Consider the following 45,680-nt stretch of genomic DNA (forward strand, 5'->3'; position numbering starts at 1 on the left):
CAAATGACCAACGGATCCCACCTTTACGGGGGTCCGCATCACAGATAAGGATCGATGATGATCACACACTCCATGACGACAGGAACACGGCGACGTCTGTCGAGAATCGCCGTCACAGCGGCACTCGCGGCCATTCCGCTGGCCGCGGTCACCGCGCCGGCTTTCGCTGCCACCACTACACCAGCGCAAGTACAGGTGGACCGGGACTGGCACGACGGGAACCACCACGACAAACAGCACGAGAACTGGCAGGACACCGACCCCTGGCCCCCGCAGACCGACAATCAGACCCCCGCTCCGACCACCAACCCCTTCGCCGGGCTGCTCGCGACCAACCCGTTCGCCGGGTTGTTCGGGTCCAGCTGACACCGGGTAAGTGGAATACGAAAGTGAGCTGAGGTCCGATGAGATCATCCCCGTTCGGTGCGCTCGACACCCTGGCCGTCACCGCAGCCACCGGAGATCGGGACGCCGCCAGGCACCTGCTCGACATCGTCTGGCCGATCCTGGTCAGACGTTGCCGGGCCGAACTCGACATCACAACAGCTGATTCCGTTGCGACAGCGGTATCGTCGACGGCGCTGCGCGCATTTCCGCACCGCCGGCCACCCCAGCAGCCGTTGCTGCGCGTCCTCGAGGCGACCACGAACTCGATGATCGACCGCACCGGCGCGGCCGACCCGGCATCCCGGCAACCCGGACCGCTCGCGGCCTTGCCGCGCCCCCAACGAGAGGTCCTGATCCTGCGACTCGTGGTGGGACTAAGTGTCGACGACACCGCGACCTCCCTCGGGCGCACATCCGCCGAGGTGCTGCTCGACCAGCATCGCGCCCTGCGGAAATTGCGCGAGATCGGCATCCCCCACGAACGACTACCACCATCGCGACGATGATGAGGAGGGTCGCGATGCGGAACGAGGCCGAGCGGCTTACCTGCGCCGACACCACCACCCGGCGCATACTTGGCCCGGTGGACGCCGCCATCTCGTCGCACCTTCGATCGTTTCCGCGGGCAGCCTGGACGTACATCCGGCGGGCCCCCGGCACCTACGTCTGGCTGGCGATACTGCTGGTGACGACAGTGGTGGCGAGGCACCTGTCGCCGGAGGTGCTCCACGACGTGTTGGGTAACCGCTCGACCAACCTGCACCATCTCGCCGAGGACCCCGTCCGAGTCCTGATCGCGAGCGCCTTCTGGCTCGCCGGCGGCGGATGGATCACGTACTTCATCGTCTACAACGTCTTCCACGTGCCTGCGGAGCGGTGGCTGGGAACACTGCGATGGTTGTGCGTGGTGGTGATCGCGCACGTCGGTGCCACCTACATCAGCGAAGGTGCACTGTATGCGGCGATCCGTCATGGCCGCGTCCCTGCCTCGGCGGCCGACACCCTCGACGTCGGCGTCAGCTACGGACTGGCCGGGGTGGTCGCGATCCTCACTTACCGAATCGCGGCGCCCTGGCGCTATCTCTACCTCGCCGGCGTGCTCGCCTTCTTCACGGTTCCCCTCTTCGTGCATCTGACCTTCACCGCGATCGGCCACTTCGCCGCCGTTCTCCTCGGCCTGTGCTGCTACCCGCTGACCCGTGCCCGCACCGGCACCTGGTCGCCCGCCGACACGGCCCGAAAATTTCGCCGAGAGCAGGGCAACGCGTAGGCAGGCGTCACCACAGACGCCGAGGCCCGACACCGATCGCAGATCGGTGTCGGGCCGAAACGTCTGCCACGAAGCGTGAACTGCTAGTTGAGCTTCTGCGGCACCCCGTAGGTCGTGACGGTATCGCCCCCGGCCGTCACAGCTGTCGCGTACGGCCGGATGGTGACTGCCCCGAGCGCGCCGGAGATGGAACCGTGTATGCCCTGCAATCGCACCGATGCCGCCGGGCCGTCGAACGACTGGTTCTCCAGGAGCGGAACTGTGGTGATGCCACCCGGTGCCAGATCGATGTCCAGTTCCTGGGACGGAATGATGTCGCCGGCGAGGTCAGCGTGGTTCGACGCATTCAGGCTCAGCGAGGGTGTCGGGACGAGGCCGAGGTCGATTCCGTTACTTGCGCCGATCACGAAGCCGAGACCCGGCGAGTTGAGCACCACAGTGGCGCCGGACAGCGCGATCGGATAGCCGATCTGGTAACCGATGGTGAGTGTGGTGCCCTTGAACTCCGCGGCATTCGGCCCGGTGATATTCACCCCGGCGTAGCCGTTGTGAAAGAACTCGACCGACGTGGGCACACCGTCCAACGGCGGAACGACCTGAAACTGGGTGTCACCCTGCAGGACCTCGACGCGATTACCCCTCGCATCGACGACGGAACTCGAATTATCCACGCCTGCAGACGCGGTCCCATTTCCCAGCACCATCGCAAGCGCCGCAACACCTGCGACCGCGAGGGCGCGGGTAAGACCGGTGTACTTCGAGCGAGATTTGCTGATGTTCGTCATACCGACCCCATTCGTTCGGAATTTTCTACGAAATACGTAGGAGCTGAGGGTAACCGGCGATTCAGCCTGCTGCTCGGGATACGAGGAAAACCACAAATCCTGGCCACATCGGCAGCGATCACCCCTCCTGCGCGCACACCGACGGCTCCCGCCGGCCTCTGGGGTCGCGGCTGGCGGGAGCCGACGAACCGGAGCTCATCTCTCGCCTGGGAATGAGGGCCCGGTGCACTGACGTATCGGTTGCATCGATCATCATCAGCGTCCGAATGCTATTCCACCGCAACGTTGTCCGGAAAGTACTGAACGCCGATTCTCAGCGGAGTCTCAGACACGCCCGGACCCCGGCGGGCGAGCCCGGCGCCTCTCAGCGTTCCCACAGGATGCCGGGTGCATACTCGCCAGTTGACAGCAAGGACCCAACCGACAGAGGAGATACAACAGACGCACATCGGAACCGTCCCACCACCACCGCGAGCGGTAAATGCCTTCTTTCCAAAGAGTTTCGGCACATCGCCCGTGAGACAGCGCTGCCTTCCCATGAGACTCGATCACCCGAATTCCGCTTCGCGGCAACAGGGTTGAGAACGGAAGGCTCACCGCGAACGCGGCATGCGAGGTCACCTCGACGAACGGCTCGGCGTCCGGAATGCCTCTTGCATCGGGCCTCTCGGACATCCCGGGGCCCTGGCCGGGATAGGGTGGTCACGTGTTCGATCACAGGTCTGTGCAATGAGGGTGCTGGTCGTCGAGGATGAACCCCGGCTGGCCCAGATGGTCCGTCGCGGCCTCGAGCTGGAAGGATTCGTGGTCGTTACCGCCGCCACCGGACCCGACGGGCTCTGGCGCGCCACCGAGGAATCGTTCGATGTGATCGTGCTCGACATCATGCTGCCGGGGATCAGCGGGTATCAGGTCGTCCGCGAAATCCGGGCAAGGCAGAATTGGACGCCGATCCTGATGCTGACCGCCAAGGACGGCGAGTACGACGAGGCCGACGCATTCGACCTCGGCGCCGACGACTATCTCACGAAGCCATTTTCCTACGTCGTGCTGGTCGCGCGGCTGCGGGCGCTGGTCCGGCGCGGCGCACCCATGCGGCCGGTAGTACTCACCGCCGGGGACCTGAGCCTCGATCCCGGCCGCCGCCGGGTCACCCGCGGGACCGAGGAGTTGCAGTTGACCCGCCGCGAGTTCGGACTGCTCGAGTACCTGATGCGGAACCCGGACACCGCGCTCACCAAGAACGAGATTCTGCGGAACGTGTGGGACGCGAATTACGCGGGGGACGAAAATGTCGTCGAGGTGTATGTGGGGTATCTCCGTCGCAAGATCGACACCCCGTTCGGTACCCGCACGATCGACACGGTGCGCGGGGTCGGTTATCGACTCACGACCGGCTCTCCGGACGCACCTCCTGCACCGGAAGCGTGACCACCACTCGTGTCCCGCCGTTCTCGGCCGCGTCGATGCGCACCGAACCCCGATGCGCCGACACGATTTCTGCGACGATCGCCAGTCCGAGTCCGGAACCCCCGTGAGCGCGGGAGCGGGCGCTGTCGAGTCGCACGAAACGCTCGAACACCCGCGCACGATCGGACTCGGGAATGCCGGGTCCGTCGTCGTCGATGGTGACGCACGCCTGGCGGCCGGATCGGGACACCCCGATGGTCACGGTGGTGGCGGCGAATCGGACGGCGTTGTCGACGAGGTTGCGCACCGCCCGGGACAGCTGGGCGGCGTCACCGCGGATGCGGACCGGGGTGAGCGCTGCGATCACCGTGACGGTGGTGTCGGCGCGGGAGCGGCGGACTTCGGTGTCGACGATGTCGTCGAGATCGACGTCGGCGACCCGCAGCGGCAATCCGTGCTCGTCGGCCCGTGCGAGCAGCACCAGGTCGTCGACGAGAAGCTGCATGCGGGTGGTCTCGGGACGCAGGGTCCCGCGGACCAGGTCGCGGTTCAGGACTTCGGGCCGCGCATCGGCTACGTCGAGGGCGGTGGTCAGCGTGGCCAGCGGGCTGCGTAGCTCGTGGGAGGCGTCGGCGATGAACCGCCGCTGGGCCGCGTGCCCAGCCTGGATGCGTGCGAGCATGTCGTTCATCGTGCGGGCGAGCGCGGCGATCTCGTCGCGTGGACGCGGCACCGGGACCCGTTCACCGAGGTCGGTGGTCGAGATCGCGGCGACCTGGGTGCGGATGCGCTCGACCGAGCCCAGCGATCGGCGCACCAGCTTGTAGGTCACTCCCGCCGCGACGAGGGCGATGACCGGTGCTCCGGCGGCGACGAGCCCGCCGACCGTGGCCAGGGTTGCTTCCACCGACTCCTCACTCGCGGCCACGATCACGGTGTAGTCGCCGCCGACCCCGTTCGCCCCTTGCACGGTGGTCCGCAGATCTGCGCCGCCTGTTTCGTGAGCGACCAGACTGCGGATCGGTGCACCGCCCACCGGTGGCCGCACCACGGTGACCGGGAGCCCGAGATCATCCTGTGAGGAGCGCACCACCGCGCCGGCGTTGTCGACGACCTGCACCAGAGCGATGCGTTGGTCGGTGTCGAAGAGTTGACTGTCGAGGTCAGCGGGCGAATCGGTGCGCAATCCAACGGTGAGGTCGGCGGCGCGGCCGGTCGCGGCGTCGTCCAGGGCCGACAACAGGGTCCGGTCCAGCACGAACAACAGGGCTGCGGCACCGAGCACCAACGCGACCGCCACCACCGCTCCGGCGCTCAGGGCCGAACGCAGGGCAAGCCCCCACTGCGAGGGAATGAGCCACACAGGTGCGCTGTTCATGGGGCCATCCTCCGCCACCGGACACCCGCGGGCGAGAAACCGGAACGGCGCGCGAGGACGTCATGCCGCTCGTCCCGTTTTCGCCGCATCGACAGGTGAGACCGCGTGTGGGGGATCAACCTGTGTGGCACTGTGCCAGCGATCAGAGCCTCGCCGCATCCAGATGCCGTAGAGCGCGGAACCGATCAGGGCGGCGAGTCCGCCGAGGAGAATTCCGCCGATCACGTCGGTGAGCCAGTGCTCGCCGAGGTAGAGGCGGGTGACCGCGACCACCACGGTCACCGTGAACGCCGCGACGAGCAACAGCCCGCGCCGGGCAGCTGGCGACCCGTGTCCGAGGATGACCGCGACCATGGTGAACAGCACCATCGCGCCCGTCGCGTGCCCGGACGGGAACGAGTGGTCGGTCTCGAGGAGTACCTGGGACACGATCGGCGGGCGCGACCGCCCGACAATGGATTTGGTGAGGGTCGACGCGAGCGCGGCAGCCCCGACGGTCGCGATGAGAATCAGTCCCGGGACGAGTGATCGTGCCCGCCGGGACAACAGCGCGCCCAGCACCACCGCGATGAGGACGGTGCCGACGGGGCCACCGGCGTCGGTGATCGCGATTGCCGGGCCGGTCACCCACTCCGTCCGGTGATCGGCGAACCAGCCCAGCACAACGGGATCCGCGGTGGTGACCCACGCGCCGACCCTGACCTGGTAGGCCAGCGCGATCAATGCCACGGTCAGCCCGAGGATCTGCAGGCCGATCAGCGGTGGTGTCGCCGAACGCCGGTTCGTCCCCGCCACCGCCCGCCAGGTGGTTGCGGCCAGGAAAACAGCCGCTCCGGCCACCAGCAGCGAGAATGCAAGAGCGGCGCCGGTGCTCTCGTGCACGTCGGCGGCGGCGTCGTGGGCTCGTCCGATGAGATTGTCGTGATGCCCATACGCGGATGCCCTCGAAAGCAAAAGGAGTGGTGGTGCCTGTTTCACGTTCGCAGTATCGGCGCCGGCTGCTGTGGAAGCGCTGAGAGCACGACCGGCGTCGACCGGCATCCCAGAGGGACGCCGTCTCTCAGCGTCCTCACAGCGCGCCGCGTACATACTCGGGCCGGTTGACCGAAATCCACTGATGATTGGAGCTCCGACGCAATCACCCACTGCCCCCGCAGAGCCGATCGTGGTCACCTTGCGCGGTACGACGATGAGTCTCCTGCGAATCAACTACCGACTGTCGCGGATCCCGCTGCGATTCATCGAAGCGGTGCTGACCCGACTCGACGAACAGGCGCCGATCCGGCTCGCCTACGAAGAGGTCCTGATCGAATGTGATCGCGCCGCCGCCCAACTGCTCGGTGATCAGAATGCGGACAGGCGCGCGACCGAACTGCACCGGCATACGGCCGCTGTGCGGGAGGCGATTACGCGCGCAAACAGCAGGCGCGACCATCATGGCCTGATACTCCTCGACGAACAGCGCGATCGGTTTCACCGTCGGCGCCGCCACAGGCAATTCGAGGGCATCTCCTGACAGCACCCGGCCCGATCACGCCGTGCTCAACAGCATTCGGTTCGAGGCCTACACCCCGGTGGACTGCGGCGACAGTCCGAAGGCCGCAGTCAGCATTGCCCGGCCGCATCCGAGGACAACGCGGCGAGCTGGTGCCGAACCGCGGCGGTGACGCGCTGCCGGTCGTCGGTGGCGAGGAGATCGAGTAGGGCGCCCCGCAGTACCGCCAACGCCGCGGTGCGACGGACTGCACCGGCCTCGCTGTCCCTCTCCGGCTGTGGTTGGCACGAGGCGAGGACGGCCAACCAGTCGTCGACCGTCGACCGGGCGAACCCGGCCCACGCACCGTCGGGTTCGACGAGTGAGCGGGCGTACGCCTCGGTCCACAACCGCAGCAACGGACGATGCTCCACGGCGGCGAGCCACTCCCATACCCGCTCGACCGCCGCGGGCAGCCCGATCGGCTCCGCGCCCGCGCCCTGCCCGAGGCGGTCCAGCATCGTCAGCTCGTCGCTGCGGGCCTTCGCCAGCAATGCGCGCACCAAGCCGTCCTTGTTGCCGAACAAGAACATCAGCACACGTGGGCTCGAGCCGATCGCCGCCGCCAACGGACGCAGCGACAGATCGGCCAATCCGTGCTCGAGCGCGTAGCGGTAGGCGGCGTCGAGCAACTCGGTCTGCCGCGCGGACGGGGTTGTCGTTTCCGGGGACACGGCGGTAGCCTACCTCTACTGAAACAGTCGTGTCAGTGAGCGCACTGAGTATCACCCGCCAGGAACGCGCTCCGGGAAAGGAAACCCATGTCGTCGCAACCACCCGAGCGACCGGAAGTCGTGGTGCGCCCGGCCGATCGTCCCGGCGATCTGGGCTGGGCCGTGATGGCCCACGGCGAGATCTACCACCAGCAGTTCGGGTGGGACGCCGACTTCGAGGCGCTGGTCGCACAGATCGTCGCCGACTACGCCACCGACCACGACCCGGCCCGGGAAGGCGCCTGGATCGCCGAGGTCGACGGCCAGCGCGTGGGCTGCGTCTTCTGCGTCGCCGGCGACGAACGCGCAGTCGCCAAACTGCGGATCCTGCTGGTCGCCCCGGCCGCCCGCGGTCTCGGCGTCGGGTCCCGGCTGGTCGAGCGATGCATCACGTTCGCCCGCGACGCCGGCTACCGGCAGGTCACGCTGTGGACCAACGACGTGCTGGCGTCGGCCCGCAGGATCTACGAGGGTGCCGGGTTCGTCCTCACCGACGAAGAACCGCACCACAGCTTCGGCCACGACCTCGTCGGCCAGAACTGGACCCTCGACCTGAGCGTGACCACGACGGCGACCGGGAACTGACAACCTACGGAGGCGCCGGCAGCATGTCGAGGACGGCCCGGTCGGCGCCGGCGGCCGTCAACGCCGACCGGGTCGCGGCGAGCCACGCATCGGCCCACGCCGGTTCGATGCCGCGCAGCAACTGGTACTGCGCGCGCCAGGACGCGGCCCGGAATCCGGGCTGTTCCGGTGGATGCAGGCGCAGAGCGATGCGCTCGGCCACCGACTCCGCGACCCAGGACACGAACTCGTCCGGATCGGCGGTGTGCCGGTCCGACAGCAACCGATCGCGTTCCCGGACGGTCAGATGCCACCCGCCCTCGGGCGCACTCCAGCAGAACGGACGCGCGTCCTCGTGCGCCTGCCCGAGCGCAGGCAGATCCTCCGGGAGCGCACCCATCCGCCCCGTCACCTCCAGGATCCGCCGGCGCATGTCGCGATCGAGCAGGTCGTCGTTCAACGGATCAACCATGTACGCGTCACTGCAGCGGGTACACGCTGCGCACATACCCGGCGCACCGCAGCCAGCTGACATCGACCTTCGTCCCGCATTCGGCGACCTGCGGCAGCAACTCGGGCACCACCTCGAACTGCGTACCGAACCCCTGCTGCTCGAACCACGGTGCAATAGGACCGGTGTACAGGGGAAGGGGCTTGGTCACGACGTAGACGTGGTAGTTGCAGAAGTCCGCGGGATCGGACACCAGGTTCACCGGAGGAAGCGCGCGGGAGGTGTAACTCGCGCCGGCCGGGGCCAGGAAGTTGCCGCCTTCGCTGCCGTACCGGTCGATCAGCGTGCCCACATCCAACTGCCCCTGCACCCGCCGGGGGTTCCCGCTGCCGTCGAGGACGTAACCGTTCTTCGGCGGGTACTTGTAGGAACCCGCCGGAAGCACCGTCGGATCCCAGTACTTGCTCAGAAACTGATCGGCCGTGAGATCGCCGGTGCGCTCGTATCCGGCAAGCTGCTCGGCAACCGGGAACAGATCCGACAGCGTCTGCGGTCCGAGCCTCCGGTCACCGTCGAACAACTCCGTCGAACAACCCTGCCCGCCGAGAAGATCACTCGAACCTGCCGACGAACCCGGCGCCCCACCGGCGACCGCCCCTTCGGCGAACAGAATCGACAACACGAACCCGACCACAAGGAACAGCTGGCGATAGCGACGCATAACGAACCCTTCCCCCTCGAATGACGATTCCGATGCGGTCCCATCTGACCGGGCATCGAGCACAGCAAGATCATTTACGAGAGAATCGTGACAGATCCGTCCGCGATCGTGACCGAACTTGCGACCGCGCGTCGCCCCCAACGGAATAGCAGCCACCACCGGGGTATCCGATCCCGACACACGCCGCGCCACGCGCGTGCCCGATCGACGCGGCCGAGCCCAGCCACCCCTGACCTGGTCCTTAGCGAGCACCGTCACACCCCCCGGGCGCATCCCGTGCCGCCGGGGGCTCTAACCTGGCGGGTCAGAACACGCAGATCACGAGGTTGAAAATTATGGCCACCGATTACGACGCTCCCAGAGTCACCGATTCCGACGAGTCGACGGACACGTCGCTCGAACAGCTGACCGCCAGCAGGAAAGATTCCCAATCACCCGCGGTGGACATCGACGACACCGACCCCGCCGAGTCCTTCGACCTGCCGGGCGCCGACCTGTCCGGTGAGGAATTCACCGTCCGCGTCATCCCGAAGCAGTCCGACGAATTCACCTGCACCAGTTGCTTCCTGGTCCATCACCGCAGCCGACTCGCCCCGGGTGGGCAGCTGATCTGCCGGGACTGCGCCTGACAACACCGATGCGCGCGCGTCCGCGGCTGTGACCGGACAGCGCCGCGGTCCGGTCACAGCCGCCTGCAGGCGATCGGACATACCCTCGGCGGGTCGGCGGAACACGAGGTTCATCGTTCGGCGATGAGTTCGGCCGTCTCTCCGGGTCTGTCTGTCTGTGTCCCGGTCCATCCGATCGTTGAAGGAGTCGCGCATGCCCCGCACCCGGATCCACAACATGAACATCTCCCTCGACGGCTACGCTGCCGGCGACCACGTGACGTTCGACGCCCCGATCGGCGGTGCCGAACGGCTGTTCGCCTCGTTCGACGGACGCGTCATCCACGGGGTCGACCGGGTCGACGACCCGATCACCCTGGACCGCGCCGTGACCAGCCTGTGGGGCCAGGGCATCGGTGCGGAGATCATGGGCCGCCGCAAGTTCGGGCCCCAAACCGGCGATTGGCCCGACGACGGGTGGCGGGGCTGGTGGGGCGACGAGCCGCCCTTCCGAACACCGGTGTTCGTCATGAGCCATCACCCACGCCCCAGCATCGACTTCCCCAACGGAACCAGCTTCCGCTTCGTGGACGCGTCACCCCCCGAGGTGCTGCGCATGGCCCAGGACGCTGCCGACGATCAGGACGTCCGCATAGGCGGAGGCCCCTCGACGGTGCGGCAGTTCCTGCAAGCCGACCTGATCGATTTCATGCACTTGGTGATCGTGCCCATCACCCTGGGGCGCGGCGTATCTCTCTGGGAGGGCTTGGACGGCATCGAAGACCGCTTCACCGTCGAGACCTTCGCCTCCCCCAGCGGGCTCACCCACCAGTTCTGGAACAAGAACGGTCACGACTGACCCCGGTCCTTCGGCCGGTCGGGATCGTCTCGGGCGATGACGACAGGGTGGCGACGTCTCAGGCGGGGCGCGAGTCCGAAGTGACCGGTGCTGCATCGTGGAGTACCACACAGCATCGGCCCGGCTCGGGTGCCAGTTCGGCACGCGCTCCGCTCCGGCCGCTACCGGCGATCACTCCCTCGACCAGTCGTAAATTCAACCCGCACACGACCTCCAGGTGGTCGCGGGCAACCCGGTGAAACGGACAGTTGCGTAGGTCGACACGACCGTCCGCGTCGATCTGAGGGAGATATCCGCAGCCGCGGAGCGCCGTCAGGAGGTCTCCGCCGGCGTCGGCCGCAGCCCGCTTGCCGGCGTCGAGTGCTGCCTCGTTCAGTGCCGCCCTGACGGCTCCGCTGGTGTCATGTTCGACCGAGGAGACCAGCAACCGGGCAAGCAATTCATAATCCCGGGGCGGCACGCTGACAGACATTTCCGTCGCCGCCCGGGTGTAGAGCTTCGCGGGGCGCCCGGCGCCGGGCCCGCCGCGACCGGCCGGTCTCTGGTAACTGACCGTCAACAGCTCGGCGTCGGCCAGCTTGTCGAGGTGATAGGCCGCGAGGGTTCGGCCGATGTCGACGGCGGCAGCCGCTTGCTCCCGCGAGACCGGCGTGTCACTTTCGGCCACGAAATCATAGAGTCTGCGCCGCAGCGGATCGTCCAGGTTGCTCAACGCCGCCAACGTAGTTGGGGCTGCGGACCCGGATGCGGACATACCCCGACTGTAACACCAAACAGTATTGACAAATAGGGTGCGGCGGACGATTCTAAAACTACTTCCCATTATTTTTACAAGGAGGTTTTCTGATGGCCACCCCAACGCCCGCACACTCGCCCGGGCCTCTCGAACGCGCCCGCAGCGACCCCGCATACAGCGCGTTCCTCTTGCTGCGGATCGGATTCACCGTGCTCCCGATCGCCATGGGCCTCGACAAGTTCACCAACGTGCTCACCACCTGGGAGGACTACCTGGCACCGTGGATCGTCGACCTGAGTCCACTCGATGCGCACGACACCATGCTCGTTGTCGGAGTCATCGAAATCGTCGCCGGGATCGCCGTCGCGATCAAACCACGATATGCCGCTTATATCGTGGCCGCCTGGCTCGCCGGAATCGTGATCAATCTGCTGACCTACCCGGGCTTCTACGACATCGCACTGCGCGACTTCGGGCTGATGCTCGGCGCACTCACCCTCGGCCGGTTGGCCTACGTGTACGACCCCGCCTGGCACAGACACACCGTTCCATCCGCGAATCTCGCTGCAGCATAGCGATATCGATCGCTCACCTGATCGCCTCCCGCGCGACAACACTGTCCTCGCGTCCACCCGACCGGGCCCACCGGCCCCGTCGGGTAGAGGGTCAGATGTGGAACAGCATCGTTTCTGCGGTCAGGCCCGGGCCGAATGCCATGGCGCAACCGGAGCCTGTGGGTCCGCCGTTCTTCGCTCGTTCCATGATTTCAGCGAGAACGAAGAGGACTGTCGCCGAGGACATGTTGCCGTAGTTGTCGAGTACATGACGGGACGGTGCGAGGTCTCGATGGTCGAGTCCGAGAGACTCTTCCACGGCGTCGAGGATCGATCGTCCACCGGGATGCACGGCCCACAGGTCGATGGAATCCTTGTCGGCGCCGGCCAGGATGGTTTTCAGATTCTTCTCGTCGAGTGCTCGCGAGAGGGCGCCGGGGACCTTTCCGGACAACACCATGTCGAAGCCGATGTCTCCGATGCGCCAGGTGATCAGCTCGGAGGTGTCCGGAACCATGACGGCGTTGAACGAGTCCAGAGCGATGCCTTCCTCGTCCGCGGATACCAGCACCGCGGCGGATCCATCACCGAATACGAGGAACGACAGCATCGTTTCGAGCGACTCGGACCGCTGCAGGTGAAGCGAGCACAATTCGAGGCTGACGACGAGCACGCGGGCACCGGGTTCGCTCCGCACGATGTGATGGGCGAGTTTGAGTCCGTTGATGCCCGCAAAGCAGCCCATGAAGCCGATCTGGGTGCGTTCGACGGACGAGCTGATTCCGCACCGCTTGATGAGCTCGAAGTCGATTCCGGGGGAATAGAACCCGGTGCAGGTGACGACGATCAGGTGGGTGATCTCGGCGGCACGGTCGCCGAGTTCGAGACCGTCGACGGCCCGGACGGCGAGATCTGGTGCGTTACGTTCGAATTCGACCATCCTGGTCGCGGTGTCCACCTTGTTCGGATCGTCACCGTAGAAGGATTCCGGTGAGGCGATACCCGCCCATCGGTGCGAGATCTGGCACCTGTCGGCCATCCGGCGGAAGAGCAACTGCTTGCGACGTTGGCTGAACGTGCCGTCGGCGAAGTCGACGAATGCCTGATGGACATCGTGCTCCGGAACAACCGTACTGATGCGATTGACAAAGGCAGTAACCATGACGGGGTGCTCCGAAACTGGATGAGGAACCGATGGAGGCAGTGTGGGTGCAATCGCTGAACCGACGACGGCGAGAACGTTAGACCGCGTTCCGCCGCTCTGCAAGAGCACCGTCGGTCGCCGCTGGAGAGTACGGTCGCAACGTCATGCAAGTTCCGTCGAGCCTCTGCAGGAGAAACCGATGTCGTCGATCCTGCTGTGCAGCGCCCCGCTGACCGGCCATGTGCAGCCGATGATTGCGATCGGCCGACAGTTGGTGCAGGACGGGTGTGAGGTGTCGATCCTGACGGGGCGCAAGTTTCGGCCCCACGCCGAACGTGCCGGGATCCGGTTCATCACGCTCCCCGACAGCTGCGACTACGACGAAGCCTCGCTCAACGAACGGTTCGCCGGTCGCGCCCGGCGTCCGGCGTTTCTCCGGTCCCGGTTCGACGCGGAGCGGATGTTCGCGGCGCTGCTGGCGGACCAGTACCGTGCCGTACTCGAGGCGCTCGATCGGGTAGACGCCGACACGATCCTCGCCGAGAACCTGTTCCTGGGCATGCTTCCGCTGATTGGCCGAAACCCGGGCACTCGCCCGCGCGTGTTCGGCGTGTGCACATCCCCGCTGATGGCAACCAGCGTCGATACCGCGCCGTTCGGTCCGGGACTGTCCCCGGCGACCGGAAGGCTCGGACGTCTGCGCAACCGGGTACTCAACGCCGGCGCGCGGGGCGTCGTTCTGCGCCGGGCCCAGCAGGTCGCCGCGGCAGCGACACGTCACTGCACCGGGGCCGAGCCCCCGTGCTTTCTACTGGACTGGGTGTTGCACGCCGAGACGGCCTTCATCCTGACCACGCCCGGCTTCGAGTATCCGCGAAGCGACATCGGACAGCGCCTGACCTTCGTCGGCCCGATTCTGCCTGCCGCCCCCGGCGACGCACCGAAGCCGACGTGGTGGGACCGCCTGAACACCGACCGGCCCGTCGTCCTCGTCACACAGGGCACCCTGGACAATCACGACCTCGGCCGCCTCGTCGAGCCGACCATCGATGCCCTCGCCGACTCCGGTGCGCTGATCGTGGCCACTACCGGGGGACGCCCGATCGAGGCGGTGCGGCGTGACTCTCCGAATCTGATCGTGTCCGAATTCGTCCCCTTCGACCTCCTCCTTCCACACGTCGACGTCATGGTCACCAACGGCGGCTGGGGCGGGGTTCATTTCGCGTTGTCGCACGGCGTCCCCCTCGTCGTCGCGGGCAGTACCGAGGACAAAGCGGAGGTGGGTGCGCGACTCGCGCGCTCCGGTGCCGGCGTGCGGCTGCGCTCGGGCAGCCCCGGTCCGGCCCGGATTCGCCGGGCTGTCGAGACCGTCCTCCGCGATCCCGCATACCGGACCCGCGCCGAGGAATTGGCTGCCGAGTTGGCCGAACTCGACGCAACCAGATCGATCTCGCAGGTGATCATAGGTCGCGCGCGATCAGGTTCGGTCGGCTAGGTTCACTCCATGCGCAAACGGGTGTGGTGGATCATTGCGGGTGTCGTCGCCGTGATCGTGCTGGTTGTCGGCGTCGGACCCTGGGCGTATGCGAAGTTTCTGCACGGTGATCAGCCCGATGCGCTGCACCTGTCGGACGACCCGGTGGCCGCCGCGACAGGCCCCCTCGACGGCACGTGGTCCGTGTCTCCCGGCTCGCACGCCGGGTACGAAGTCTGGGAAACCTTGAGCGGCCAACGAACCTTCGTGCGCGGTCAGACCGATCAGGTCACCGGTACCGCAGCTGTCGAGAATTCCGTACTCACAACAGGGACGGTGAAGGTCGACGTGAAATCGATCGCCACCGACGACACCCGCCGGGACAACATGTTTCGCACCCTGGTGATGAACACAGCGTCTCAACCCACAGCGACCTTCGAGATTTCACACCCCGTCGACCTCTCCGAATTGCCTGCCGACGGCACCGCGGTCACCGTCCCCGTCCACGGCACACTGACATTGCGCGACCAGACCCGCGACGTGACCACGAATTTCCAGATCCGCAGGTCTGGACAGAATATCGAGACGGCGGGCGCGATCGACACGGTCTGGACCGACTACCAGATCAACAAACCGACCCTCTTCCCGAACATCGTCGTCGAGGATGCCGGACAGGTGCAGTTCGCGATCGTGCTGAGCAGGAGCTGACCGACGATCACCACCAATCGGATTCCGCCCACCGTTCCGGTTCTGATCGTCGGCGGCGGACCCACCGGTCTGACGACCTCGAACCTCCTCTCCCGCTACGGCATCGAGAGCATCGTCCTCGAACGTCACCGCGGTCCCTATCCACTTCCGCGGGCCGTCCATCTCGACGACGAGGTCCTCCGGATCTTGCAAACGATCGACGCTGCCGCCGAGATCACCCGAATATCGCGCCGCGCACTCGGAATGCGACTGGTCGACGCCGAGCTACGGACACTGGTCGAGATCCGGCGTGACCGCCCGGTCGGGTTGCACGGTTGGCCGGAGACCAACATGTTCGATCAGCCTGACCTGGAACAGGTTCTACGGACGAACCTCGAACAGCGCGCGGCGAATGCCCTCGTCTCCGGATGCGAGGCCGTCCGGGTGCAACGACGACCGAACGACACCGTCGATGTCACGATCCGCGACACCCGCACCGGACACGAGACCGTCACGACAGCCCGGTACGTGCTCGGGTGCGACGGCGCGAACAGCATGGTCCGATCCGTGATCGGCACAGGCACAAGAGATCTCGGGTTCACACAGCGATGGCTGGTGGTCGACGCCGAGTACGACCACGATCTCGGGATGTGGCCGGGGGTCCACCAGGTCTGCGCCGGCACCGGATCTGCAACGTTCATGCAGATCGGTGACAACAGATACCGCTGGGAATTTCGCCTCCCGGACGAGTGCCGATTCGACTCCGACGACGACATCAGCCCGGCCGACGTGCGCGACCTGCTCAAACCATGGGTACCGGCAGGAGACACCGGTCTGCGTGTGCTGAGGCACACCATCTATTCTCACCGCGCCCAGGTCGCACGCGTCTGGCGCAGGGGACCGTTCATTCTGCTCGGCGACGCCGCCCACCTCACGCCGCCATTCATCGGGCAGGGTCTCGGTGCAGGACAACGCGACGCCATGAACCTCGCCTGGAAACTCGCCGCCGTCCTCGACGGCCACGCCGACGATCGACTGCTCGACACCTACGAGCCCGAACGCAGCAGACATGTCGTCCGGGCCATCCGCGCCGCCACCGCGATCGGCCGAATCATGGCCACGCGCCCCACGCGTCCCGTTCGAGCCGGACACGCTGTGCTGCGCCGAGCATCGGCGCTACCGGGACCCGACGCACTGGCGACACGCGTCCTCGCACCATCGCTGCGCGGAAGTGCACTGACTCCCGGCGTCCTCGCTCTGCCGTCGTACCGGACCAGGACCGTCGGCACACCGATCCCGCAGGACGTCCTCGACGGCGAGACCGGGACCGCGAGAACGGACAGCGTGCTCGGCCCCGGCTTCGCACTCGTCTGCGCCGGGGAGCCGCCGCACGCCCTCGCCGATGTCGGCCGCCGACTCGACGCGAAGGTCGTCACCAGCGGTTCCCTCGCGGGATCGACCGGTGAAATCAACCGCTGGATGCGACGCAATCACCTCACCGAAGTGCTGGTGCGACCTGATCGGATCGTCCTCGCTACTGTCGACCACCGGGGTCGCATGAGTCCGACAACGTCCTGGTTGCCACTGCTGACCGCCGATCCGGGTGAAGCACGGTAGGACCCGATCGCATCCCGGACGGCCCCAGTGAGGTGGTGGGGTCAGCCGAGGTCGATGTCGGCGTAGATCGCGGCGTGGCCGGAGGAAGCGTGCACCGGTGCGGTCATGGTCGGAAAGTGCTCGAACAGCGTGCCGTGCTTGCCACCCCAGACACCCTTGCGGAAGATCGCCCCACCCGTCGCCCGATCGAACAGCGCAGGAGAAAGCAGCACATAGTCGATCTTGTTGCTCGCAGTGCCATTGGCGTAGGTTCCAGGCCGGCCGCCGTCATCGAACCCGGCCACTTCCGAGATGTCGCGCAGATCCGTACCGACCAGCAGCGGCTCGAGCGACGCACTGTCGGGGGTGTCGTTGAGATCGCCGACGACGGCCCCGAACTCCGCGCCGTCGGCGCGCAGTTGCCAATAGATCGCGGCGACCCGCTCGGCCTGCCGAAGGCGGCGCGCGTTGCTGTCGGCAGGCGTGCCGTAACCCAGCGAGGCCGCGATCGTCGTTGCCGTCGATCACCATCGCGTGCGGAAACAGCGGCTTCCGATCCTGGTCGACGATCACGGCCTCGGTGAAACGCTCGAGAGCGATCCGACCCTCGACCTCGACGACGGCAGCGATGTCGGCGTCCACCTCGCGCAACACCTGGGCGGTGTGCGTCATCGCCAGCGCATCGACGCGTTCCTTCGTCAGCTCCACCCATCCGACCCAGTCGCCGCGCCCGTCGGCAACGACCGACACCGCGGCCTTCGAACGTTTGACCAGTCATCCGCGGACCTGTCGCAGTACCGCGTAGGTGGCGGTGTCGGATCGGTCGAGATCCAGGGCGACCAAGAGATCGAGGATGAGCTTCTTGTCGTCGCTGCCCATCGCGCGGGGACGGGCGAAGAGGTTCTCGACGTTGAACGAGGCAATGTTGAACGAGGCAATACAGAGCGAGGTGGACGACACGATGACTCCCGGTTTGACTTCGGACGGCGGAGAAGACGACGGGGTGATGGTCGATCGAGCACGGTGCGAGCCCAGGCCCGCAGTCGGCAGCCTATCCGGGCGCCGACCGGAACGGAACACAACCGAGCCACACCCGCACGACCGGGAACGATCCTGGATAGGCACGAAAGGCGTTGCACCCTTTACTTATCGGATCGTCAGTCGATTGTTGCACTGCCGACTGTTCACAGGGCATCCGGCCAATCCACCGCGCCTGTATACCGAAAGTTCTCCGACTGTGAGCGGCATGACTGATTTTCCCCAGGAGTGGGTATCCCCGGGCTGTGCGCCATCCGGCCCGCCCGGTCTCGAGCCTGGTGCCAGTCGATCGCGAGAGGAACTCCGGGGACGATGCGGGAACAATTCGACGAGCAACTCGAACAGATCAGGGACGACCTGGTCGAACTGTGCACCCTGACCGAGCCCGCGATCGACTGCGCAACCCGGGCCGTGCTCGATACCGACCTCTCTGCAGCCGACCGCGCCACCGAACTGAGTGCCGACATCGAGGCCCGCGCCGGAGAACTCGATCATCGAGCACTCACGCTGATCGCCCGCCAACAACCGGTGGCACTGGACCTGCGATCCCTGATCGGCGGCATGCACAACATCGCAGATCTACGACGGATGGGCAGCCTGGCGGCACACATCGCCGAGGTGGCCCGGCTGCACCATCCCGAACCGGTCGTTCCCCACGAGCTGCGGGGCATCATCTCGGACATGGGCGTCGCCGCCACCGCGCAGGCCGCGGCGGCACGAGAAGTCCTCCGTACCCGCGACGAGGCGGCCGCATTGGACCTCATCTGGGCGGACGAGCGAACCGACGAACTACTCCGCAGACTGTTCGCCGCCACCAAGAGCGACGAGTGGCTGCATGGCGCCGCGTCCGCCGTGAACATCACATTGCTGGGCCGATTCTACGAACGCTTCTGCGATCACACCGTCGAGATCGGGCGGCGCGTCATCTTCGTGATCACCGGAGAAATTCCCGACCAATGACAGCTCGGCGGAACCGGATCCGTCGGCTGAGCACGGACGCCCGGACGATGGCAAGGTCAGATTCGCGCGGAGTCGGCGAGGGACTTACCACGCGTCTCGGGCGCCCAGGCGGCACTGACAGCAAGGCCGATCAGGGCGATCGCGGCAGCGCCGAGCATGGTCGGGCCGATGCCCCAGCGGTCCAGGGCGATCGGGACCATATAGGTACCGACGGCGCCACCGACTCGGCTGAGTGACGAGGCCAATCCCACCGCACTGCCTCTGATCTCGGTCGGGAAGAGTTCGTTGGGGTACACGAGCTGAAGGACCTGCGCGCCCCCGGTGAAGATCGCGTACGTCGCGAACAGGCACAGGATGACAGGTACCGGACTGCCCGGGAACAATCCCAACAGGAGCAGGGTCAGTCCGGACCACGCGAAGCTGTGGATCAGCAGGGTGCGGCGACCCAGCTTGTTGATGGCGGTCAGCGCGATGACGCAGCTGACCAGGAGCAGGATCGTGACGGCGGCCGAACCCATGTTCGCCACCCGCCCGTCGAGGCCGAGACCGGCGAGGATCCTCGGCCCGAAGGCGTACACCGCGAACAGCGGCACGACCGACGCGGTCCAGAAGGTCGTGATGAAGACGATTCGTCCGAGGTATCCCGACTTCCAGAGCGGGCCGATTGCCCCGGCAGGACGGCCGGACTCGATCTCGAGTGTGGCGTGTGGGCCGAAGATTTTCGTGACGATCGCATCGGCTTCGGCGACGCGTCCCTTGCCGGCGAGCCAGCGCGGTGACTCCGGTGTTCCGGCACGGGCGAACACGGCCACGGCGGCCGGTACCGCGGCACTGGCCAGCACCCACCGCCACCCCTGATCACCGAGTCCGCTGACGAGATCCCCGACCACATAGGCGGACGCGGCACCGAGGAACCACATCACGGTGAGGGAACCGATGAAGGGGCCACGATAATTCTTCGGGATCAACTACCCGGTCCAGAACGACGCGGGTTTGCTGCTCACGTTCTCACTGGCTGTGAGAGGGGTGGCTGCCTTAGGCACGGTTGATTGGGCGGCCCGATAGTTGTCGTGCCCGAGTGCGGCAATGTTGGCAGCGGCGTTACAGTCCGCGTGGCCGGTCCATCCGCAGCCGCGGCACCGGAACAGCGCTTGACTGTGCCTGTTCGCGGTGTCGCAGTGCCCGCAGCGGTGGCACGTCTTACTGGTATTGCGAGGGTTGACCACCTGCACCGGCACTCCCGCGGCTTGCGCCTTATAGGTGATCTGGTCGCGCAGTTGCGCGAATGCCCAGGAGTGCAGTTGTTGCCGTTGTCTGCGTGCGAGCCGTACCCGGTCCCGGATTCCCGACAGGTCTTCTACCGCGATCCCTTGACCGGTGCGTTGTGCCTGGGCAACAATCGTTTTCGAGAGTTGATGATTGATGTCGGCGGCGTACCGAGCCTCCTTCCTCCGCCGTTTCTTCAGTTTCCGTTTCGCGGACTTGGTCCCCACCTTTTGCAGCGCGGACCGGATGGTTCCGTTCTTTTTCCGGCGGGCGGTGACCGCACCACCGGACCACCGCACGTCGAGTTCGGCCGGGTCGTCCGCGGTGGTCACCGCCAGGTTCACGATCCCCAAGTCCACGCCCAGCCACCCGGTGGGGTCGTCGGCGGGGACCAGCTGCGGCGGTGCGTCGGTGTCGACGGTTGCATGCAGGTAGAAAGATCCGTCGCGGAAAATCAGATCCGACTCGCCTGTGCGGTCGGCGAGCATTGTCAGCTGCCACGGCGCGCACACGAATCCGACGTCGCGCATCCGGCCCGCGCTCGTCCAGATCGACACCGTCGATCGATCGATCTGCCACGACAAGCACCGATCGTCGAACGGCTGGCCCGCGTCCCGACGGAACACGATCGCCTTACCCGCAACCTTCGCATACCGTGTCGATCCCGGCGTGCCGTAATTCCCGTCACGCAGGTTCGCCGTCCGGGTCGCGTACGCATCCGCGACCTTCTTGATGACCCGGATCGCCGGTTGCGCCGACAACCCGCACGCCTTGAGCTGGGCATAGACCTGCTTCTGCAGCGCGAACGGGCGCCGATCAGCGGCGGTGTGCGCGAGCTGCGCAACCACGTTCGCCCCCGCATTGCACAACTCCAGTGTCGATGTCAGCGCCACATACTGCTCCGGGGTGGGAACCAACTTCACGACAACGATCCGCTTCACCCTGCGCCTTTCCCTTCGTCACGAAGTATCGTCGCGGTGCGTTCACCGACCCGATGCTGACCCGATGCGAGCAGATCATGGCAGAGGTGTGTGACAAGTTCGGCGCAACGTTGACCGAGTTCACCGGAGAAACCGACCACGTCCACCTATTGATCCACTACCCACCCACCGTGCAACTCTCCACCCTGGTCAACAGCCTCGAGGGCGTCTCCGCTCGATACCTGCGCCAAGAGTTCCCCGACCACATCCAGAAATACCTGCGGGGCAATCACTTCTGGTCACCGTCCTACTTCGCCGCCTCCCACTCGCCATCGTCGCCGAGTACATCACCAACCAAGAACGACCAGAACCCACCCCAGAAAGCGACCCCGCTACGCGCCATCGCGCAGTACAGAATCAGCTTCCTCCCGGCCCGAAAGGGCCAGGCTTCCTCTGATTGATCCGGTGAACCAGCCGTCATCGGCTCCGGCCGTTACCATTGCGTCGAATCGTCCGTCCGAGAGCCAGGGGTGCCATGCCGCAGTTAGATCAGGCGTTTGCCGATGCACAGGAGAACGTCAACAAGCTCACTTCGCGGCCGGACAACGATCAGCTGCTGCAGCTGTACGCGCTGTTCAAGCAGGGGTCGAAGGGTGATGTCGAGGGCAAGCGGCCCGGTCGGCTGGACATGGTCAAACGCGCCAAGTACGACGCCTGGGCCAAGTTGGCGGGTACGAGCAGCGCCGACGCCAAACAGGGCTACGTCGACCTGGTAGCGCGGCTCACGCAGGGCTAGGCAGTAAGCACCAGATTCGCGTCTTCTGCGGTCTCGGAGTCGCCGATCCGGGTCACGAGGCGGGCGATCGCGTCGGCAACCGCAGTCGGTTGTTCGAGGATCACCGAGTGGCCGGCGCCGTCGATGCAGACGAAGTCGGCGCCGCCGACCTGCGCGGCGATCGACACCGAATGGGTGGGCGGCGTCATCAGATCCGCGGAACCGCACAGCACGAGCGTGGGAATCGCCGAGAGAGCGGGCAGCGTCCCGGACTCGTCGTAGGTCGCGAACGAGTTCAGGAAGCTGGTCATCGTCACGATCGGGGTCTCGTCGTGCATCGCGATCGCAAGCTCGACGGCGTGTGGGCTGACCTTCCGGTCGCCGAATTCGGCCCCGCGGATGACCGGTGCGAATACCTTGCACCCGAGCCGCTTCACCTGCTCCATGGAGGTCGGTGCTCGGCGCACGGCCTCCTGGACCCAGGACAGGACCGGGGCGCGCAGCAGTCGGCCGAATCCCGCGTCGGCCAGCCCACTCGCGGCGGTCGCGATCAAGCCGATCCCGGCGATGCGGGTGCCGATCTCGTGCGGATGCCGGCGGGCGTACGTCAGTGCGGTCATGCCACCCATGGAGTGTCCGACCAGAATGACCGGACCGGTGGGGGCGACGGCGTCGAGCACCGCGTGGAGGTCTCGGCCCAACTGCTCGAGGGTGTAGGTCGAAGCGGGCGCCACATCGGAATCGCCGTGTCCGCGATGGTCGTAGCTGACGATCCTGGCGTCGGTGTGCCGTCGCGTCAGCTCCTCCCGCACCAAGCTCCACGATTCGGAACTCAGGCAATGACCGTGCAGAAGGACGATCGTCACGGGGGCGTCGGTGGGGCCGTACTCACGAACCGCGAGCGAAACACCGTCGTCAGCCGAGACCGTGGTCCTGCGCCGGACCAGGGTGGGGGTGGTGCTCTCGATCGACATGACGACCTCCCTCCTCCGTGCAGTGACAGGTTCTACTGTCCATCGCGCGGGATCGGGAAATAAGCACCCCGAGTGCTGTCCGTAATCACCCGCGGGTGACCGACCCGCCACCCAGGGTGGGTGCGGCCGCGCCACTCCGCCGAACCCCTTCCGAAGTGACGCGCGTCACACCGAGCCCGGTTGGCGTAACGTTCCCGGCCCTCTCGGACACCGTTCGATCAGCCGCAGACGCTGGGTCCGCGGCACTCCGGATCGGGAAATACCATGAGCACCACACGGCTCCACCAGATCACCCACTCCGCCGCAACAACTTTCAGCAGCAGCACCGACCTGACCGATGCGCTGATCCGCGCAGCGATCGCACACGGCGAACACGAGAAGCGCATCGGCGCCGAGGATCCGAACTGGCCCCACTGGTACGCCGCCTACATGGTCGCCGAGCAGGCCGGGACGGAGTTGCCCGTCTAGCCGCCGTCTGCACCGTCCACCGGTCAACCCCTCACCGTTCACACCCAACCCAGGAGGACATCATGTCCACGATCCATCTCCACCAGACCACCACCGCAACCCCGCAACAATTCCTCGACGCCCTCACCGACTTCGGGCCCGGCCGCGAGGCGCTCTTCGGCAACAGCGCCGACGCGTACCTTCAGGTACACGAACTCGGCACCGATCATGCCGACGTCACCGAAGGCTCGGGCGGGGCCTGGGAACGCCTGCACTACGACTGGACCGATCCCCGCCGTGTCGTCATGACGACCACCGACTCCAACCTGTGGGGCGGCGCGTCGGGCCACACGTACACCCTCACCCCGCGACCCGACGGGACCACCGACATCGACGCCGTCGTGGTCCGCGACGGTAAGAATCTCAAAGGACGAGCACTCGGGGCCGTGCTCGGCGTCTTCGGCACACGCGTCCTGGGCAAGGCGTTCGACAAGACCGTCGCGGCCGTCGAAGCCCGCAACCACACCGCGCGGACGACGGACAACGCCTAGCGGCCGCCTGCGGCTCCCAGCCAACCCGTGGTTTCGTCGGATCTCTACGACGGCGGCGCCGGCCACGGGTGGTCGAGGCTGACGATCTTCACGATCTCCGTGAAGAAGTTCCACACGCCCAGCGGGTCGGCGTTCGAATTGACCAGCATCACCACCGTCTTGCCCTCGGAGGGAAGGTAGTAGGCATAGGTCTGGAAGCCCGCGATGTTTCCGTTGTGGCCGATCCAGCCGTTCTGGTTCTCGACCCCGAGCCCGTACAGCGAACCCGTCCCTTCCGACGGCGCCGGCTGAAACTGCTCCCGTTCGTGCTGGGTGGCGGGCGAGAGCATCGTTCCTTCTGCCAAGTCGCGCACCCACACGCGCAGATCGTCGAGCGTGGAAATCATGTTTCCCGCGCCGAATCCCCACGACGGGCTCCAGTCGGTCGCGTCCACCGTCGTGCCGTCGGGTGTTTTCGCGTATCCCCGGGCGTGCGGTGACGGAAGGGCCGCAGTGGTGGGGACCGAGGTGTCGTCGAGATTCTCGGGTTCCGTGATCCGCTCGGCGACGTAGGTATTCAGCGGCAGGCCGGATGCCTTCTCGACCACGAGACCCAAGAGGAGGGTGTTGGTGTTGGAGTAGTCGAACGCGGTTCCCGGCGCGAAGAGGGGTGGACGGCTGAAACTGATCGCGAGCAGTTCCTGGGGTGTCCATTGGCGCTGCGGCTGACTCGGGAGCGCCGGAATCACCACCTCGGAGTAGTCGAACAGCCCACTGCGCATGGCCGCCAACTGGCGGAGGGTGATCGCCTCGCCGTTGGGGACGTCGGGCACATACCTGTCGATCGGATCGTCGAGGCCGACCTTTCCCTCATCGACCAGTTGCAGCACGGCGGTGGTGGTGAAGGTTTTGGTGAGGCTGCCGACGCGCATGAACAGGTCCGGCGACATGGGGTCGCCGGTGGCGGTGTCGCGCACCCCGAACGCCTGCACGTAGGGCGCAGCGCCGTCCTGCCAGACACCGACGATCGCCCCCGGAACCGAGGCGCTCTCCATCGCCGTCGGGATGGTTTCGGTGAGCTGCGCATCGGGCAAGACCGGTGCATCGTCCGATTCACCGCATCCCGCCAGTCCCGTCGTCAGGACCGCCAGCACGGCGGCCAGTCGCCGCACCGAGGATGTTCGTGCCACCCCGCTCTCCCATCGCTGTCTCGAATCTCGACCTGCTCGAAGCTTGCGCGGAACACTGTTTCCAGTATGGGCGGCCGTACCCAGCCGGGGAGGCGGAATACTTCGAGTGAACCGTCACCGACGAGTCGGGTGGCGTGTTAGAACGAACGAGTGGCACTCGGCGAACAGATCGAGATCGACGCTCGGACGCGCATGATCGTGGGTCAGGCGCTCGACCTGGCCGCGCACCAACCGGACGTGGGCAACGTGATCGTTCACCGAGCCGGAGATCTCCTGGTGCTCGTCGACAGCGGGGTGACCACCGCGTTCCGCGACGCAATCCGATCCGCCGCCGACGACCTCGCCCCGTGGTCGAAGATCCTGCTGCTCACCACCCACGGCCACCCCGACCATGTCGGGAACAACGACCTCGTCAGCGACCTCGGCGACGGACTCGACCGCTCGAACGTGCAGCATTTCGTCAGCGCACACGACGCGAGCCAGTACCGCGATGACGGTCTTCCCTACTGGATCACGAGTCTCGAGCGCGTGTCCGGACTGGTGCCGGGGTTCGAGGATCCGGCTGACGCAGCGCGCCGGCTCCTTGCCATGTACCGGCCCTACGTTCCCGTCACCGACGTCACCCGGACGTACGAGGAACTCCCGCTCGAGCACCTCGTCATCGGCTCTCAACACGTGTCGGGTTGGTCGTTCGGAGACGGTGCCGTCCAGGTCGTCCGCACCCACGGCCACTGCGCCGGCCAGGTCGTCGTCCACCTTCCCGGGGCACGATTGCTGCACCTGTCCGACGAACCGAACGGGCCGTGCGGCGCGATGCACGACGCCAACCAGATGAACATCTTCGCCGCGGCCGCCCTGGCGCTGACGCTCGTCGAGACCGGCGCCGTCGACGTCGTCACGGAGGGCCACGCGTTCGAGGTGTTCGATCGCCCGGCCGCAGCCGAGCGCCTGGCGTCGCTACTCGATCAGGCTTCGGCGCTCGACGGCGCCGCACAGGCATTGCTCACCGATCGCATCGACGATCTACCGGCGTTCGTTCACGCCTTCATCGCGCGATCCCAGGAGCTGGGCGTATCGGGTGCGAATCCGAACCCGATGTTCAACACCATGATGACGATCGCCAAGTTGCGCGAGCTCGGTCTGGTAGCGAATGGTGCAGGTTCGCAACAGACGTGGACCCGGCCCGCGCTCGACGACTCCACGCGCGCACCCTGATCCCCGGTTGCGGCAGTCCACGTCGGGACTCGCCGGTCACCGCACCGTGAGATGGCTCTTCGCCCACTCCGCCAGTTCGTCGAGGACCGGCATCAGTGACTGACCGGCCCCGGTCAGCTGATAGGTGACCGACACGGGCGGTCCCTCGCAGACTTCCCGCGTCACCAGACCGGCCCCGGCCAGTTCGACGAGACGGTCGGAGAGCACCGAATCGCTGATGCTCCCGACCGATCGTCGCAGCCCGGAGAACGTCGCCGGGCCCGACCTCAGTGTCGCCAGAATGACGCCGTTCCAGCGTTTGCCCAGGAACGTGAACGCTCTCGCGAGCGCGCCGTCGCACGCGCGCGGATCGTGCTGTTCGACGCCTGAGCTCATACCTCGACCATAGCAAGGTGCTAGCATCCAACTGTCAACTAGTTTTTTACTAGTAACATCTTTGTTGCTAGTCATCGAGAGGGAAGCAACCATGAGCTCAGACGTACAGACGCGACCGGAACTGGACGAGGCGGGTCGCGCCCTGCTGTTCAGCGAGGCACGCACGGCCAACAGTTTCGCGTCCACCCCGGTGACCGACGAGCAGCTCGCCCGGATCTGGGACCTCGCGAAGTGGGCACCCACTGCGGCGAACACCCAGCCCCTGCGGATCGTCTTCGCCCGGACCGACGACGGTCGCGCGCGACTGCTGCCACACATGAGCGAGGGCAACAAGGCGAAGACCGAGTCGGCGCCCGCGGTCGCCATCCTTGCCGTCGACACGCAGTTCCACGACCACATCCCGGCGTTGCTGCCGTTCCGGCCGGAGCTGCGCGACGTCTTCGAAGGCGACGAGAAGATGCGCGAGCGAACGGGCGATTTCAACGGTGCACTCCAGGCCGGCTACTTCATCCTCGCCGTCCGATCCCTCGGCCTGGCCGCAGGCCCGATGGCAGGCTTCGACGCCGCCGGAATCGACGCCGAGTTCTTCCCCGACGGCCGCTTCCGTTCCATTCTCGTCGTCAACATCGGGCACCCCGGCGAGAACCCCTGGTTCGATCGACTCCCCCGCCTGGACCCGGCCGACACCGTGTCCTGGGTCTGAACTACTCGCTACTCGTCCGAACTCTCGCGACGGTGCGACCCGCGCCGACCGGATCGGGGGCTGGGATCGACGGTCACCTCGTCTGTGTCGGCGAAGACGAGGCGCCCGTCGTCGAGCGCGATCGCCCACCGGTGCGCCGGCGCCCAGTCGTGCCCGGCACCACCCGGCTCGGTGAGTGCCGCGTAGTCCTCGACGACCTCACCGGTCACATCAGCCTCGGCCTTCCTGCGGACCAGCACCCGCGTGCCGACGGTCAACTCGGGGCCAGGCCCCGACCTGTCATCGCTTGTGTCGGCCATCGCGCACCTCTTCGTTCGGCGAACCTGGTCAGGAGCATAAGCACCTGCGGGCCCCGGGGCGACCCGAGCACCGAAAGAGCCGACCGTCCGGACCGTTTCCCAGCGGGCACGAGAAACGAATCACCTAGTCAATTCCCGTCTTTGACCGATTAGGTTCCCGCTGTTCCGGGTAGTCCGGTAGCCGCACGATTTTCACAGTTTCCGCTATGTCGAACGGCATGCGGTAATGGGCGGCAAGAGCAAAAGCGAGGTGCACGGCAATGACCACAGCCGGTGGAGGCCCGAGCTCGAGCAGCCTGGCCGATGTCATCGACACCATCTTGGACAAGGGCCTGGTCATCGACGCCTACGTCCGGGTCTCGCTGGTCGGCATCGAACTACTCACCATCGACGCCCGCGTCGTGGTTGCGAGCGTCGACACCTACCTGCGTTTTGCCGAGGCGGCGAACCGACTCGCGATCGGCAGCGAACCGAAAGGCCTCACCGATCTCGTCTCCGACGTCAAGGGCAGCGGCAGCACGAAGTCCAAGACCAAGGGCGTACTCGAGGGCGTGGGCGAAACGCTCAGTGAGCTGCTCGGCGGATCGGACGACGAACGCGAACCCGCACCCCGTCGGAGGCGGACGTGACCACCGACGCCGAGGCCACCGCCACGTAGAACACGTGTCAGATCTATCGCCCGCGACGGCTCTCGCTGTAGCATTCGGGGATGAGTCGAGTAGGTAGCTACAGTGACGATGACGTGGCAGGTTGGCTGTCGATCTCACCCGAACTGGGTGGTGCGCTCGGCGCCTTCACGGACGCGGTCTACAACCGGAACCGGTTACCGTTACGCGTGCGGGAGATCGCGCGGATGGCGGTCGCGGAGGCCAACGAGTGCGCCGTGTGCCTCGGTACCCGCGACAGCAGTGGCGCCGACGCGGGCATCGACGAGCACTTCTACGATCACGTCCTCGAGTGGGAGTCGTGGCCCGGGTACAGCGCGCAGGAGCGGACGGCGGCGGAGTTCGCGCACCGGTTCGCCACCGATCACACGGCGCTGCGCGAGGACGAGGACTTCTGGGCGCGGTGTCACGAGCATTTCACCGACGAGATCCTCACCGACCTGGCGTTGTCGTGCGCGTTGTGGCTGGGGACGGGGCGGGTGCTGCGGGTGCTCGACATCGGTCAGACGTGCAAGCTCACGCTCTGAGCGTGCCGGTCGTCACTCCCATTCCCGCTGCGGCAGGACGTCCTCCATGAGCCTGCGCAACGCGGGGTTCCGGCTGTCCGAGCGCCAGGCGGCGTTCATCTGGACGGGCCGGTCGCGGATCGCGGAGACGGGCCGGAACACGACCCCTTCCGGGTGCATCGTCTGCGCGGATTCCGGGACGAGGGCCAGGCCCAGCCCGGACCGGACGAGCACCAGCATGGTGTGCACCTGCGTGACGTACTGGACGTAGCGCGGGGAGGCCCCGACGATCGTGAACGTGCTGATGAGCAGTTCGTGGAAATACCGCGCATCGACCGGCGAATACATGACGACGGGCTGGTCGTCGAAATCCTCCACCGCCAACTGGTCGGCGTCGGCGAGGGGGTGACCCGCGGGCAGCGCGGCGACGAGACGTTCGTGGTGGATGGGGCGGGTGTCGATGCCGGGGCGGGTGAGGATGGGGCGGATCAGTCCGAGGTCCAGTTCACCGCTGATCAGCGATTCGATCTGCACCGACGTGACCATCTCCCGCAGAACGAGTTTCACGTCCGGCAGCCGGTCGCGTGCGGCCTCGAGCAACCTCGGCAGCACCGCGTGCGCGGACGCGCCGGTGAACCCGACGACGACGGTGCCGAGATCACCGGCAGGCACCCGCCGCACCGTCAGGGCGGCACTCTCCGACAGACTCAGAATGCGCCGGGCGTCGGGCAGGAACGCCGCCCCGGCGGCGGTGAGGGTGACGGACCGGCTGGTGCGGTCGATCAACTGCACCCCGAGTTCGCTTTCGAGCTGCTGGATCTGACGGCTCAGCGGCGGCTGCGTCATGTGCAGGCGCTCCGCGGCGCGACCGAAATGCAGCTCCTCCGCGACGGCGATGAAACACGACAGCCGTGCGAGGGAGAACATTCGATCCACTCCTTTGCCTCGAGGTGGAACTCAATCTAGCCCACGGTGAAGGCGCCGACCGCGTGAGCGGTCGGCGCCTTCCGGTGCTCCGGCTACCAGCGCGGGCAGGTGTTCTCGAACGTGGGATCCACCGACTTCATGTATCCGGTGTCGTCGCGGTCGCGCACCCCGCAGTCGAGGTACTGCTGGTGCAGGGCGGCGAGGGCGTCCTCGTCGATCTCGACACCGAGACCCGGCGTCGTCGGCACGGCGACCGCGCCGTCGACGAACTTCAGCACACCCGGCTCGACGACGTCCTCGGTCTTCCACGGCCAGTGCGTGTCACACGCGTACGTGAGGTTCGGGGTGGCGCCGGCGAGGTGCACCATCGCGGCCAGGCTGATCCCGAGATGCGAATTCGAGTGCATCGACAGGCCCAGGCCGAAGTTGTCGCAGATCCCGGCGAGCAGCCGCGACCGCTGCAGGCCACCCCAGTAGTGGTGATCCGACAGCACGACCTGCACCGAATCCGTCAGCACCGCAGGCTTGAGCTGATCGAACGCGACGACGCACATGTTCGTGGCCAGCGGCATCTTCGCCTCACGCGCGACCTCGGCCATGCCGTCGAGACCGGGTGTGGGGTCCTCGAGGTATTCCACGATGCCGTCGAGTTCCGACGCCACCCTGATCGACGTGTCGACGGTCCACGCGGCGTTGGGGTCGAGGCGCAGCGGCAGGTCGGGGAACGCGGCCCGCAGCGCCTTGATGCCGGCGATCTCCTCGTCCGGGGAGAACACGCCGCCCTTGACCTTGATGGCCTCGAAGCCGTACTCGCCGATCATCTTCTGCGCCTGGCGGACCAGACCGTCGGGGTCGACCGCCTCGCCCCATTCGTCGTGCTCGGCACCGGGGTGCCCGGCCCACTTGTAGAACAGGTAGGCACTGAACGGGACCGCGTCGCGCACCTTGCCGCCGAGAAGATCGGACACCGGCCGGCCGAGCGCCTTGCCCTGCACGTCGAGGCACGCCACCTCGAACGGGGAGAACACGCGGTCGGTGGTGCTGGCCGTGGTGATCATGCCCGCGACACCGTCACCGCCCGTGACGGTCAGCGTGGCGATCTTCGCGTCGATCGCCGCGCGGATCGCGTTGAGCGCGAACATGTCCAGACCGATGATCGCCTCGGCGGCGGCCTCGAGCCGGAGCAGGTGGGCCGTGTCGGCGTAGGTTTCACCGAGTCCGACGAGACCGCCGTCCGTGTCGAGCTGGATGATCGCGCGCAGCGCGTACGGCTGGTGCACGCCGACCGTGTTGAGGAGCGGCGGGTCGACGAACGCGACGGGCGTGATCCGCGCGCCAGTGATCCGGATCGGTGCAGTAGTCATCAGACCGCCGCCTGCACGGCGAGAGCGTCCGCGAGAACGGCGCGGCCGGCTGCGGTGATCCGAGTGAGCTCACGCAGGTGCACGTCGCTCGTGGGGACGAGCGGCGGACGCACGGGCCCGGCGTCGATACCTTCCATCGCGACACCCGACTTGATCAGCGACACCGCGTATCCGGGCACCTGGTCGCGCAGGCGCACCAGGGGGTGGAAGAAGTCGCGGAGCAGTGCGTCGGTGAGTTCCTGGTTGCCGGATTCGAGTGCGTCGTAGAAGCCGAGCGCGAGTTCCGGCGCGAAGGCGAACGTGGCGGACGAGTACAGCGTCACACCGATCGCGCGGTACGCCTGCTGGGTCACCTCGGCGGTGGGCATGCCGTTGAAGAACAGGAACTGCTTGCCGGACGGGGCGAGCGCGTCCTTCACCGCACGGACGATGCGGCCCACCTTGTCGAGGTCACCGGTGCCGTCCTTGAACCCGACGACGGTCGGGAACTGCGCGACCTCCACGGCTGCCGCCTCGTCGAAGCGGGCGTTGCCGCGGTTGTAGACGACGAGCGGCAGGTCGGTGGTCTCGGCGACCGCGCGGGTGTAGTCCACCAGTCCGGCCTGCGGCATCGTCACCAGGTACGGCGGGAGCAGCAGGATGCCGTCGGCGCCGTTGGCTTTCGCGCTGGCGGCGAACTCCTTGGCCTGCTGCACGGAACCGCCGGCGCCGGCGAAGACGGGGACCCGTCCGGCGACGACCTCCGTCGCCTTGGCGACGATCTTGCCGAACTCTTCCAGCCCGAGGGCATGGAATTCGCCTGTGCCGCAAGCAATGAAGACGCCTCCGGGGCCGGCGTCGACACCCTTGGCGACGTGCTCGGCGAGCCGGTCGTAGTCGACGTCGCCGGATGCTGTGAACGGGGTGACGGGGAAGAACAGGACGCCGTCGAGCATGGGGAACTCCTTCACGAGGGAAAAATCAGGCTTGGGTGAGTCGGCCGTCGATGCGACGCCACAACTGGTCGGGGTTGCCGTCGGCGATGGCGGCGGGGAGCAGCGAGCTCGGAACATCCTGGTAGGCAACGGGTCGCAGGAACCGTTCGATGGCCAGTGAACCCACGGACGTGGTGCGCGAGTCGGACGTCGCGGGGTGCGGGCCACCGTGCACCATCGCGTGCCCGACCTCGACCCCGGTGGGCCAGCCGTTGAACAGGATTCGCCCCGCCTTGAGCTCGAGGACGGGCAGCAGGCGGCCTGCCTCGTCGAGATCGGCGTCGTCGACGTGGACGGTCGCGGTCAGCTGGCCTTCCAGCTTCGCCGCCACGGCGCGCACCTGCTCGGCGTCGCGGCAGCGGACGATCAGGCTGGACGAGCCGAACACCTCCTGCTGCAACACCTCCGAGCCCAGGAACGTGTCGGCGGCGGCGCTGAACAGCGCTGCCCGGCCGGTGTTGGGTGCGTCGGATTCGGTGCCGCGGGCCTCCACGGTCGCAGCTCCGCTGAGCGCGGTGACGCCGTCGGCGTAGCAGCCGGCGATGTTCGGGGTCAGCATCGGGGTGGGCGTGCTCTCGGCGACCGCGGCGCGCGCGGACTCGACGAACGAGGTGAGGCCGGGACCGTCGACCGCGATGACGAGACCGGGGTTGGTGCAGAACTGTCCGGAACCGAGGGTCAGCGACCCGACGAAGGCGCGACCGAGTTCGGCGCCGCGGGTGGTGAGCGCGTTCTCGAGGAGGAACACCGGGTTGATCGAGCTCATCTCCGCGTACACCGGGATCGGTTCCGGGCGACCTGCGGCGGCCGCGACCAGAGCGATACCGCCGGAACGGGATCCGGTGAAGCCGACGGCCTTGATGCGCGGATCCGTGACCAGCGCGGTGCCGAGCCCGCGGCCCGAGCCGAACAGCAGGGAGAACGTCCCCGCAGGCATGCCGGTGCTCGCGACGGCGTCGGCGATGGCGCGTCCGACGAGTTCGGACGTGCCGGGGTGCGCGTCGTGGGCCTTCACGACGACGGGGCAGCCCGCCGCCAGTGCGGATGCGGTGTCGCCGCCGGCGACGGAGAACGCGAGCGGGAAGTTGCTGGCACCGAACACCGCGACCGGCCCGAGCGGGACCTTCCGCTGGCGGATGTCGGCACGCGGCAACGGGGTGCGGTCGGGCAGCGCGGGATCGATGCGGGCACCGTTCCAGCCGCCGTCGCGCAGGACGCCTGCGAACAGCCGCAGCTGTCCGGAGGTGCGGGCCACCTCGCCGGTGACGCGGCCCTGCGGGAGTCCGGATTCGGCGCACACCCGGGCGATCAGCGTCTCGCCGAGCGCCTCGATGTTGTCGGCGATCGTCTCGAGGAACCGGGCGCGCTCCTCGGACGTCGTGGCGCGGTACGGCGCGAACGCCTCGGCGGCGGCGGCGCAGGCGGCGTCGACGTCCCGGTCGTCACCGTGCGCGAAGCCGGGCTCGAGCTGGTGGCCGGTGGCGGGGTCGATGCCGTGGATGGTCGTGCCGGAACCCTGCACGGGGTTGCCCGCGATGATCATCTGTCCGGTCACGTCGGTCCGGTTCACCGTTGCTGTCATGATGCGATCCTCGAATTCTCGTCTGCGTTTCGTATGGTCCGGTGACGGGTCATTTGGTGGCCAGGGTGTCGTCGGACGCCACCTCTGCGACGTTCGCGACTTCGTCGATGTCTTCCTTGTCGCGCCGGAAGTACGTCACCGCCGCGGCGGCGGCCAGGGCGAAGAGCGACAGCACGATCAGGCCCATCGTCACCGTGCCGGTCTGCTCCTTGATGACACCGAAGCCGAACGGGGCCACGAATCCACCCAGGTTGCCGAGCGAGTTGATGATCGCGATCGCCGGTGCCAGCACCATCGGGTGAAGCGTGCGCTGCGGAATCGACCAGAACAGCGGGCTCGCGCTCTTGAAGCCCATCGTCGCGAGGCACAGCAGCGGCAGGGCCAGCCAGGGCGTGACGAACGCGGCGGCCATCGTGCCGATACCGCCGATGAGCAGCGCGGCGACGAGGTACGGCTTGTGCCGTCCGGTGCGGTCGGCGGAGCGGTTGGAGAAGTACATCGCGAAGATCGCGCAGATCCACGGGAGCGAGGACAGCAGCCCGACCGTGATGTCGGTGGTGCCCGGGATGCGGCGGATGATCGACGGCAGCCAGAACGTGTTGGCGTAGATCGCCATGGTGATCGCGAAGAAGATGCCGCAGCACACCAGGATCCGCGGCTGCAGGAGCAGCTTCCAGCGCGAGCCCGACTCGCCGCGCTTCGCGGACGCCTCGCTCCGCAGCACGTCCTCCTCGGCGATGACGGCCTGCAGGTCGTGCTTCTCCGGGCCGGTGAGCCACTTCGCGTCGTCGATCTTCGAGTCGAGCAGGCGGTAGGCGATGCACCCTACGACCACCGACAGCAGGCCCTCGAGGGCGAACATCCACTGCCAGCCGTGGTGCCCGCCGAGTCCGTCGAGGGACAGCAGCGGTCCGGACATCGGTCCCGAGATGGCGGCCGCGATCGAGGAACCGGCGATGAACAGGGCGGTGGCCCGGCTGCGGTGGTTGTTCGGCAGCCAGCGGGTGAAGTAGAAGATGATGGCCGGGAAGAATCCGGCCTCGGCGACACCGAGCAGGAAGCGCAGGGCGTAGAACATCTCGGGGCCGTTGACGAACGCCATGGCCGCGGACACCAGGCCCCACGAGATCATGATGCGGGTCAGCCACACCTTGGCGCCGAACTTCTCCATCAGCACGTTCGACGGCAGTTCGAAGATCGCGTAGGCGATGAAGAAGACACCCGCGCCGAATCCGTACGCCGCGGCGCCGATGCCCACATCTGCTTCGAGGTGGGTCTGGGCGTAGCCGATATTCGAGCGGTTGAGCTGGTTACAGATCAACATCACGATGAACAGCGGCACGACACGGCGGAAGATCTTGGAGACCGCGCTGTCGACTGCCGGCGAGACGGCGAGGGGGAGGGTCATCGGTGACTCCTCTCTCTGGATTCGGGGGGTGACGAAGTTGGGGGACTCTGATCACGCCCCGATCCGGAAGCGTGACCTGAGTCATAGGAATCACGCTAGAGGGATGTTCGATACATGTCCAAGTCAAAGATTCTCGCTATCGATACCGAAGTTGTATCGACTCGGGTGGTGCTAGTTTCCCTACCGTGAGCGCCGGCGCAGTCACCTTCGAATTCGTCCACACGACCCGCGAATTCTTCCCTCAACTGCAACGATGGCTCCGCGAACCGCACGTCGCGCGGTTCTGGAACCACGACACCGCGGACGCCGACATCGAGCGCGACTTCGGCGGCAGCATCGACGGCACCGAACCCTGCGAGGACTTCCTCGTGCTGCGGGGCGGCGTGCCGTTCGGCTTCATCCAGCGGTACCGGATCGCCGACTATCCCGAGGACCTCGCGCTCCTCGCGGCCCTCGTCGAGATCCCACCCGGCAGCATCTCCATCGACTACTTCGTCGGCGACCCCGGGTGTATCGGCCAGGGGCTGGGAACGGCGATGATCCGGGCGTTCGTCGCCAAGTGCCGCGCCGACCTGCCCGACGCCACCGCGATCGTCGTCCCCGTCGTCGTCCCCAACCGGGCGTCGTGGCGGGCGCTGGAGAAGGCCGGCTTCCGACGCGTCGGCGAGGGCTACCTCCCACCCGACAATCCGATCGATGACGGAAGCCACTACGTCAGCAGACTCGACCTGCTTGAATGAGAAGATGTGCAGGTGGATGGCATACTCCGGCGATCCGATCCTCGTCGAGGACCTCCTCTTCCGGCCGGTCCATTCCCTGATCGACCAGAGCTTGCACTCCCGCATGGGTGCGACCACCACGAACGGTGACGGGTTCGGCCTCGGCTGGTACGGGGACGGCCCCACCCCGGCCCTGTTCAAATGCATCGAACCTGCCTGGAACGAACGCAACCTGCAGGAGATCTCGCGCCAGATCCGGACGCCCCTGTTCTTCGCGCACGTGCGCGCATCGACCGGAACTCCCGTGCAGCGCAGCAACTGTCATCCCTTCCGGCACGGCAACTGGCTGTGGATGCACAACGGCGCGCTGCGCGGATTCACCGAGATGAAGCGCGATCTTGCCCTGGCCGTCGACCCGAGTCTCTACCCGCAGATCGAAGGATCCACCGACTCCGAGACACTGTTCTTCCTCGCGCTGACGTTCGGACTCACCGACGACCCGTTCACCGCCGTCGCACGCGCCGTCGGGTTCGTCGAGGACGTCGGCGCCCGGCACGGGGTCGAGAACCCGGTACAGGCGACGATCGCCACCACCGACGGCGTCTCCGTCTGGGTATTCCGGTACTCGACCGAACAGCAGACGCGCTCGCTGTTCTTCTCCACCGCGATGGACAAGGTGCGCGCCCTGCACCCCGAGGTGGAGGTGTTGCACGAGCTGGGCGACGAAACCCGGTTCGTGGTGTCCGAACCGCTGCGCGACCTCGAGGGCGCGTGGCAGGAGGTGCCCGAGTCCCACGCCGGGGTCATCCGCCCCGGCGACGACGAGATCCGGCCGTTTCTGCCCGTCCCACCCGTCCGCTGAGCCCGCGCCCCACTCCCTCACTGCGTGCGGGACGCCCGGCGAGCGCGCACCGTACTCCAGAACAACTCGAGCACAACCGCCAGCACCACGATCCCGATCATCGCCACGAACGTCTCCGGGGCGGTCAGCAGCGTCTGCACGGCGAAGACGACGAGAACGACGACGGTCAACGCGATTCCGGCGACGAGGATGCCTGCGCGGGAATCCGTTTCGTGGCGCAGCCGGTAGGCCGCGATCGACGTCACGAGAAAGATCGCGAGGGCCACGGCGCTGCCGAGGGAGGCGATGGCGGTGAGATCCACCAGATTCGCCAGGAGCAGGATCAGCGCGACCGAAATGGTCAACCCGCGAGTGCCCCCGACCCAGGCTCGACTACCGAACACCGGTGGAAAGGTCCCGGATTCGGCGAGTTTGGCGGTGGAGCCGGCCGCTGCATAGACGTTGGCGTTGACCGACGAGGAGGTGGCCAGCAACGCCGCGAGAGCCATGATCGCGAAACCGGCGTCGCCGAGGGCGGGTTGGGCCGCAACGGCGAGGGCCGTATCGCCGTTGTCGATGACCTCCTGCACGGTCAGGGTTCCGAAGACTCCGAGGGCGATCAGCACGTACAGGAGGATCGTGATGCCCAGGGCCAGGTACATCGCACGGGGCAGGTTGCGACGCGGGTCGGGAAGGTCGCCGCCGGTGAAACTGATGACGGTGAAGCCCAGATAGGCGAAGAAGGTCAGCGCCACGCTGCCGACGATATCCAGTGTCGGCGGGTACGTGGACGGTGCAAGCAGGCTCGGGTCGAGTTGAGCGAGGGTGACGACGACGAAGAGGGCGAACACCGCGAGAAGGATCACCACGATCCCGGTCTGGACCCGGTCGATGAACCTGGTGCCTGCGATGTTGATCGCCGCCACGAGCACGACCACGCCGGAGGTGAGTATGCGGCTCCACACACCCGAATCGTCGAAGAACAGTGCCGCCCCGTAACTCCCGAACGAGACGGCCACCATGGCGGTGACGATGAGCGCCGCGAAGTACAGCAGCCACGACGTGATCGCGGTGATGTGCCCACGGCCATACCCCTGCAGCAGGAATGTCACGATGCCACCCGAGGACGGGTAGCGCGCCCCCAACTTCGCGACGGCATAACCCTGCAAGGTGGCCACCACGCCGGCAAGGAGGAACGACAGCCACACCGCGGAGCCGGCCACGGCCCCGGCCTCCCCGAGGAGGGCGAAGATGCCGGCACCGACCATCGAGCCGACGCCGAGAAACGCGGCGCCGCGCACGGTCATGGTCTGGGCGCCCGCGGGGATACCCTCGCCGGAGTCCCGTCCGTCGACGGAGTCACGGGCCATGTCGTTCATGGTGCAACCGCCACGTCTGCGATGGGCCGAGATCGGTCGCATCAGTCCGATATCCAACTGGAGAACTGCGCCGGCTTCGTCCCGTTACCAAGATGGCAATTGAATTTTACCGGAATTCTGCTGCGATTTCGGTCCGGGCAGGCGCACAATTCGATTTGGCGGGCCTTGACGCGCCCGTGGGAGGTGGACCGTGGCGATGCGGTGCCGATCGAGCGGAGTGCCCTGAGCATCCGTCGTCATGCGGTCATGGACGTGGCGAGTTCGCAATACGAATTCGGTTTCTTTGTCTCGGATTTCGGGTGGCAGTCGAAGATCTCCACACTCACCGGAGGGCTCGATGACATCGATCGCGCATCCGACGCCCACGCCGTTCACCGGCGAAGACTACCCCGCCCGAGTGGCACGAGTCGTGCACGACGCCGTCGCCGCGGGCTTGGACGGTCTGCTCGTCACGCCGGGACCAGACCCGGTACCGGACACGGGATCAGGGTCACCACGCACGAGCCGCCGTACATCGTCGAGGGCGAGGAACAGCTCCTCGTCCCCGGCATGTGCTTTTCGATCGAACCGGGCATCTATCTCGAGGGCAGGTTCGGGATCCGCATCGACGACATCGTCACCGTCACCGAAGACGGCGGACGCCGCCTGAACAACACCAGCCACGACCTGCGGGTTGTCGACTAGGAGGGCAGTGGGATGACACGCAGCAGCGAGGCCGGGAACGCCGACCGCCGGTTCCGAGACAGGTGGATGTCATGAGTGCGCCGGACATACCCGCCGACCAGCCGCCCGCCCAGGCCGAGGCCCGCACCCGCGGTCCGGCGGCGTCGTGGATTTCCTGGCTCGCCCTGGCGTTGATGACCACCAGTTCGGTGGCGAGCCTGCGTCCGTCGCCGACGATGGCCGTGTACGGCCTGGCGTGCGTGTTCCTGTACCTCATCCCCGCTCTGGTGTTCCTGCTGCCGACATCGCTGGTGTCGGCCGAGCTGGCATCGGGATGGGAAGGCGGCGTCTACAACTGGGTCTCCCGCGGGATCTCCAAGCCGATGGGATTCCTGGCGGTGTGGTGCCAGTTCGCCATGACGATCTTCTACTATCCGAGTCTGCTCGGGTACGTCGCAAGCACGCTCGCCTACGTCATCAACCCGGCCCTCGCGAGCAACGGAGTGTGGACCGCGATAGTCATCATGGTGACCTACTGGTCCGGGGTCTACATCTCCTCGCGCGGAACGAAGGGTGTGGCAGGTCTTTCCAGCGCCGGCCTGATCATCGGCACCCTGGTGCCCGGTGCACTGCTGGTGATTCTGGGAACGGTCTTCCTGGGCCAGGGCAATGCCTCCGCCGCACCGATGACCGCCGACCACCTGCTGCCCGCGTGGGCCGGTCTGGCAAGCCTCGTGTTGATCGTCAACAACTTCCTCTCCTACTCCGGCATGGAGATGAATGCGGTGCACGTGTCGTCCCTGCGGAACCCGGGCAAGGAATTCCCTCGCGCGATGTTCCTGTCCATGGGCCTGGTCCTGGCGATCTTCATCCTGCCCGCGCTGGCGATCAGCTGGGTGGTGCCGGCCGAACAGCTGTCCCTGACCGCCGGGGTGATGCAGGCATTCGACGCGGTCTTCGCGGAATTCGGCTGGCAATGGCTCACACCGGTGATCGGAATCATGCTGGTGGCGGCGTCGCTCGGTGGCATGTTGACCTGGCTCGCCGGCCCGTCCAAGGGCTTGGTGCTCATCTCCCGGCAGGAAGGCTATCTGCCGCCGTTCCTGCAGCGGGTCAACAAGCACGGCGTGCAGCAGAACATTCTGGTCACGCAGGGCCTGGTCACCACCGTGATCGCCCTGCTCTACGCGTTCATCCCCGACGTGTCGAGCGCGTACTGGATCTTCTCGGTGATCACCACGCAGGTGTACCTGATCATGTACCTGCTGATGTTCGTCGCCGCGGTTCAGCTGCGCCGCAAGGCCCCCGACCACCCGCGTGGATACCGGGCACCGATGCTGGTCGGACTGTGCGGGGTCGGGTTCGCCGCCTCACTCGCCGCTCTCCTCATCGGCTTCATCCCGCCGTCGCAGTTCAGTTCCGGCAATGCCGGCGTGTACGTCCTGATCGTCGGCGCGGGAGCACTCGGCCTCGGCCTGCTCGTGCCCTACCTGTTCTACAGGGCCCGGAAGCCCTCGTGGAAGCAACCCGAGGAGAGCGAGTCATGACCACCGCGAAGGAAGCCTCGAGCCGACGCGACCGCATGATCATCTATGGTCTCGTCACCTTCATCATCGTGATCCTCACGATCATCGCCCTGCTCCTCTTCCCCTACGTCTCGTCGAACCGGGAAGCCGACGACAAGGCGGATCAGCTCATCGCGGCCCTCGACTCGGCCGGTGCCCGGGCACCGTCGCACGACCAGATCGTCGGGGTGCTCGGGGACGACGGCGGGGCGATCTGCGCCAATCCGAACGCTCCCCTCGCCCGGGCCACGCTGCTGTCCCAGATGGCCAACGGAGCGGGCGGGCCGGGAACCCGGCCCGTCGTCGTGGACGAACGGGTGGTGAAGGGGGAACTATTGATCATCCAGATCTACTGCCCCGACAAACTTCCCGAATTCCAGCAGTTCGTCGGCGACCTCGAGACCAGCGACGTGGCAGGTGAGTGAGCGATGAACCTGAGAGAACGCATCAGCGACCTGATGCCGCAGGCGCGAGAAGAACTGACCGAACTCGTCGCCATGCAGTCGGTGGCCGACCCCCGCCGGTACCCTCCCGAAGAATGCCACCGTGCGGCCGTATGGGTGCGAGCGAAATTCGCGCAGCACGGCTTCACCGACGCCCGTCTGGAAGAAACGCCCGACGGCAGCCGCGCCGTGGTCGGGTCACGCCCCTCCCCGAACCCGCACGCCCCTACCGTGCTGCTCTACGCCCACTACGACGTCCAACCCCCGCTCGACGACACCGCCTGGGAAACACCACCGTTCCAGCTCACCGAGCGGAACGGACGCTGGTACGGACGCGGCACCGCCGACTGCAAAGGCAACATCCTCGTCCACCTGACGGCGCTGCGAGCCCTCGGAGCCGAACTCCCCGTGCACCTGAAACTCGTCGTCGAGGGGTCGGAGGAGCAGGGCACCGGCGGTCTGGAAGCCTTCGTCCGCGAAAATGCCGATCTCCTGCGCGCCGACGCGATTCTCGTGTGCGACACCGGTAACGCCGATGTGGGCCTGCCGGCCGCCACTGTCAGCCTGCGGGGATTGGTCAACGTCGTCGTCACCGTCGAAGCACTCACCTCCGATCTGCACTCCGGCATGTTCGGTGGCGCCGCCCCGGACGCCCTCGCCGCGTTGATCGCGATGCTGGCAACGCTGCGAGACGCCAAGGGCAACACCACCGTCAACGGTGTGGACAACACCCAGACCTGGACCGGAGAACTCTACCCACCGGAACAGTTCCGCACCGACGCCGGCATGCTCGACACCGAATCGTTTCTCGGCGACGGCACCGTCTCCGACATGCTCTGGGCGCGTCCGGCGCTGACCGTCCTCGGCATCGACTGCCCGCCGGTGGTCGGATCGGCGGCCGCGATCGCACCGCGGGCACGCGCCCGCCTGAACCTGCGGATACCGCCCGGGCTCGAACCCGCGCAGGCACAGCGAGCGCTGATCGACCATCTGCATTCCGCGGCGCCGTGGGGGGTGGCCGTCGACGTCGAGGTCGAGGGCTCGGGGGCGCCGTACCGGACCCGCACCGACGGACCTGCCTACCGGGCCCTCGGTGCGGCCATGGAGGAGGCCTACGGCCGGCCCATGGTCATGCTGGGACAGGGCGGCTCCATTCCGCTGTGCAACGTCCTCGCCGACACGTACCCGGACGCCGAGATCATCTTGATGGGCGTCGAGGAACCCCGGGCACTGATCCATGCCCCCAACGAAAGTGTCGACCCCTCGGAGATCGCGGCGATGTCGATGGTCGAAGCCCGGTTCCTGCAGAACTACGCGAGTATCCGCTCATGACGTCCGCAGCGGGTCCGGCCCGCACGTCACCGCAACTGGGCGCAGCGGTCCTCCTCGTCACCGTCGGGGTGCTCGAGATCCTGCAGGGCCTCTCCGCCGTGTCCAAGGACGAGGTGCTCGTCGTCGAGGCCGGATACACCTACGAATTCGACGTCACCTCGTGGGGGTGGACCCACATCGTGCTCGGGGCGCTGGTCGCGGCGGCGGGTGTCGCTCTGCTCGCGGGGGTGACGTGGGCCCGCGGCGCCGCCTTCGTGATCTGCGGTCTGTCGATCGTCGTCAACTTCCTGTGGCTGCCGTACTACCCGATGTGGGCGATCACCCTCATCGCGCTCGACGCGGTCGTGATCTGGGCTGTGGCGGCCTGGCATCCCACTAGGGTCTGACGTCCGCGTGCTCGGCTCGCCATCTGCTCGGGCTGACCCCGAACCGGCCGCGGAACCACCGTGAGAAGTTGCTCGGCGCCGAGAACGCCAGCATGTCCGCGATCTCGGTGAGGTTCAGCCGCGGATTCGCGACCATCCGTTCGGCGAGTTCGGTGCGGGTGCCGTCGAGGACGGTGGAGAACGACTCCCCGCTCTCGGCGAGACGGCGGTGCACGGTTCTCCGGTCGACCCCCAGGCTGCGGGCCACCTGCTCGACCGAACAGCGGCCGGTGGGAAGCAGCAGTTCGATCAACTCGCGGACCCGGCTCACGATCGTCACGTCGTCCGACGGCTCCCACGATTCGAGCAGTTGCTGGGTGTAGGGGCGGAGCAGCGGATCGGACATCTTGTTCGGCGCGTTCAGGTCGCCGGCCTCGAGGACGATGCCCGCGAACTCGTGGTCGAACTTCATCGCAGGCCCGAACAGCCGGCGGTGCGTCGCGGCGTCGGCCGGTGCCGGGTGCGGGAAGCAGACGGCGAGCGGTTTCCAGCCGCCGCCCAGGAAGCCCCGCAGCAGCCGGTGCAGCACCCCGACCGCCAGTTCCACCGACTGCCGGATGTCGGTGGCCTCCCCCACGTCGAGTTCGATTCGCAGGGTCACCAGCCCGCCACGTTCCGACATCCGGGTGCGCAGCGCCTCGTTGTACGTGTGGTCGTAGCGGGTGAGGACGCGCAGGGCGCTCCGGACGTCGGGTTCCTCGCGGACGACGAGGCTGAGCGGTCCGAGGTTGGAGAACTGCCTGCGTTCGGCGAGGCGAACCCCGAAATCCGCGTATCCGGATCTGTCCGCCGACTGCTCGAGCAGTCGCGCGATCGCTGCGGCGGGTATCCAGCGGTCCTGCAGGCCGAGCCCGGACGGGTCGAGGCCGGCGGCGCGCAGCAGCGGCGCCGGCTCGAGTCCGAGCGACCGGCACAGTTCCACGTACCCGTTCAGTGATGCGTAACGCGCGAGGGGTTTCATGTCCCGCCCCTGCTCTGTCCCGACACCTGGCCGTGTCCCGAAATGATAGGCCTCCTGTCCCGTCAGGATAAGCATACGACCGGACGCGCCCCTACTGTTAGGTGCATCACAGAGAGACGGCGCGGAGAGCTACCCCACGGCACCGGGTCACCCCGGCCCGCCCCCGCGAGCAGTTCCGCAGCGGTACCGCGCCGATCATCACGTCGAAGAGGAGAATTACTGTGGCACAGGCTGTTCGGTTCTACGAGCACGGCGCACCCGAGGTCATGCGGTGGGAGTCCGTCGAGGTCGGAGAACCCGGCCCGCACGGGGTCCGGATCCGCCACGAGGCGGTCGGCCTGAACTTCGCCGACACCTACTTCCGCACCGGCCTCTACCCGGCCGAACTGCCCGCGGGCATGGGCGTCGAGGGCGCCGGTGTGGTCGAGGCGGTCGGCACCGGAGTGACCCACGTGCAGGTCGGCGACCGCGTCACCTACACGGGCAGCCCGCTCGGCGCCTACAGCACCGAACGCGTGATGCCTGCCGCTCCGCTCATTCCGCTGCCGTCCGCGATCGGCTTCGACACGGCCGCCGCGATGACGATGCGCGGACTCACGTCGGCCTACCTGCTGCGCCGCATCGCCCCGCTGAAGGCCGGCGACACCGTGCTGCTCCACGCCGCCGCGGGCGGTGTCGGACTCATCTTCACCCAGTGGGCGAAGCTGCTGGGCGTCAACGTGATCGGCACGGTCTCCACCGACGAGAAGGCCGCGATCGCCCGCGCCCACGGCTGCGAGCACGTGATCGTCTACACCCGCGAGAACGTCGCCGAACGGGTCCGCGAGATCACCGACGGCGCCGGCGTTCCCGTCGTCTACGACAGCATCGGCCAGTCCACCTTCGAGACCTCGCTCGACTGCCTCTCCCGGCGGGGACTGCTCGTGTGCTTCGGCACGGCGTCGGGACCGATTCCGCCGATCAACGCGATGCAATTGGCCGTCAAGGGTTCGCTGTTCGTCACCCGGCCCGCGCTCGCCGACTACATCGCCGACCCGGCGGAGCGCGCCGAACTCGCCGGTGAACTGTTCGGCCACGTCGAGGCGGGCCGGATCCGCATCGAGATCAACCAGAGCTACGGACTCGAGGACGCCGTCCAGGCGCACCGCGACCTCGAATCCGGCACCAGCATCGGCTCCTCGGTGTTCCGGCTCTGAGCCGCGCCACCCTCACCACGACGGAGACACCATCATGAACGACACCGCGCAACTGACGTATTCACCCGAGCGGCACGCGATCCTCTCCCCCTCGGGTTCGTTCCGGCTGACGCCGATGACCTGCTCTCTCGGCGCCGAATTGTTCGACGTGAACCTCGGCGACGTCTCTCGCGACGACGCCCTGTTCGCCGAACTCCGGGAACTGCTGCTCGAGTACAAGGTCTTGTTCTTCCGCGACCAGGACATGAGCCGTGCCGAGCACGTGGCGCTCGCCGAGCGCTTCGGGCCGCTCGAGGATCATCCCGTCGCGGGCAGCGACCCCGAGCATCCCGGGCTGGTGCGGATCTACAAGGACCTCGACAGCCCGGCCGAGCACTACGAGAACGCTTTCCACTGCGACGCCACCTGGCGTGAGAACCCGCCCATGGGGTGCGTGCTCCGGGCCGTCGAGACGCCGCCGGTCGGTGGCGACACCATCTGGGTGAACATGGCGCTGGCCTACGAGAAACTCCCCGACCGGGTGAAGGAGCAGATCGGCGGACTGCGCGCCCGGCACAGCATCGAGGCCTCGTTCGGCGCGGCCCAGACGCCGGAGCAGCGGCACGCCCTGCACGAGCGGTTCCCCGACGCCGAGCACCCCGTGGTGCGCACCCACCCGGAGACCGGCGAAAAGATCCTGTTCGTCAATTCCTTCGCAACCCACTTCGTCAATTACCACACCCCGGACAACATCCGGTACGGCATCGACTACGCGCCCGGCAGCAGCAACCTGCTCAACTACCTGATCAGCCAGGCCTCGATCCCCGAGTACCAGGTGCGGTGGCGGTGGACCCCGAACAGCGTTGCGATCTGGGACAACCGGTCCACACAGCATTACGCCGTCCAGGACTACTGGCCCGCCGTCCGCAAGATGGAACGCGCCGGAATCGTCGGCGACCGGCCCTTCTGAATTTCTCACTTCCCCTGGTCATCAGTTCCGATTTCGAAACGGAGAACACCCATGCATTTCCACGACGACGCCCTCTTCCCCGAAAACCAGGAGAAGCTGGTCATCACGTGTGCCCCGTACGGTCCCGAGTGGGAGCCGGACGACTTCCGCGAGGACCTGCCGCTGACGATGGACGAGCACGTGCAGAAGGCGGTGGACTGCTACGAGGCCGGCGCCAC

Annotated in this window: 53 protein-coding genes and 1 pseudogene; 31 read left to right on the forward strand and 23 right to left on the reverse strand. The window is 66.8% G+C overall.

Annotation, left to right across the window (positions count from 1 at the left end):
• The first annotated feature begins 72 nt into the window (after window positions 1-72).
• From P3H15_RS41235 to P3H15_RS41245, 3 genes are read left to right on the forward strand one after another with little or no spacing between them, the layout of a single operon-like run.
• On the forward strand, window positions 73-366 hold the full coding sequence (locus P3H15_RS41235) for a hypothetical protein (RefSeq protein WP_276142560.1): 294 nt from the start codon (window positions 73-75) through the stop codon (window positions 364-366).
• A gap of 38 nt (window positions 367-404) precedes the next feature.
• Window positions 405-893, forward strand: a complete 489-nt coding sequence (locus P3H15_RS41240) for a sigma factor-like helix-turn-helix DNA-binding protein (RefSeq protein ID WP_276142561.1) — start codon at window positions 405-407, stop codon at window positions 891-893.
• A gap of 14 nt (window positions 894-907) precedes the next feature.
• Window positions 908-1,657 (forward strand): rhomboid-like protein, encoded by a 750-nt coding sequence (locus P3H15_RS41245; RefSeq protein WP_276142562.1) that lies wholly within the window; start codon window positions 908-910, stop codon window positions 1,655-1,657.
• A gap of 83 nt (window positions 1,658-1,740) precedes the next feature.
• Here P3H15_RS41245 and P3H15_RS41250 read toward each other — a convergent pair whose 3' ends face one another.
• The gene (locus P3H15_RS41250; protein WP_095865539.1) at window positions 1,741-2,442 is read right to left on the reverse strand and encodes an MspA family porin; all 702 of its coding nucleotides are present in this window, start codon (window positions 2,440-2,442) and stop codon (window positions 1,741-1,743) included.
• A 729-nt stretch (window positions 2,443-3,171) separates the two neighbouring features.
• Between P3H15_RS41250 and P3H15_RS41255 the strand changes: the two genes are divergently transcribed.
• Window positions 3,172-3,873, forward strand: coding sequence for a response regulator transcription factor (locus P3H15_RS41255; RefSeq protein WP_095865538.1), 702 nt, complete (start codon window positions 3,172-3,174; stop codon window positions 3,871-3,873).
• Here P3H15_RS41255 and P3H15_RS41260 read toward each other — a convergent pair.
• Both P3H15_RS41260 and P3H15_RS41265 read right to left on the reverse strand, forming a co-directional pair.
• The gene (locus P3H15_RS41260; protein ID WP_276142563.1) at window positions 3,830-5,230 is read right to left on the reverse strand and encodes an ATP-binding protein; all 1,401 of its coding nucleotides are present in this window, start codon (window positions 5,228-5,230) and stop codon (window positions 3,830-3,832) included. The genes P3H15_RS41255 and P3H15_RS41260 overlap by 44 nt on opposite strands.
• A gap of 60 nt (window positions 5,231-5,290) precedes the next feature.
• Window positions 5,291-6,208, reverse strand: coding sequence for a phosphatase PAP2 family protein (locus P3H15_RS41265; RefSeq protein ID WP_276142564.1), 918 nt, complete (start codon window positions 6,206-6,208; stop codon window positions 5,291-5,293).
• Between the two features lie 211 nt (window positions 6,209-6,419).
• Between P3H15_RS41265 and P3H15_RS41270 the strand changes: the two genes are divergently transcribed.
• Window positions 6,420-6,746: a hypothetical protein gene (locus tag P3H15_RS41270; protein ID WP_276142565.1), complete on the forward strand. Its 327-nt coding sequence runs from the start codon at window positions 6,420-6,422 to the stop codon at window positions 6,744-6,746.
• Window positions 6,747-6,835: 89 nt separating this feature from the next.
• Here the strand turns inward: P3H15_RS41270 and P3H15_RS41275 are convergent, their stop codons facing one another.
• Entirely contained in the window at window positions 6,836-7,438 is a 603-nt protein-coding gene (locus tag P3H15_RS41275; protein WP_276142566.1) for a TetR/AcrR family transcriptional regulator, read from the reverse strand.
• A gap of 87 nt (window positions 7,439-7,525) precedes the next feature.
• Here P3H15_RS41275 and P3H15_RS41280 point away from each other — a divergent pair, with 87 nt between their 5' ends.
• The gene (locus tag P3H15_RS41280; protein WP_276142567.1) at window positions 7,526-8,062 is read left to right on the forward strand and encodes a GNAT family N-acetyltransferase; all 537 of its coding nucleotides are present in this window, start codon (window positions 7,526-7,528) and stop codon (window positions 8,060-8,062) included.
• 4 nt (window positions 8,063-8,066) lie between these two features.
• Here P3H15_RS41280 and P3H15_RS41285 read toward each other — a convergent pair whose 3' ends face one another.
• Together P3H15_RS41285 and P3H15_RS41290 are read right to left on the reverse strand one after the other, a co-directional pair.
• The gene (locus tag P3H15_RS41285; RefSeq protein WP_276142568.1) at window positions 8,067-8,513 is read right to left on the reverse strand and encodes an Imm63 family immunity protein; all 447 of its coding nucleotides are present in this window, start codon (window positions 8,511-8,513) and stop codon (window positions 8,067-8,069) included.
• 7 nt (window positions 8,514-8,520) lie between these two features.
• The gene (locus tag P3H15_RS41290) at window positions 8,521-9,213 is read right to left on the reverse strand and encodes a TNT domain-containing protein (protein ID WP_276142569.1); all 693 of its coding nucleotides are present in this window, start codon (window positions 9,211-9,213) and stop codon (window positions 8,521-8,523) included.
• A gap of 335 nt (window positions 9,214-9,548) precedes the next feature.
• On the opposite strand from P3H15_RS41290, the gene P3H15_RS41295 reads away from it, so the two are divergent.
• Both P3H15_RS41295 and P3H15_RS41300 read left to right on the forward strand, forming a co-directional pair.
• Window positions 9,549-9,842 carry a DUF4193 domain-containing protein gene (locus P3H15_RS41295; RefSeq protein ID WP_276142570.1) on the forward strand — a complete coding sequence of 98 codons (294 nt, stop codon included), beginning with the start codon at window positions 9,549-9,551 and terminating at the stop codon, window positions 9,840-9,842.
• Between the two features lie 193 nt (window positions 9,843-10,035).
• Window positions 10,036-10,680 carry a dihydrofolate reductase family protein gene (locus tag P3H15_RS41300; RefSeq protein ID WP_276142571.1) on the forward strand — a complete coding sequence of 215 codons (645 nt, stop codon included), beginning with the start codon at window positions 10,036-10,038 and terminating at the stop codon, window positions 10,678-10,680.
• A 58-nt stretch (window positions 10,681-10,738) separates the two neighbouring features.
• Here the strand turns inward: P3H15_RS41300 and P3H15_RS41305 are convergent, their stop codons facing one another.
• The gene (locus P3H15_RS41305) at window positions 10,739-11,434 is read right to left on the reverse strand and encodes a metalloregulator ArsR/SmtB family transcription factor (RefSeq protein ID WP_276142572.1); all 696 of its coding nucleotides are present in this window, start codon (window positions 11,432-11,434) and stop codon (window positions 10,739-10,741) included.
• Between the two features lie 92 nt (window positions 11,435-11,526).
• Here P3H15_RS41305 and P3H15_RS41310 point away from each other — a divergent pair, with 92 nt between their 5' ends.
• Complete coding sequence (locus P3H15_RS41310) at window positions 11,527-11,991, forward strand: DoxX family protein (RefSeq protein ID WP_276142573.1); 465 nt, start codon at window positions 11,527-11,529, stop codon at window positions 11,989-11,991.
• 91 nt (window positions 11,992-12,082) lie between these two features.
• Here the strand turns inward: P3H15_RS41310 and P3H15_RS41315 are convergent, their stop codons facing one another.
• Window positions 12,083-13,132, reverse strand: coding sequence for a type III polyketide synthase (locus P3H15_RS41315; RefSeq protein ID WP_276142574.1), 1,050 nt, complete (start codon window positions 13,130-13,132; stop codon window positions 12,083-12,085).
• A 181-nt stretch (window positions 13,133-13,313) separates the two neighbouring features.
• Here P3H15_RS41315 and P3H15_RS41320 point away from each other — a divergent pair, with 181 nt between their 5' ends.
• Genes P3H15_RS41320 through P3H15_RS41330 form a run of 3 tightly spaced genes read left to right on the forward strand, consistent with a single transcriptional unit; the run spans window position 13,314 to window position 16,892 of the window.
• A complete protein-coding gene (locus P3H15_RS41320; RefSeq protein ID WP_276142575.1) occupies window positions 13,314-14,609 on the forward strand; it encodes a glycosyltransferase in 1,296 nt (431 codons plus the stop codon).
• Between the two features lie 9 nt (window positions 14,610-14,618).
• Window positions 14,619-15,296 carry a YceI family protein gene (locus tag P3H15_RS41325; RefSeq protein ID WP_276142576.1) on the forward strand — a complete coding sequence of 226 codons (678 nt, stop codon included), beginning with the start codon at window positions 14,619-14,621 and terminating at the stop codon, window positions 15,294-15,296.
• A 42-nt stretch (window positions 15,297-15,338) separates the two neighbouring features.
• On the forward strand, window positions 15,339-16,892 hold the full coding sequence (locus P3H15_RS41330; protein WP_276142605.1) for a bifunctional 3-(3-hydroxy-phenyl)propionate/3-hydroxycinnamic acid hydroxylase: 1,554 nt from the start codon (window positions 15,339-15,341) through the stop codon (window positions 16,890-16,892).
• 41 nt (window positions 16,893-16,933) lie between these two features.
• On the opposite strand, the gene P3H15_RS55595 is transcribed toward P3H15_RS41330, so the two are convergent.
• Window positions 16,934-17,380 (reverse strand): endonuclease/exonuclease/phosphatase family protein, encoded by a 447-nt coding sequence (locus tag P3H15_RS55595; RefSeq protein ID WP_346348836.1) that lies wholly within the window; start codon window positions 17,378-17,380, stop codon window positions 16,934-16,936.
• Window positions 17,381-17,645: 265 nt separating this feature from the next.
• Window positions 17,646-17,831, reverse strand: a complete 186-nt coding sequence (locus P3H15_RS41340; protein WP_276142578.1) for a hypothetical protein — start codon at window positions 17,829-17,831, stop codon at window positions 17,646-17,648.
• Between the two features lie 390 nt (window positions 17,832-18,221).
• On the opposite strand from P3H15_RS41340, the gene phoU reads away from it, so the two are divergent.
• Window positions 18,222-18,869, forward strand: coding sequence for a phosphate signaling complex protein PhoU (gene phoU, locus P3H15_RS41345; RefSeq protein ID WP_276142579.1), 648 nt, complete (start codon window positions 18,222-18,224; stop codon window positions 18,867-18,869).
• Window positions 18,870-18,925: 56 nt separating this feature from the next.
• Here phoU and P3H15_RS41350 read toward each other — a convergent pair whose 3' ends face one another.
• Together P3H15_RS41350 and P3H15_RS41355 are read right to left on the reverse strand one after the other, a co-directional pair.
• On the reverse strand, window positions 18,926-19,837 hold the full coding sequence (locus tag P3H15_RS41350; RefSeq protein ID WP_276142580.1) for an MFS transporter: 912 nt from the start codon (window positions 19,835-19,837) through the stop codon (window positions 18,926-18,928).
• On the reverse strand, window positions 19,838-21,076 hold the full coding sequence (locus P3H15_RS41355; RefSeq protein WP_276142581.1) for a transposase: 1,239 nt from the start codon (window positions 21,074-21,076) through the stop codon (window positions 19,838-19,840). It abuts the gene before it with no gap.
• Between the two features lie 71 nt (window positions 21,077-21,147).
• Here P3H15_RS41355 and tnpA point away from each other — a divergent pair.
• Window positions 21,148-21,512, forward strand: a pseudogene (gene tnpA, locus P3H15_RS41360) (IS200/IS605 family transposase); the annotation flags it as partial.
• A gap of 78 nt (window positions 21,513-21,590) precedes the next feature.
• Window positions 21,591-21,851 (forward strand): acyl-CoA-binding protein, encoded by a 261-nt coding sequence (locus tag P3H15_RS41365; protein ID WP_124391839.1) that lies wholly within the window; start codon window positions 21,591-21,593, stop codon window positions 21,849-21,851.
• Here the strand turns inward: P3H15_RS41365 and P3H15_RS41370 are convergent.
• The gene (locus P3H15_RS41370; protein ID WP_276142582.1) at window positions 21,848-22,804 is read right to left on the reverse strand and encodes an alpha/beta fold hydrolase; all 957 of its coding nucleotides are present in this window, start codon (window positions 22,802-22,804) and stop codon (window positions 21,848-21,850) included. The genes P3H15_RS41365 and P3H15_RS41370 overlap by 4 nt on opposite strands.
• Window positions 22,805-23,068: 264 nt before the next feature.
• On the opposite strand from P3H15_RS41370, the gene P3H15_RS41375 reads away from it, so the two are divergent.
• Both P3H15_RS41375 and P3H15_RS41380 read left to right on the forward strand, forming a co-directional pair.
• Complete coding sequence (locus P3H15_RS41375; protein ID WP_276142583.1) at window positions 23,069-23,272, forward strand: glyoxalase; 204 nt, start codon at window positions 23,069-23,071, stop codon at window positions 23,270-23,272.
• A 62-nt stretch (window positions 23,273-23,334) separates the two neighbouring features.
• On the forward strand, window positions 23,335-23,802 hold the full coding sequence (locus P3H15_RS41380) for a hypothetical protein (RefSeq protein ID WP_276142584.1): 468 nt from the start codon (window positions 23,335-23,337) through the stop codon (window positions 23,800-23,802).
• 44 nt (window positions 23,803-23,846) lie between these two features.
• On the opposite strand, the gene P3H15_RS41385 is transcribed toward P3H15_RS41380, so the two are convergent.
• Window positions 23,847-24,971, reverse strand: a complete 1,125-nt coding sequence (locus P3H15_RS41385) for a serine hydrolase (RefSeq protein WP_276142585.1) — start codon at window positions 24,969-24,971, stop codon at window positions 23,847-23,849.
• A gap of 150 nt (window positions 24,972-25,121) precedes the next feature.
• Between P3H15_RS41385 and P3H15_RS41390 the strand changes: the two genes are divergently transcribed.
• Window positions 25,122-26,186 (forward strand): MBL fold metallo-hydrolase, encoded by a 1,065-nt coding sequence (locus tag P3H15_RS41390; RefSeq protein ID WP_276142586.1) that lies wholly within the window; start codon window positions 25,122-25,124, stop codon window positions 26,184-26,186.
• A gap of 36 nt (window positions 26,187-26,222) precedes the next feature.
• On the opposite strand, the gene P3H15_RS41395 is transcribed toward P3H15_RS41390, so the two are convergent.
• A complete protein-coding gene (locus P3H15_RS41395; RefSeq protein ID WP_276142587.1) occupies window positions 26,223-26,561 on the reverse strand; it encodes a helix-turn-helix domain-containing protein in 339 nt (112 codons plus the stop codon).
• A 91-nt stretch (window positions 26,562-26,652) separates the two neighbouring features.
• Here P3H15_RS41395 and P3H15_RS41400 point away from each other — a divergent pair, with 91 nt between their 5' ends.
• Entirely contained in the window at window positions 26,653-27,264 is a 612-nt protein-coding gene (locus tag P3H15_RS41400) for a malonic semialdehyde reductase (RefSeq protein ID WP_276142588.1), read from the forward strand.
• Between the two features lie 8 nt (window positions 27,265-27,272).
• Here P3H15_RS41400 and P3H15_RS41405 read toward each other — a convergent pair whose 3' ends face one another.
• Window positions 27,273-27,563 carry a hypothetical protein gene (locus tag P3H15_RS41405; RefSeq protein WP_276142589.1) on the reverse strand — a complete coding sequence of 97 codons (291 nt, stop codon included), beginning with the start codon at window positions 27,561-27,563 and terminating at the stop codon, window positions 27,273-27,275.
• 260 nt (window positions 27,564-27,823) lie between these two features.
• Between P3H15_RS41405 and gvpJ the strand changes: the two genes are divergently transcribed.
• Both gvpJ and P3H15_RS41415 read left to right on the forward strand, forming a co-directional pair.
• Complete coding sequence (gvpJ, locus tag P3H15_RS41410; protein ID WP_276142590.1) at window positions 27,824-28,192, forward strand: gas vesicle protein GvpJ; 369 nt, start codon at window positions 27,824-27,826, stop codon at window positions 28,190-28,192.
• A gap of 80 nt (window positions 28,193-28,272) precedes the next feature.
• On the forward strand, window positions 28,273-28,755 hold the full coding sequence (locus P3H15_RS41415) for a carboxymuconolactone decarboxylase family protein (RefSeq protein ID WP_276142591.1): 483 nt from the start codon (window positions 28,273-28,275) through the stop codon (window positions 28,753-28,755).
• 12 nt (window positions 28,756-28,767) lie between these two features.
• On the opposite strand, the gene P3H15_RS41420 is transcribed toward P3H15_RS41415, so the two are convergent.
• The 5 genes from P3H15_RS41420 to P3H15_RS41440 all read right to left on the reverse strand — a co-directional run bounded on the left by P3H15_RS41420 (window position 28,768) and on the right by P3H15_RS41440 (window position 34,989).
• Window positions 28,768-29,661: a LysR substrate-binding domain-containing protein gene (locus tag P3H15_RS41420; RefSeq protein ID WP_276142592.1), complete on the reverse strand. Its 894-nt coding sequence runs from the start codon at window positions 29,659-29,661 to the stop codon at window positions 28,768-28,770.
• 92 nt (window positions 29,662-29,753) lie between these two features.
• Entirely contained in the window at window positions 29,754-31,025 is a 1,272-nt protein-coding gene (locus tag P3H15_RS41425) for a glucarate dehydratase family protein (RefSeq protein ID WP_276142593.1), read from the reverse strand.
• The gene (locus tag P3H15_RS41430; protein WP_276142594.1) at window positions 31,025-31,960 is read right to left on the reverse strand and encodes a 5-dehydro-4-deoxyglucarate dehydratase; all 936 of its coding nucleotides are present in this window, start codon (window positions 31,958-31,960) and stop codon (window positions 31,025-31,027) included. Before P3H15_RS41430 ends, P3H15_RS41425 begins: the two co-directional genes overlap by 1 nt.
• 25 nt (window positions 31,961-31,985) lie before the next feature.
• Window positions 31,986-33,581, reverse strand: a complete 1,596-nt coding sequence (locus tag P3H15_RS41435) for an aldehyde dehydrogenase (NADP(+)) (RefSeq protein WP_276142595.1) — start codon at window positions 33,579-33,581, stop codon at window positions 31,986-31,988.
• A gap of 49 nt (window positions 33,582-33,630) precedes the next feature.
• Window positions 33,631-34,989 carry an MFS transporter gene (locus tag P3H15_RS41440; protein ID WP_276142596.1) on the reverse strand — a complete coding sequence of 453 codons (1,359 nt, stop codon included), beginning with the start codon at window positions 34,987-34,989 and terminating at the stop codon, window positions 33,631-33,633.
• Window positions 34,990-35,174: 185 nt separating this feature from the next.
• On the opposite strand from P3H15_RS41440, the gene P3H15_RS41445 reads away from it, so the two are divergent.
• Window positions 35,175-35,729 (forward strand): GNAT family N-acetyltransferase, encoded by a 555-nt coding sequence (locus P3H15_RS41445; protein WP_276142597.1) that lies wholly within the window; start codon window positions 35,175-35,177, stop codon window positions 35,727-35,729.
• 16 nt (window positions 35,730-35,745) lie between these two features.
• Entirely contained in the window at window positions 35,746-36,570 is an 825-nt protein-coding gene (locus P3H15_RS41450) for a class II glutamine amidotransferase (protein WP_276142598.1), read from the forward strand.
• A 17-nt stretch (window positions 36,571-36,587) separates the two neighbouring features.
• Here P3H15_RS41450 and P3H15_RS41455 read toward each other — a convergent pair whose 3' ends face one another.
• On the reverse strand, window positions 36,588-37,919 hold the full coding sequence (locus P3H15_RS41455) for an APC family permease (RefSeq protein WP_276142599.1): 1,332 nt from the start codon (window positions 37,917-37,919) through the stop codon (window positions 36,588-36,590).
• Between the two features lie 255 nt (window positions 37,920-38,174).
• Here P3H15_RS41455 and P3H15_RS41460 point away from each other — a divergent pair, with 255 nt between their 5' ends.
• The 5 genes from P3H15_RS41460 (at window position 38,175) to P3H15_RS41480 (ending at window position 42,317) form a co-directional block, all read left to right on the forward strand.
• Window positions 38,175-38,612, forward strand: coding sequence for a M24 family metallopeptidase (locus P3H15_RS41460; RefSeq protein ID WP_276142606.1), 438 nt, complete (start codon window positions 38,175-38,177; stop codon window positions 38,610-38,612).
• A 71-nt stretch (window positions 38,613-38,683) separates the two neighbouring features.
• Complete coding sequence (locus tag P3H15_RS41465) at window positions 38,684-40,138, forward strand: APC family permease (protein WP_276142600.1); 1,455 nt, start codon at window positions 38,684-38,686, stop codon at window positions 40,136-40,138.
• Window positions 40,135-40,581, forward strand: a complete 447-nt coding sequence (locus P3H15_RS41470; RefSeq protein ID WP_276142601.1) for a hypothetical protein — start codon at window positions 40,135-40,137, stop codon at window positions 40,579-40,581. Before P3H15_RS41465 ends, P3H15_RS41470 begins: the two co-directional genes overlap by 4 nt.
• 3 nt (window positions 40,582-40,584) lie before the next feature.
• Window positions 40,585-41,931, forward strand: coding sequence for a dipeptidase (locus P3H15_RS41475; RefSeq protein ID WP_276142602.1), 1,347 nt, complete (start codon window positions 40,585-40,587; stop codon window positions 41,929-41,931).
• Window positions 41,928-42,317, forward strand: coding sequence for a hypothetical protein (locus tag P3H15_RS41480; protein WP_072943790.1), 390 nt, complete (start codon window positions 41,928-41,930; stop codon window positions 42,315-42,317). Before P3H15_RS41475 ends, P3H15_RS41480 begins: the two co-directional genes overlap by 4 nt.
• On the opposite strand, the gene P3H15_RS41485 is transcribed toward P3H15_RS41480, so the two are convergent.
• Window positions 42,307-43,317 carry an AraC family transcriptional regulator gene (locus P3H15_RS41485; protein WP_072943791.1) on the reverse strand — a complete coding sequence of 337 codons (1,011 nt, stop codon included), beginning with the start codon at window positions 43,315-43,317 and terminating at the stop codon, window positions 42,307-42,309. The genes P3H15_RS41480 and P3H15_RS41485 overlap by 11 nt on opposite strands.
• Window positions 43,318-43,538: 221 nt before the next feature.
• Here P3H15_RS41485 and P3H15_RS41490 point away from each other — a divergent pair, with 221 nt between their 5' ends.
• The 3 genes from P3H15_RS41490 to P3H15_RS41500 form a co-directional block, all read left to right on the forward strand.
• Window positions 43,539-44,513, forward strand: coding sequence for a quinone oxidoreductase (locus P3H15_RS41490; RefSeq protein ID WP_276142603.1), 975 nt, complete (start codon window positions 43,539-43,541; stop codon window positions 44,511-44,513).
• Window positions 44,514-44,547: 34 nt separating this feature from the next.
• Entirely contained in the window at window positions 44,548-45,462 is a 915-nt protein-coding gene (locus P3H15_RS41495) for a TauD/TfdA family dioxygenase (RefSeq protein ID WP_276142604.1), read from the forward strand.
• Between the two features lie 51 nt (window positions 45,463-45,513).
• On the forward strand, window positions 45,514-45,680 hold a 167-nt coding region (locus tag P3H15_RS41500), incomplete at its 3' end, for a 3-keto-5-aminohexanoate cleavage protein (protein ID WP_276139731.1).

The sequence above is a fragment of the Rhodococcus sp. T2V genome, from assembly GCF_029269925.1.
GTDB classification, from domain to species: Bacteria; Actinomycetota; Actinomycetes; order Mycobacteriales; family Mycobacteriaceae; genus Rhodococcus_F; species Rhodococcus_F koreensis.

Bases quoted from the DNA above. Each gene is read 5' to 3' on its own strand.
- P3H15_RS41365 (WP_124391839.1), top strand. From the start codon at position 21,591: ATGCCGCAGTTAGATCAGGCGTTTGCCGATGCACAGGAGAACGTCAAC.
- P3H15_RS41260 (WP_276142563.1), bottom strand. From the start codon at position 5,230: ATGAACAGCGCACCTGTGTGGCTCATTCCCTCGCAGTGGGGGCTTGCC.
- P3H15_RS41465 (WP_276142600.1), top strand. From the start codon at position 38,684: ATGAGTGCGCCGGACATACCCGCCGACCAGCCGCCCGCCCAGGCCGAG.
- P3H15_RS41320 (WP_276142575.1), top strand. From the start codon at position 13,314: ATGTCGTCGATCCTGCTGTGCAGCGCCCCGCTGACCGGCCATGTGCAG.
- P3H15_RS41420 (WP_276142592.1), bottom strand. From the start codon at position 29,661: ATGTTCTCCCTCGCACGGCTGTCGTGTTTCATCGCCGTCGCGGAGGAG.
- P3H15_RS41480 (WP_072943790.1), top strand. From the start codon at position 41,928: ATGACGTCCGCAGCGGGTCCGGCCCGCACGTCACCGCAACTGGGCGCA.
- P3H15_RS41315 (WP_276142574.1), bottom strand. From the start codon at position 13,132: ATGGTTACTGCCTTTGTCAATCGCATCAGTACGGTTGTTCCGGAGCAC.
- P3H15_RS41310 (WP_276142573.1), top strand. From the start codon at position 11,527: ATGGCCACCCCAACGCCCGCACACTCGCCCGGGCCTCTCGAACGCGCC.
- P3H15_RS41475 (WP_276142602.1), top strand. From the start codon at position 40,585: ATGAACCTGAGAGAACGCATCAGCGACCTGATGCCGCAGGCGCGAGAA.
- P3H15_RS41255 (WP_095865538.1), top strand. From the start codon at position 3,172: ATGAGGGTGCTGGTCGTCGAGGATGAACCCCGGCTGGCCCAGATGGTC.
- P3H15_RS41300 (WP_276142571.1), top strand. From the start codon at position 10,036: ATGCCCCGCACCCGGATCCACAACATGAACATCTCCCTCGACGGCTAC.
- P3H15_RS41425 (WP_276142593.1), bottom strand. From the start codon at position 31,025: ATGACTACTGCACCGATCCGGATCACTGGCGCGCGGATCACGCCCGTC.
- P3H15_RS41495 (WP_276142604.1), top strand. From the start codon at position 44,548: ATGAACGACACCGCGCAACTGACGTATTCACCCGAGCGGCACGCGATC.
- P3H15_RS41435 (WP_276142595.1), bottom strand. From the start codon at position 33,581: ATGACAGCAACGGTGAACCGGACCGACGTGACCGGACAGATGATCATC.
- P3H15_RS41400 (WP_276142588.1), top strand. From the start codon at position 26,653: ATGAGCTCAGACGTACAGACGCGACCGGAACTGGACGAGGCGGGTCGC.
- P3H15_RS41270 (WP_276142565.1), top strand. From the start codon at position 6,420: ATGAGTCTCCTGCGAATCAACTACCGACTGTCGCGGATCCCGCTGCGA.
- P3H15_RS41470 (WP_276142601.1), top strand. From the start codon at position 40,135: ATGACCACCGCGAAGGAAGCCTCGAGCCGACGCGACCGCATGATCATC.
- P3H15_RS41290 (WP_276142569.1), bottom strand. From the start codon at position 9,213: ATGCGTCGCTATCGCCAGCTGTTCCTTGTGGTCGGGTTCGTGTTGTCG.
- P3H15_RS41250 (WP_095865539.1), bottom strand. From the start codon at position 2,442: ATGACGAACATCAGCAAATCTCGCTCGAAGTACACCGGTCTTACCCGC.
- P3H15_RS41405 (WP_276142589.1), bottom strand. From the start codon at position 27,563: ATGGCCGACACAAGCGATGACAGGTCGGGGCCTGGCCCCGAGTTGACC.
- P3H15_RS41455 (WP_276142599.1), bottom strand. From the start codon at position 37,919: ATGGCCCGTGACTCCGTCGACGGACGGGACTCCGGCGAGGGTATCCCC.
- P3H15_RS41240 (WP_276142561.1), top strand. From the start codon at position 405: ATGAGATCATCCCCGTTCGGTGCGCTCGACACCCTGGCCGTCACCGCA.
- P3H15_RS41430 (WP_276142594.1), bottom strand. From the start codon at position 31,960: ATGCTCGACGGCGTCCTGTTCTTCCCCGTCACCCCGTTCACAGCATCC.
- P3H15_RS41460 (WP_276142606.1), top strand. From the start codon at position 38,175: ATGGACGTGGCGAGTTCGCAATACGAATTCGGTTTCTTTGTCTCGGAT.
- P3H15_RS41295 (WP_276142570.1), top strand. From the start codon at position 9,549: ATGGCCACCGATTACGACGCTCCCAGAGTCACCGATTCCGACGAGTCG.
- P3H15_RS41485 (WP_072943791.1), bottom strand. From the start codon at position 43,317: ATGAAACCCCTCGCGCGTTACGCATCACTGAACGGGTACGTGGAACTG.
- P3H15_RS41235 (WP_276142560.1), top strand. From the start codon at position 73: ATGACGACAGGAACACGGCGACGTCTGTCGAGAATCGCCGTCACAGCG.
- P3H15_RS41450 (WP_276142598.1), top strand. From the start codon at position 35,746: ATGGCATACTCCGGCGATCCGATCCTCGTCGAGGACCTCCTCTTCCGG.
- P3H15_RS41245 (WP_276142562.1), top strand. From the start codon at position 908: ATGCGGAACGAGGCCGAGCGGCTTACCTGCGCCGACACCACCACCCGG.
- P3H15_RS41395 (WP_276142587.1), bottom strand. From the start codon at position 26,561: ATGAGCTCAGGCGTCGAACAGCACGATCCGCGCGCGTGCGACGGCGCG.
- P3H15_RS41285 (WP_276142568.1), bottom strand. From the start codon at position 8,513: ATGGTTGATCCGTTGAACGACGACCTGCTCGATCGCGACATGCGCCGG.
- P3H15_RS41280 (WP_276142567.1), top strand. From the start codon at position 7,526: ATGTCGTCGCAACCACCCGAGCGACCGGAAGTCGTGGTGCGCCCGGCC.
- gvpJ (WP_276142590.1), top strand. From the start codon at position 27,824: ATGACCACAGCCGGTGGAGGCCCGAGCTCGAGCAGCCTGGCCGATGTC.
- P3H15_RS41370 (WP_276142582.1), bottom strand. From the start codon at position 22,804: ATGTCGATCGAGAGCACCACCCCCACCCTGGTCCGGCGCAGGACCACG.
- P3H15_RS41440 (WP_276142596.1), bottom strand. From the start codon at position 34,989: ATGACCCTCCCCCTCGCCGTCTCGCCGGCAGTCGACAGCGCGGTCTCC.
- P3H15_RS41380 (WP_276142584.1), top strand. From the start codon at position 23,335: ATGTCCACGATCCATCTCCACCAGACCACCACCGCAACCCCGCAACAA.
- P3H15_RS41415 (WP_276142591.1), top strand. From the start codon at position 28,273: ATGAGTCGAGTAGGTAGCTACAGTGACGATGACGTGGCAGGTTGGCTG.
- P3H15_RS41305 (WP_276142572.1), bottom strand. From the start codon at position 11,434: ATGTCCGCATCCGGGTCCGCAGCCCCAACTACGTTGGCGGCGTTGAGC.
- P3H15_RS41325 (WP_276142576.1), top strand. From the start codon at position 14,619: ATGCGCAAACGGGTGTGGTGGATCATTGCGGGTGTCGTCGCCGTGATC.
- phoU (WP_276142579.1), top strand. From the start codon at position 18,222: ATGCGGGAACAATTCGACGAGCAACTCGAACAGATCAGGGACGACCTG.
- P3H15_RS41375 (WP_276142583.1), top strand. From the start codon at position 23,069: ATGAGCACCACACGGCTCCACCAGATCACCCACTCCGCCGCAACAACT.